Source organism: Amycolatopsis sp. cmx-8-4, from assembly GCF_046548675.1.
Lineage (GTDB): Bacteria > Actinomycetota > Actinomycetes > Mycobacteriales > Pseudonocardiaceae > Amycolatopsis.
Map to the genome: position 1 here is coordinate 1 of NZ_JAEBDZ010000028.1, position 57,671 is coordinate 57,671.

The 57,671-nt window shown below is 66.5% G+C and carries 47 protein-coding genes and 3 pseudogenes (1 of these 50 running past the window's edge); 26 read left to right on the forward strand and 24 right to left on the reverse strand.

Features of this window, described 5'->3' with window-relative positions; genetic code table 11:
• Positions 1-135: 135 nt before the first annotated feature.
• A pseudogene (locus ACLJQZ_RS38915) lies at positions 136-1,326 on the forward strand (bifunctional 3,4-dihydroxy-2-butanone-4-phosphate synthase/GTP cyclohydrolase II); the annotation flags it as partial.
• Between the two features lie 184 nt (positions 1,327-1,510).
• Here the strand turns inward: ACLJQZ_RS38915 and ACLJQZ_RS38920 are convergent.
• Together ACLJQZ_RS38920 and ACLJQZ_RS38925 are read right to left on the reverse strand one after the other, a co-directional pair.
• Positions 1,511-2,080 carry a TetR/AcrR family transcriptional regulator gene (locus tag ACLJQZ_RS38920; RefSeq protein ID WP_410625545.1) on the reverse strand — a complete coding sequence of 190 codons (570 nt, stop codon included), beginning with the start codon at positions 2,078-2,080 and terminating at the stop codon, positions 1,511-1,513.
• A complete protein-coding gene (locus ACLJQZ_RS38925; protein ID WP_410625547.1) occupies positions 2,077-3,036 on the reverse strand; it encodes an aldo/keto reductase in 960 nt (319 codons plus the stop codon). The genes ACLJQZ_RS38920 and ACLJQZ_RS38925 overlap by 4 nt, the downstream gene beginning before the upstream one ends.
• Positions 3,037-3,277: 241 nt before the next feature.
• Between ACLJQZ_RS38925 and ACLJQZ_RS38930 the strand changes: the two genes are divergently transcribed.
• The 6 genes from ACLJQZ_RS38930 (at position 3,278) to ACLJQZ_RS38955 (ending at position 10,064) form a co-directional block, all read left to right on the forward strand.
• The gene (locus ACLJQZ_RS38930; protein WP_410625548.1) at positions 3,278-4,318 is read left to right on the forward strand and encodes a TauD/TfdA family dioxygenase; all 1,041 of its coding nucleotides are present in this window, start codon (positions 3,278-3,280) and stop codon (positions 4,316-4,318) included.
• A 28-nt stretch (positions 4,319-4,346) separates the two neighbouring features.
• The gene (locus ACLJQZ_RS38935; protein WP_410625550.1) at positions 4,347-5,762 is read left to right on the forward strand and encodes an MmgE/PrpD family protein; all 1,416 of its coding nucleotides are present in this window, start codon (positions 4,347-4,349) and stop codon (positions 5,760-5,762) included.
• A gap of 100 nt (positions 5,763-5,862) precedes the next feature.
• Positions 5,863-6,636 (forward strand): GntR family transcriptional regulator, encoded by a 774-nt coding sequence (locus ACLJQZ_RS38940; protein ID WP_410625552.1) that lies wholly within the window; start codon positions 5,863-5,865, stop codon positions 6,634-6,636.
• A 153-nt stretch (positions 6,637-6,789) separates the two neighbouring features.
• On the forward strand, positions 6,790-8,181 hold the full coding sequence (locus tag ACLJQZ_RS38945) for an acyclic terpene utilization AtuA family protein (RefSeq protein WP_410625553.1): 1,392 nt from the start codon (positions 6,790-6,792) through the stop codon (positions 8,179-8,181).
• Positions 8,178-8,489: a DUF4387 domain-containing protein gene (locus ACLJQZ_RS38950; protein WP_410625555.1), complete on the forward strand. Its 312-nt coding sequence runs from the start codon at positions 8,178-8,180 to the stop codon at positions 8,487-8,489. The genes ACLJQZ_RS38945 and ACLJQZ_RS38950 overlap by 4 nt, the downstream gene beginning before the upstream one ends.
• A 159-nt stretch (positions 8,490-8,648) precedes the next feature.
• Positions 8,649-10,064, forward strand: coding sequence for an MFS transporter (locus tag ACLJQZ_RS38955; protein ID WP_410625556.1), 1,416 nt, complete (start codon positions 8,649-8,651; stop codon positions 10,062-10,064).
• A 227-nt stretch (positions 10,065-10,291) separates the two neighbouring features.
• Here the strand turns inward: ACLJQZ_RS38955 and ACLJQZ_RS38960 are convergent, their stop codons facing one another.
• On the reverse strand, positions 10,292-10,609 hold the full coding sequence (locus tag ACLJQZ_RS38960) for a hypothetical protein (RefSeq protein WP_410625558.1): 318 nt from the start codon (positions 10,607-10,609) through the stop codon (positions 10,292-10,294).
• A gap of 24 nt (positions 10,610-10,633) precedes the next feature.
• On the opposite strand from ACLJQZ_RS38960, the gene ACLJQZ_RS38965 reads away from it, so the two are divergent.
• Positions 10,634-11,023 (forward strand): hypothetical protein, encoded by a 390-nt coding sequence (locus ACLJQZ_RS38965; RefSeq protein ID WP_410625560.1) that lies wholly within the window; start codon positions 10,634-10,636, stop codon positions 11,021-11,023.
• Between the two features lie 284 nt (positions 11,024-11,307).
• Here ACLJQZ_RS38965 and ACLJQZ_RS38970 read toward each other — a convergent pair whose 3' ends face one another.
• Entirely contained in the window at positions 11,308-12,567 is a 1,260-nt protein-coding gene (locus ACLJQZ_RS38970; RefSeq protein WP_410625561.1) for an MFS transporter, read from the reverse strand.
• Positions 12,568-12,750: 183 nt separating this feature from the next.
• On the opposite strand from ACLJQZ_RS38970, the gene ACLJQZ_RS38975 reads away from it, so the two are divergent.
• On the forward strand, positions 12,751-13,446 hold the full coding sequence (locus tag ACLJQZ_RS38975) for a GntR family transcriptional regulator (RefSeq protein ID WP_410625563.1): 696 nt from the start codon (positions 12,751-12,753) through the stop codon (positions 13,444-13,446).
• Between the two features lie 107 nt (positions 13,447-13,553).
• The gene (locus ACLJQZ_RS38980) at positions 13,554-14,729 is read left to right on the forward strand and encodes an amidohydrolase family protein (protein ID WP_410625565.1); all 1,176 of its coding nucleotides are present in this window, start codon (positions 13,554-13,556) and stop codon (positions 14,727-14,729) included.
• Positions 14,730-14,839: 110 nt separating this feature from the next.
• Here ACLJQZ_RS38980 and ACLJQZ_RS38985 read toward each other — a convergent pair whose 3' ends face one another.
• Positions 14,840-15,934: a medium chain dehydrogenase/reductase family protein gene (locus tag ACLJQZ_RS38985; RefSeq protein ID WP_410625567.1), complete on the reverse strand. Its 1,095-nt coding sequence runs from the start codon at positions 15,932-15,934 to the stop codon at positions 14,840-14,842.
• Positions 15,935-15,958: 24 nt separating this feature from the next.
• A complete protein-coding gene (locus tag ACLJQZ_RS38990; protein WP_410625568.1) occupies positions 15,959-17,182 on the reverse strand; it encodes an FAD-dependent monooxygenase in 1,224 nt (407 codons plus the stop codon).
• A 116-nt stretch (positions 17,183-17,298) separates the two neighbouring features.
• On the opposite strand from ACLJQZ_RS38990, the gene ACLJQZ_RS38995 reads away from it, so the two are divergent.
• Positions 17,299-17,895 carry a TetR/AcrR family transcriptional regulator gene (locus ACLJQZ_RS38995; RefSeq protein WP_410625570.1) on the forward strand — a complete coding sequence of 199 codons (597 nt, stop codon included), beginning with the start codon at positions 17,299-17,301 and terminating at the stop codon, positions 17,893-17,895.
• Between the two features lie 543 nt (positions 17,896-18,438).
• Here the strand turns inward: ACLJQZ_RS38995 and ACLJQZ_RS39000 are convergent.
• From ACLJQZ_RS39000 to ACLJQZ_RS39030, 7 genes are read right to left on the reverse strand one after another with little or no spacing between them, the layout of a single operon-like run.
• A complete protein-coding gene (locus ACLJQZ_RS39000) occupies positions 18,439-19,161 on the reverse strand; it encodes a dienelactone hydrolase family protein (RefSeq protein ID WP_410625571.1) in 723 nt (240 codons plus the stop codon).
• Complete coding sequence (locus tag ACLJQZ_RS39005; protein ID WP_410625572.1) at positions 19,158-19,697, reverse strand: cupin domain-containing protein; 540 nt, start codon at positions 19,695-19,697, stop codon at positions 19,158-19,160. The genes ACLJQZ_RS39000 and ACLJQZ_RS39005 overlap by 4 nt, the downstream gene beginning before the upstream one ends.
• A 13-nt stretch (positions 19,698-19,710) precedes the next feature.
• On the reverse strand, positions 19,711-20,556 hold the full coding sequence (locus tag ACLJQZ_RS39010; RefSeq protein WP_410625574.1) for an HpcH/HpaI aldolase family protein: 846 nt from the start codon (positions 20,554-20,556) through the stop codon (positions 19,711-19,713).
• A 38-nt stretch (positions 20,557-20,594) separates the two neighbouring features.
• The gene (locus ACLJQZ_RS39015; RefSeq protein ID WP_410625576.1) at positions 20,595-21,032 is read right to left on the reverse strand and encodes a VOC family protein; all 438 of its coding nucleotides are present in this window, start codon (positions 21,030-21,032) and stop codon (positions 20,595-20,597) included.
• A gap of 2 nt (positions 21,033-21,034) precedes the next feature.
• The gene (locus ACLJQZ_RS39020; protein WP_410625578.1) at positions 21,035-21,463 is read right to left on the reverse strand and encodes a GlcG/HbpS family heme-binding protein; all 429 of its coding nucleotides are present in this window, start codon (positions 21,461-21,463) and stop codon (positions 21,035-21,037) included.
• A 1-nt stretch (position 21,464) separates the two neighbouring features.
• Entirely contained in the window at positions 21,465-21,884 is a 420-nt protein-coding gene (locus ACLJQZ_RS39025) for an ester cyclase (RefSeq protein WP_410625580.1), read from the reverse strand.
• The gene (locus ACLJQZ_RS39030; RefSeq protein WP_410625582.1) at positions 21,881-23,200 is read right to left on the reverse strand and encodes an MFS transporter; all 1,320 of its coding nucleotides are present in this window, start codon (positions 23,198-23,200) and stop codon (positions 21,881-21,883) included. Before ACLJQZ_RS39030 ends, ACLJQZ_RS39025 begins: the two co-directional genes overlap by 4 nt.
• Positions 23,201-23,305: 105 nt before the next feature.
• On the opposite strand from ACLJQZ_RS39030, the gene ACLJQZ_RS39035 reads away from it, so the two are divergent.
• Positions 23,306-23,911: a TetR/AcrR family transcriptional regulator gene (locus tag ACLJQZ_RS39035; protein WP_410625584.1), complete on the forward strand. Its 606-nt coding sequence runs from the start codon at positions 23,306-23,308 to the stop codon at positions 23,909-23,911.
• A 90-nt stretch (positions 23,912-24,001) separates the two neighbouring features.
• Here ACLJQZ_RS39035 and ACLJQZ_RS39040 read toward each other — a convergent pair whose 3' ends face one another.
• The gene (locus ACLJQZ_RS39040) at positions 24,002-24,865 is read right to left on the reverse strand and encodes an alpha/beta fold hydrolase (protein ID WP_410625586.1); all 864 of its coding nucleotides are present in this window, start codon (positions 24,863-24,865) and stop codon (positions 24,002-24,004) included.
• Between the two features lie 6 nt (positions 24,866-24,871).
• Complete coding sequence (locus tag ACLJQZ_RS39045) at positions 24,872-26,386, reverse strand: carboxylesterase/lipase family protein (protein WP_410625588.1); 1,515 nt, start codon at positions 26,384-26,386, stop codon at positions 24,872-24,874.
• A 784-nt stretch (positions 26,387-27,170) separates the two neighbouring features.
• Between ACLJQZ_RS39045 and ACLJQZ_RS39050 the strand changes: the two are divergent.
• The 3 genes and pseudogenes from ACLJQZ_RS39050 to ACLJQZ_RS39060 form a co-directional block, all read left to right on the forward strand.
• Positions 27,171-27,656, forward strand: a pseudogene (locus tag ACLJQZ_RS39050) (YncE family protein); the annotation flags it as partial.
• Positions 27,657-27,675: 19 nt separating this feature from the next.
• Positions 27,676-29,205 carry a hypothetical protein gene (locus tag ACLJQZ_RS39055; RefSeq protein WP_410625718.1) on the forward strand — a complete coding sequence of 510 codons (1,530 nt, stop codon included), beginning with the start codon at positions 27,676-27,678 and terminating at the stop codon, positions 29,203-29,205.
• Positions 29,206-29,714: 509 nt separating this feature from the next.
• Positions 29,715-29,933 carry an RNA-directed DNA polymerase gene (locus ACLJQZ_RS39060; protein WP_410625590.1) on the forward strand — a complete coding sequence of 73 codons (219 nt, stop codon included), beginning with the start codon at positions 29,715-29,717 and terminating at the stop codon, positions 29,931-29,933.
• A gap of 296 nt (positions 29,934-30,229) precedes the next feature.
• Here ACLJQZ_RS39060 and ACLJQZ_RS39065 read toward each other — a convergent pair whose 3' ends face one another.
• The 5 genes from ACLJQZ_RS39065 to ACLJQZ_RS39085 all read right to left on the reverse strand — a co-directional run bounded on the left by ACLJQZ_RS39065 (position 30,230) and on the right by ACLJQZ_RS39085 (position 36,897).
• Positions 30,230-30,805 (reverse strand): NADPH-dependent FMN reductase, encoded by a 576-nt coding sequence (locus ACLJQZ_RS39065; RefSeq protein ID WP_410625592.1) that lies wholly within the window; start codon positions 30,803-30,805, stop codon positions 30,230-30,232.
• Between the two features lie 296 nt (positions 30,806-31,101).
• Positions 31,102-32,388 carry an MFS transporter gene (locus tag ACLJQZ_RS39070; RefSeq protein WP_410625594.1) on the reverse strand — a complete coding sequence of 429 codons (1,287 nt, stop codon included), beginning with the start codon at positions 32,386-32,388 and terminating at the stop codon, positions 31,102-31,104.
• Between the two features lie 1,113 nt (positions 32,389-33,501).
• Positions 33,502-34,488: an amidohydrolase family protein gene (locus ACLJQZ_RS39075; protein WP_410625596.1), complete on the reverse strand. Its 987-nt coding sequence runs from the start codon at positions 34,486-34,488 to the stop codon at positions 33,502-33,504.
• Positions 34,489-34,536: 48 nt separating this feature from the next.
• The gene (locus ACLJQZ_RS39080; protein WP_410625598.1) at positions 34,537-35,421 is read right to left on the reverse strand and encodes a cyclase family protein; all 885 of its coding nucleotides are present in this window, start codon (positions 35,419-35,421) and stop codon (positions 34,537-34,539) included.
• Between the two features lie 348 nt (positions 35,422-35,769).
• Positions 35,770-36,897 carry an FAD-dependent monooxygenase gene (locus ACLJQZ_RS39085; protein WP_410625600.1) on the reverse strand — a complete coding sequence of 376 codons (1,128 nt, stop codon included), beginning with the start codon at positions 36,895-36,897 and terminating at the stop codon, positions 35,770-35,772.
• A gap of 498 nt (positions 36,898-37,395) precedes the next feature.
• On the opposite strand from ACLJQZ_RS39085, the gene ACLJQZ_RS39090 reads away from it, so the two are divergent.
• Together ACLJQZ_RS39090 and ACLJQZ_RS39095 are read left to right on the forward strand one after the other, a co-directional pair.
• Positions 37,396-38,223 (forward strand): IclR family transcriptional regulator, encoded by an 828-nt coding sequence (locus ACLJQZ_RS39090; RefSeq protein WP_410625602.1) that lies wholly within the window; start codon positions 37,396-37,398, stop codon positions 38,221-38,223.
• A gap of 41 nt (positions 38,224-38,264) precedes the next feature.
• Positions 38,265-38,480: a hypothetical protein gene (locus ACLJQZ_RS39095; protein WP_410625604.1), complete on the forward strand. Its 216-nt coding sequence runs from the start codon at positions 38,265-38,267 to the stop codon at positions 38,478-38,480.
• A 306-nt stretch (positions 38,481-38,786) separates the two neighbouring features.
• On the opposite strand, the gene ACLJQZ_RS39100 is transcribed toward ACLJQZ_RS39095, so the two are convergent.
• Positions 38,787-39,227 (reverse strand): MarR family winged helix-turn-helix transcriptional regulator, encoded by a 441-nt coding sequence (locus tag ACLJQZ_RS39100; RefSeq protein ID WP_410625606.1) that lies wholly within the window; start codon positions 39,225-39,227, stop codon positions 38,787-38,789.
• A gap of 70 nt (positions 39,228-39,297) precedes the next feature.
• Here ACLJQZ_RS39100 and ACLJQZ_RS39105 point away from each other — a divergent pair, with 70 nt between their 5' ends.
• From ACLJQZ_RS39105 to ACLJQZ_RS39135, 7 genes and pseudogenes are all read left to right on the forward strand, one after another.
• Positions 39,298-40,902, forward strand: a complete 1,605-nt coding sequence (locus tag ACLJQZ_RS39105) for an FAD-dependent monooxygenase (protein WP_410625608.1) — start codon at positions 39,298-39,300, stop codon at positions 40,900-40,902.
• A 102-nt stretch (positions 40,903-41,004) separates the two neighbouring features.
• Positions 41,005-41,880 (forward strand): cyclase family protein, encoded by an 876-nt coding sequence (locus ACLJQZ_RS39110; RefSeq protein ID WP_410625610.1) that lies wholly within the window; start codon positions 41,005-41,007, stop codon positions 41,878-41,880.
• Between the two features lie 49 nt (positions 41,881-41,929).
• A complete protein-coding gene (locus ACLJQZ_RS39115) occupies positions 41,930-42,268 on the forward strand; it encodes a hypothetical protein (protein ID WP_410625612.1) in 339 nt (112 codons plus the stop codon).
• A gap of 114 nt (positions 42,269-42,382) precedes the next feature.
• On the forward strand, positions 42,383-42,487 hold the full coding sequence (locus ACLJQZ_RS39120) for an ATP-binding protein (protein WP_410625614.1): 105 nt from the start codon (positions 42,383-42,385) through the stop codon (positions 42,485-42,487).
• Positions 42,488-42,592: 105 nt separating this feature from the next.
• On the forward strand, positions 42,593-42,913 hold the full coding sequence (locus ACLJQZ_RS39125) for a site-specific integrase (RefSeq protein WP_410625616.1): 321 nt from the start codon (positions 42,593-42,595) through the stop codon (positions 42,911-42,913).
• Between the two features lie 547 nt (positions 42,914-43,460).
• Positions 43,461-45,674 carry an FxSxx-COOH system tetratricopeptide repeat protein gene (gene fxsT / locus ACLJQZ_RS39130; RefSeq protein WP_410625618.1) on the forward strand — a complete coding sequence of 738 codons (2,214 nt, stop codon included), beginning with the start codon at positions 43,461-43,463 and terminating at the stop codon, positions 45,672-45,674.
• 65 nt (positions 45,675-45,739) lie between these two features.
• Positions 45,740-45,958, forward strand: a pseudogene (locus ACLJQZ_RS39135) (hypothetical protein); the annotation flags it as partial.
• Positions 45,959-46,266: 308 nt separating this feature from the next.
• Here the strand turns inward: ACLJQZ_RS39135 and ACLJQZ_RS39140 are convergent.
• Positions 46,267-47,112, reverse strand: a complete 846-nt coding sequence (locus tag ACLJQZ_RS39140; protein ID WP_410625620.1) for a tetratricopeptide repeat protein — start codon at positions 47,110-47,112, stop codon at positions 46,267-46,269.
• A gap of 26 nt (positions 47,113-47,138) precedes the next feature.
• Positions 47,139-53,069 (reverse strand): PA14 domain-containing protein, encoded by a 5,931-nt coding sequence (locus ACLJQZ_RS39145; RefSeq protein WP_410625720.1) that lies wholly within the window; start codon positions 53,067-53,069, stop codon positions 47,139-47,141.
• Positions 53,070-53,698: 629 nt separating this feature from the next.
• On the opposite strand from ACLJQZ_RS39145, the gene ACLJQZ_RS39150 reads away from it, so the two are divergent.
• On the forward strand, positions 53,699-55,390 hold the full coding sequence (locus tag ACLJQZ_RS39150) for a DUF2079 domain-containing protein (RefSeq protein ID WP_410625622.1): 1,692 nt from the start codon (positions 53,699-53,701) through the stop codon (positions 55,388-55,390).
• A 241-nt stretch (positions 55,391-55,631) separates the two neighbouring features.
• Here the strand turns inward: ACLJQZ_RS39150 and ACLJQZ_RS39155 are convergent, their stop codons facing one another.
• The gene (locus tag ACLJQZ_RS39155; protein ID WP_410625722.1) at positions 55,632-57,098 is read right to left on the reverse strand and encodes a B12-binding domain-containing radical SAM protein; all 1,467 of its coding nucleotides are present in this window, start codon (positions 57,096-57,098) and stop codon (positions 55,632-55,634) included.
• Between the two features lie 90 nt (positions 57,099-57,188).
• Here ACLJQZ_RS39155 and ACLJQZ_RS39160 point away from each other — a divergent pair, with 90 nt between their 5' ends.
• On the forward strand, positions 57,189-57,671 hold the start of the coding sequence (locus ACLJQZ_RS39160; protein WP_410625624.1) for an ATP-binding protein. 1,809 nt of this gene lie beyond the right edge of the window; the window shows 483 of its 2,292 coding nt (coding positions 1-483); it begins with the start codon at positions 57,189-57,191; its stop codon lies off the right edge, out of view.

Here is a 57,671-nt window from a genome sequence, read left to right on the forward strand (position 1 = left end):
ACGGTTCCGGGGAAGCCGGGGGCGGCAGTGTCATGCAAGCCCACGAAGGGCTACCGCACCAGGCCGTCACCCCGGCTTCCGCCTGATTCCTACCACAAGCCCCATCCAAGGACTCGCAGAGAAGAGGATGCACTAGTGACCACACAAGCCACCCGCTCGGTCGAGCGCGCCATCACCACCATCGCCAAAGGCGGCATGGTGGTCGTCGTGGACGACCACGATCGCGAGAACGAGGGTGACCTCGCCGCCGCCGCCGAGCTGATCACCGTCGAGCAGATGGCGTTCCTCGTCCGGCACAGCACCGGCATCGTCTGTGCCCCGATGACCGCCGAGCGCGCCGAGACCCTACGGCTGCCGCCGATGGTCGCCGACAACACCGACACCCACGGCACCGCGTTCACCGTCAGCGTCGACCACGAGAGCACCACCACGGGCGTGTCGGCTGCCGACCGCACGCGCACCGTCCGTGCCCTGGCCGACGCAGCCACCCGGTCGGAGCACCTGCGACGTCCCGGCCACATCTTCCCCCTGCGAGGCCGCCCAGGAGGCGTCCTGACCCGCGCCGGCCACACCGAAGCCGCCGTCGACCTGACGACCAAGGCGGGTCTGTCCGGAGTCGCCGTGATCAGTGAGCTCGTCGACGAGGACGGCTCGATGCGCCGCGGTACATCCCTGACCGCTTTCGCCGACGAACACGACCTGCCCCTTCTGACGATCGCCGACCTCGTGCGATACCGACGCACCACCGAGAGCCAGGTCGAAAGGGTTGCCTCGGCGCGAATGCCCACCGCGTTCGGTGACTTCGAAGCCATCGCCTATCGCGACATCCTCGAGGGAACCGAGCATCTGGCTCAGGTGACGGGGGACCTTGTCGCAGCCGGCCGGAGTGAGGTCGGGGCGTTGGTGCGAATCCATTCCGAGTGCTTGACCGGTGACGTGCTCGGCTCACTACGCTGCGACTGCGGAACCCAGCTTCAGCACTCGCTGCGGGCCATCGCCGCGGAGGGCAGCGGTGCGGTGATCTACCTGCGTGGACACGAAGGCCGCGGCATCGGGCTGGCCCGGAAGATCTGCGCCTATTCCCTGCAAGAACAAGGTTTCGACACCGTCGATGCCAACATCGCTCAGGGACTGCCCGTGGACGGGCGTAGTTACCACATCGGCGCCCAGATCCTCCGCGACCTCAGCGCCACCCGCGTCCGGCTGATCACCAACAACCCGGACAAATCCGCGGGACTCGCCAACTACGGCATCACGATCACCGAACACATCACCGTGCCGGCCCAAGAGACACCGCACAACGTCCGCTACCTCGCCACCAAACGCGAACGCCTGGGGTCACCATCTGGCCAGTATCGCCGCCGGACACTGATTCCCACGCGGTCCGCAGGTTCAGCGGTTCCGTTCGTCGCTGATCAGATTCAGCGTACCCAGCTCGTCGTTAGTGCAGTACGGGCCGAGGTTGTCATGACGAAAAGGGGTCCACGGAAGTCAACTGTGTTGTCCTCGATCAGGTCAGGGCGGCCAGCAACAGGTCGCACACCCGGGCGAACCGCTCATCGGCGTCCGGGTCGCTCCACTCGGCGGAGTGCGCGGGGTGGTGGAACGACGTCGTGGCTTCGAACACCGCTCGGGCCGTGGTTTCCGGTCGCTCGACATCCAGATCGGCCACGATCCGAGTCAGGTGAGAGACGAGCTCGGCGACGTGTTCAACGACCGCAGTTGAGTTATTGCCGAGCAGGCTACGGTAGGTCTCGAACAGCTCGGGATCACTGACCGCTGCAGCGCGTTTGCTCGCGAAGAGGTGCCACAGCCACGCCCGTAGCCGCTCCAGGGCCGGATCGGCGCTGTCGGCGATCGCGGTCAGGACGGGGGCGGCGCGGCCGAGGAAGCGCCGCGTGACGGCGTCCTGCAGGGCCGCTTTGGAAGGAAAGTAGCGGTACACCGCGGCGTGGCTGACACCGAGTGCCCGCGCGACATCGACCACGCCAGCTTTGCTCGCGCCGTGGCGGCGCAACACATCTTCGGTCGCCGTGAGAATGGTTTCCCGGTCCAGCAGCGGCTTCGCTCTGCCGGTCATTCGCGTTCGCTGTCCAGCATGGCCATCAGCGCGGGCGCGTAGCGCTCGCCTGCCACCGCACCGTGGGGCACGGCGGTCTCGATCGCAGCCAGGGTCGCCGGGGTAAGCGCCAGCTCGGCGGCGGCCACGGCGTCCCGGATCCGGCTCGGCTTGCTCGCGCCGACCAGCGCCACGATGTGCGTCCCCTGAGCGAGCACCCACGCCGTCGCCAGCTGGGCGACGGTCGCGCTGAGTGCGTCCGCGATGGGCCGCAACCGGTCGACTAGAGCCAGGTTGTGCTCTACGTTCCCGGGCTGCAGCTGTGGTAGGTGCCCGGGAGTTTCACCGCTCGCGCGGTAGGCGCCGGAGAGCAGACCGTGCGCGAGTACCCCGTACGCGGTCACACCGACGCCCAGTTCGCGGCAGACGTCGAGGATCGCCCGCTCCGGACCTCGGTTGAATAGCGAGTACTCGACCTGAACGTCCGAGATCGGGTGCACCGCGTGGGCGCGCCGGATCGTCTCGGCTCCCACCTCGGACAGACCTATATGCCGCACGTACCCGGCCTGCACCAGCTCCGCGATCGCCCCCACGGTTTCCTCGATCGGCACGGCGGGGTCGAGCCGCGCGGGCCGGTAGACGTCGACATGGTCGGTACGCAGCCGTTGAAGCGAGTACCCCAGGAAGTTTTTCACGTGAGCCGGCCGCCCCTCGACACCGACGAAGCGCCCTGCGGGATCGCGCAAGCCGCCGAACTTCACGCTCAGCTGTACTCGTTCCCGCTCGCGGGGGCGCAATGCTCGCGCGACCAGCTCCTCGTTCAGCCCCGCTTGGTAGAAGTCCGCGGTGTCGAGAAGAACCATTCCGGCGTCGACCGCTGCGCGGACCGTGTCGGTCGAAGCCGGCGTGTCGGTGAGCCCGCCTGCTCCGAATCCGATCGCAGAGGTGGTCATCGTGCCGAGCGTGCGCGTCTCCATAACGAGCATCGTAACAGATATCAGATTTTGTAAGTTGTCACCTCTGAGGCCATGTAATCCTTGACGACCAAGCCTCATCGCTCTACAGTTTTGCTATAGCAGGTAGCACACTGCAGATAGCGACTTCGCGTTTGGACCGAACACCCCCGTCCAGCCGGTGTGGACGGGCGCTTGACGCAACGCTTGTGGAATCTCCCGGACAGGCCGGGAGAGCGCGCTGACCCAACGGAGGAATCAACGCATGCAAAGCAAAGACATTCCGTGGTACCCCGCCGATCTGACCGATGAGTCACGGTGGATTCATGTCTTGTCGGGCGCGGAAATCGACGACATCGACGCGGCGCTGAACGCGGCAAAGGACGCCGGTCACACCTGCGAGACCCTGACCAAGGACGGCTTTCCGCTCGAAACACTTCCCGGCATCTTGACCCAGGCACGAGACCACCTCGAGAACGACCTCGGGATCTTCGTCCTGCGGGGTTTCCCGGTCGAAAATTATTCGAAGGCCGACCTGCGACTGATCTACTGGGGCGTCGGCCTGCACATGGGAACGGCCGTGTCCCAGAGCAGCAAGGGAGACGTCCTCGGAGACGTGAAGAACTTCGGAAACAAGGTTTCCACCGCCACGGGACGTGGCTATATGTCCCGCGAGCACCTGGGCTTCCACACGGACACGTCCGACGTCGTCGCCCTGTTCGTACTCCGTACCGCGAAGAGCGGTGGACGGAGCCTGTTCTGCAGCTCAGTGGCCATCCGCGACAAGATCGCGAACACGTGGCCCTGGCTTCACGACGTCCTGACGCAACCGTTCTACTGGAGCTGGAAGGGACAGGAGGCCGAGGGTGAACTCCCGTACTACCAGCAACCCATCTTCAGCTACGAGGCCGACCGCTTCTCGTCCCGCTACATCAAGACGCACATCCTCGCGGCACAGGATTTTCCGGATGTCCCGCGCCTGACCGAAGAGCAGCGGGCCGCGATGAACGCCATCGACCTGCTGGCCAATGATCCGGTGTACCACTTCTCGATGATGTTCGAGCCGGGTGACTTCCAGTTCCTGAACAACCACGTCACCTACCACGCGCGAACCGCGTTCGAGGACTACGAGAAAGAGGATCGCCGTCGGCACCTGCTGCGCATGTGGCTCTCGGTCCCCAACAGCCGCCAGCTGAGTCCGGCCATGTCCGCCATCTACCGGGACCCGCGCGCCGGCGCCGTCCGCGGCGGCTTTCCCTCGCGTATCGACGGACACGTCTTCGAAACCAAGGTCTCCGAGTTCTGATCACACGAAACGAAAGAGATCACTCGCTATGACCGAAAGCGACAACGCAGTCACGGACAGCATCCTCGATCGGCTCGGATCCCGTGTCGCCACCCTCTCGTATGACGACCTGACCGAAAGCGGTCGCCGTCTGTTCCGCGTGGCCTTGGTCGACACCCTGGGAGTCGCGTTGGCCGGTTCCGGTTTCCCTGGTGCAGTCATCACACGGGCCGCACTGCACGCATCGCTGGGGGAAAGCCTGATCCTGGGGTCGCCCGACCGGGTCGATGTTCTCGATGCCGCGATGCTGAACGCGATCGCAGCCCACGCGCTGGACTATGACGACGGCAATCCGATCATGGGCGGACATCCCTCGACCCTGCTGATCCCAGCGGTCCTCGCCGTCGGCGAGGAACTGGGTGCCTCGGCCACCGAGGTGATCGCCGCGTACGCGGCCGGCTACGAAGTGATCATCCGTCTGTCCCGTGGGATCAACTCCGCGCACTACGAGAAGGGCTGGCATCCCACTTCGACCATCGGGGTGTTCGGAGTCGCGGCCGCCGCGGCCCGGCTGCTCGGACTCGACGCCAAGCAATGCACGGTTGCGCTGGCGATCGCGGCATCGATGGCCAGCGGCGTCAAGGCGAATTTCGGGACCATGGTCAAGTCGTTGCATGTCGGGCACGCCGTGCGCGACGGTCTGCTGTGCGCCAGGCTGGCGGCCGGCGGGTTTACCGCCAACCGGCTGGCGCTCGAGGCCAGGCAGGGCTTCCTCGACGTCTACAACGGCGCAGGATCCTACGAGCTCCAGGCGATCGTGGCGGACCGTGGCGCATTAGAGATCAATACTGGTTTCAATCCGATCAAGGCCTATCCGTGCTGTGCCAGCACTCACTCGGCGATCGGTGCGGCGATGGACATCCGGCGCACACACGGAGTCCGCGGGCAAGAGGTGGAGACGGTGCGAATCGTCGTGGACAAAAACCGCATGCCGCACACCGATCGGCCGCACCTGCAGGAAGCATTGTCGGGCAAGTTCAGCCTGCAGTACGTCGTTGCCCGCGCACTTCTCGAGGGCCGCGTCGTGCTCGAACACTTCGAGAACGACGCCCACCTCGATCCGTCGGTGCAGGCACTGATGGGCCGAATTGAAGTCTCCGCCGCGCCGCCGGGCGAGGTGCCGAACTCGTTCGCAGCAAATGTCTCCGTCACCGTCGGCACCGGCGAGACATTTCATTCGCGAGTCGACCGACCGGCACTCGGCGGTGACGGAACAACGGCGGATCCGCCACACCTGTGGGAGAAATTCGCCGATTGCGCAGGACGAGTGCTCGCCGCTTCGGACGTCACCGCCCTCGCATCGGCTCTCGATTCCTTCCCGGAGTACGAGGATGTTCGCGACTTTGTTCAGCTGGCGCAGGCGACGCCGGCGCGGCAGACCACCCTGGCGGGTTCAGCTACCTGATCTGAAGGGGGTCGCCACACCTCGTCGGCTTCCCCTACTCGTCGGGCACACTGACAGCGGACAAGCAGAGTCGACCTGGAAGACGCCCAGAGGAGATGGAATGGCTGCCGACAGGACACGGGACATGCTGACGGTGAGTCCGAGCTTGAGTGACCAGGCCTACCGGGCGCTGCGGAAGATGATCACTGACGGTGAACTGGCCTGGGGAGAGCGGATCACCGAGCGGTCGCTGGGAGAGCGGCTCGGCGTGTCGGCCACGCCGGTACGAGAGGCGTTTCGACGCCTCGAACACGAGCGCCTCATCGAGCGCCGCGACGGTCGAAATGTCACGGTGGCCGATCCTGCCGCGACCGACCTCGCCAAACTGAACCTGATCCAAGCCGCGCTGCGCGGAGTCGCGGCCCGGCTGGCGGCCGAATCGGCTACCGACGATGAGCTGACTGCGATCAAGAACAGCTATCAGCTCAGCATAACCCAACGCTCGACAGTCCAGAACCTCACTCCAGCCCAACGTATCTCTGTCACTCGAGAATTTCACGGGCTCATCGACCGCGCGGCACACAGCGAGATACTGCTGGACATGATCGCGACGACAACCGCGTTCGACCTCGGCGAACGGGTGCGCGCTGTCGAAACTCTGCGCGAACGCTACCCGGCCGAGAAGGGTCTCGACGAACACCGCGAGATCCTCGAAGCCCTCCTTGCGCGCGACGGTGAGCGCGCCGAGCAGTTGATGCGCGCACACCTGACCCGGACCGGCGACTTCTTCCTCGAACTCCGCAGGTTGGCCGACAACGAAATCGGCGCCACCGCACGCAGTGACAACCACGGCGGTGCGAACAAGGAGTCCACCGGTAAGGAACTACGTGGATAAGCACAATCTTCACGAACTGGAGACATCGGACCGTGGCGTGCTCGCCGCCGCTCACCATTCTCCGGCCAAGTCCCATCAGAGGAATCGAGGAAACCTGACGTGAGTACCCCCTCGCCGCCACCCGGCCCGACCGACGCAACGGTGCGAGTACTGGTGCCGGTCGGCATGCTCGGCGGCGGCTTCCCCCCCGAGACCGTCGACCGCGGGATCGCACTCGGGGCGGACATCATCGCCGTGGACGGCGGCTCGACCGATTCGGGCCCATACTACCTTGGTGCCGGTGTCGCGAAGACTGCCCGCGCCGCGGTCGCCCGGGACCTCCGGGCCATCCTTCCTGCCGCACATGCCGCCGGCATCCCCGTGGTTGTCGGCTCCTGCGGGACCGCCGGCACCAATGCCGGCGTTGACTGGGTGCACGATATCGCTCGAGAGATCGCCGCAGACGAAGGCCTGAATGTACGGGTGGCGCGCATCTACAGTGAGCAGCGCGCCGAACATTTGACAAAACTCCTGGCTCGAAAACGGATCCATCCGCTCGAACCCGCCGGAGCGCTGACGCCGGAGACCCTCGGGCGGTGCAGCCACATCGTCGGGCTCATGGGGCACGAGCCGATCGCCGACGCTCTTGCCGCTGGGGCAGACATCGTGCTCGCCGGCCGATCGACGGACACCGCGCTCAGCGCAGTGCTGCCACTCACGTGGGATCTACCGCCCGGTCCGGTGTGGCACGCCGCGAAGATCGCCGAATGTGGAGGCCTGTGCACGACCGACCCCCGCGCCGGCGGCGTCCTGGTCACCCTGGACCCGGGCGGCTTCACCATCGATCCGCTCGCCCAGACCGCAGCGTGCACACCGGCCAGCGTGGCCGCCCACATGATGTATGAGAACGCCGACCCGTTCCTGCTGCGGGAACCCGCCGGCGTACTCGACACCAGCCGCGCCACTTACACCGCCCTCGACAACCGCAGAGTCCGTGTCGAGGGGTCGCGGTTCGAGCCGGCAGCTCAACACACCATCAAGCTCGAAGGCGCGGCTCCGGTCGGTTATCAGACCATCGTCATCTCCGGCATGCGTGATCCGGGCGTCCTGGCGCGGCTCGACGAGTGGTGCGATCGAGTGCTCAACGATCTCCATCACCGCATTCCCAAGGTCTTCGGCTTGACCGCCGACGACTACGATGTGCAGATACGCCGCTATGGTCATGATGCGGTGCTCGGTGCCGCCGAACCGGATTTCGGACATCCGCCGCGAGAGGTCGGGATCGTCTTCATCGCCACGGCCGCGGACCAGGCCACCGCCACCCAACTGGCGAAATTCGCCAATCCGAGCATCCTGCACGCTCCACTCGCCGACGAAAAGTCTCTACCCAGCTATGCATTCCTCGGATCTCCGGCGGAGATCGAACGCGGACAGGTATACGAGTTCCTCCTCCAACACGTTGTGGACGTCACGGCACCCGACGAGTTGTTCAGCACCGTCTATGGCGACCTTACGCAGACACCCGAAGAACTGCTCGCCACTATCGAGAACGAGAGCCTGCGATGACCGTCCCACTCGGTGAACTCGCCACCCTCGTGCGATCGAAGAACGCCGGCCCCTTCTGGGTCACCATCGACATCTTCTTCCCCACCACAGCGACCTACGAGCGCGCATCACACTCGGCCGCGACCGACCCCCGGACGATTGGCGACCTGTACCGCGTCGACCACAACCGGATCCGTATCTTCCACCTTCCCGAACTGTGTGCCATCAAGATCTCTTTTCCCCGGCCCATCACCCAAGGCGCCCTGCGTGATCGCGACATGCACGCCGGCCAGCAACACGTACCGCTCAGCGGCCTCGCCATCGCATAACCAAGATCAAACTGGACTACAGACCATCTCGACAAAAGGTTCATCGTCGACGCCCGGGCCATTGATCCCCCTGCGTCAGGATATTTCTTCCGCCACTTACCGTTGAAACCGATGAAGCGTTGATCGCGCGGACAACGAAGTCCAAGGAAACGAGGCGTTATGGAAATAGAGTCCGCGTCGCCTGAACAGGCTCGACTCGAGGCCGAGGTCGGCGATCGCCTGGACCGGCTGCCGGTGGGAAGTTGGCACCGGCGTCTGGTCGCGCTCGTCGGGATCGGCACCGTCTTCACCTTCTTCGAAGCAGCACTGGGGGCTGTGCTGGTGCCCTTGCTGCCAGCTGGATGGGTCGTCACGACGGCCGACAAGTCGATAGTGATCGGCTCGGTGTTCGTCGGCGAGATCCTGGGGGCGCTGTTCCTGGTGCCACTGGCGGACCGGTTCGGCCGTCGCACCATGTTCCAGGTGAATCTGGCCGGCTACGCGGTACTGGCGGTCATCAGTGCGTTCGCGAGCGACCTGCCGACCTTTGTCGTACTTCGCGTCCTCATGGGCATCGGCCTCGGTGCCGAGCTGATCCTGGTGGACAGCTTCCTCGCCGAGTTGCTGCCCGCCGCGCGACGGGGCAGGATGATCGGCCAGTGCTACGTGTTCGGATACCTCGCGCCCGCGGCCGTAGGACTGCTGGCGGCGTTTTTGCCGCGCAAGCTCGCGGGCATCGACAGTTGGCGTTGGCTGCTCGTGTTCAGTGCCCTCGGCGCCGTGGTGGTCTTGCTCTTGCGCCGACACCTTCCCGAATCACCACGCTGGCTAGCCGCGCGAGGGCAAAACCGGGCGGCTCTCACCGCGATGTCCCGAATCGAGACCGCGGCAGCCAGGCTTTCTGGCCCATCCCCTACAGTTCGACACCAGGCACCTTCTCGGGTTGGTGATGACACCAGTGCACACGGCGCCATCGCAGACGATGAATCCGGTCGTGCAGTGCCGCTGCGGATGTGGCATCCACCGCTCCTGAACCGCACGCTACTGGCCTCGATAATCTGGACCTGCCAGACTGTCGGCTACTACGGGTTCGCATCGATCGCACCTCTAGTACTGCTCGAGAAGGGATTCACCGTCACAAAATCCCTTGGCTATACCGGCTTCACCGCACTCGGTTACCCGCTCGGCGCGCTGCTGATGATGGTTTCGGCCGAGCGAATCCAGCGCAAGTACCTGCTCGTTGCTGCTTCCTTGGTGGTCGCCTGCCTCGGCATCGTCTTCGGCGTAGCCGATGCGACGTGGTTGATCGTCGTCGCCGGGTTCGGACTCACCGTAGCCAATGTCGTCATGGGCAATGTCAGCCACGCCTATACTTCCGAGCTGTTTCCCACCAGCCTGCGCGCCACTGCGAACGGACGTACCTATTCACTATCCCGCGGCATGTCCGCAGTCTTGCCGTTCATTGCACTACCGATTCTCTACAACCTGGGGTCCGGTATCCTCTACGTACTCTGCGCACTGATTCTCGTAGTCGTCGCCGCCGCCGTGTTGATCTGGGGTCCACACACCAACGCCCGCCAACTCGAATCCATCTAGCAGCGCGCGTACCGAACCAACTCAATCCGAAAGAAGATTCCGCAATGGCTCAGCCGACGATCGGAGATTTCACCGCGGGCTCGCTCCCCACGTCCGCGAGTCTGTACGTTGAGACACTGCTCCCGGATCGGCCATATCACCGGACCATCATAATGGTGCACGGCTCGATGCATACCGGAGGCTGTTATCTGTCCACAGCGGACGGCGGCGACGGGTGGGCACAGGTACTAGCGCAAGCCGGCTACCGAGTACTCGTTGTCCACTGGCTCGGCAGTCGGGCGGCTGGCCAACCGAAAGGACCACTGGGCAGCGGTGAGGAAGTGTGCCACGCACTGGGCAGGTTGATCGGCTCGATCGAGGGCCAGGTTGATCTCCTTGTCCATTCCATGTCGGGACCCTTCGGCTTCAGGCTCGTCGAGACACACGGAAATCGGATCGCCACACTTGTCGCTGTCGCACCCGGCCAGCCCGGAAACATTCAGCCGGTCCCGAAAGTCGTGCACGAAGACGACAACACCATCACGATACAGCTTGGCGATCGCCACCAAACGATACCTAAGGATTGCCAGGTGCCTCCTTACCCTGAAGCAATCCTTCGGTATACACACAGTGCACGCTTCCCGCAGCACGCCATCGAAGACTACGTCGCCACGCTCGTCAGCGTGCACAGCCGGTTCATCCTCGAACGTGTCAACGTCAACGGATCTCAACTGTGTGTTCGGGCCGCCGAACCGTTCGCGAACAAACCGGTACTCGTAATCACAGGCTCCGACGACACGCTGCATCCCCGCGAGGTGGACGAAAGGACCGTGGCCTGGCTCGCCGACATGGGTGCCTCGGTCGAATTTCTCTATCTCCCCGACTTAGATGTGTACGGCAACGGACACATGATGATGGTCGAGGACAACAGCGAAGACCTTGCGAAGATGATCGATCACTGGATTCGCTCACCGCATTGAGCCAGAAAGCCCGAGTCCGTGTAACCACCAGGTGCGTATGCGGCACTCCTCCGCCGCTGTGCGCATTTCTCACCCGTTGTGCCGATCACGTCCTTTTCGGCACCAACTACCCCTTTCAGGCCATGAGCGCCGCGACCGAGTTCTGCGCACCGCACCGATCAGCGAAGCCGACTGGACCAAGATCGCCCACGGAAACGCCAAGCACTTGCTCGGCTTCGGCCGGCATCACGCAGTGCCCCGCCGGGCACGTAGGGCATCCCGGCGGGGCACTGCTGTCCGGAAGGTTACGGGGTGGGGTCCAACCCAGGCAGCAGCGCCGGTGCCGGCGTGGTCGTCGCCGTTCGGCGTCGCGGAACCAGGACGCTGCTCACCGCCCCGGCCAGCGCGGCCACGGCGAACACGACGACGTTGCCGGCCAGCCCGACCCCGGACGCGACGAGCAGGCCGCCGATCGCCGGTCCCGCCGCCGCGCCGAGCCTGCCGATCCCCGAGGTGACGCCCAGGGCGGTGGCGCGGGCCCCGGTGTCGTAGTGCATGGCGACGTAACCCCACAAGACCGACTGGCTGCCGACAATCATCGCGCCGGCCACGAAGACCAGAACCGAGGTCAGTGCCGGCGAATGGGGCGCGGTCAGCAGCAGCATGGCCGCGGCAGCGAGCACGAACAGCGTGGTCGCCACCACTCGTCCGCCGAAGCGATCCGAGACAGCGGCACCGACCAAGCCGCCGACCACCGACCCGATGTTCAGCAGCAGCAGGAACGTCAAGGCCGAACCCAGGTCGTAGCCCGCGCCGCGCATCAGTTGCGGCAGCCACGTGTTGAGCCCGAACACCAGGAGAAACCCGCAGAAGTTCGCGACGGCGAACAGGACGGTGGCGACTGCCGCTTGGCCGCAGACGAGCGCGCGAACCTTGCCGCCCCCGGCCGCCTGTCCGGCCGACGCGAAACGCGCCGACTCCGGCAGCACCCACCACGCCAGGGGCACCAAGGTCACCAACGGCACCGCCCCGAGCGCGAACAGCCCGCGGAACCCGATCGGCCCCAGCAGCGTGATGGAGGCGACCGCCGCGACCACACCGCCGACCGGGAACCCGGACAGCATCACCGAGTTGTAGAAGAGCTTGCGGCCCGCCGGCGCGACCTCGACAACCAGGGCGATCGCGGTCGGCGGGATCCCGCCGAAACCCAGTCCGGCCAGGAAGCGGAACAAGCCGAGCAACCCGGGTGACGGCGCGAGCGCGACGAGCACCATCATCACCGAAAACCACACGAGCAGGCCGATGAACAGCCGGCGGCGCCCGAACCGGTCGGCCAGCCACCCCGATGCCGGCGCCCCGAGGAACATGCCAAGCAGCGCGTAGCTGCCGATCGCGCCGGCCTGTCCGGCGGACATGCTCCACCCGGGATGAGCCAGCATGGTGGGAACCACCGAGCCGTACACGATCAAGTCGTAGCCTTCGAACACGATCGCGCCGAAGCCGAGAGCGACGACGAGCCACGCGGACCGTGCGACAGGCGGGGTCGCGGCGGCAGGAGAGGACATCAGCGGCCTCCGGTTGTCTGGGGTCAGGAAACTTCGATGCGGCGGACCGCCGCCCCTGGTCGCCCGGATCGGGCCCATGCGCCGCACGCCGTGCGGCCGGTCAGTTCTACGTCTTCGAAGTTCGAGTTGTCAATGAACTTTCGAATCTTGGGGTTGTACTCGTAACCGGCTACGATGTTCGCTATGAGCGGGAGTGCGGGCGTGACGCGAACGGACGCGGTCTACCAGCGACTGCGCGCCGACATCCTCGGTGGCCGGCTGCCCCCCGGCGAGCGATTGAAGTTTCCGCTGTTGTCCGAGCGGTACCAGACCAGTGTGGGCGCGGCCCGCGAAGCGCTCACCCGCCTGGCCGCCGACGGCCTGGTGACGACCCGGCCGCATCAGGGCTACCTCGTCACACCCTTGTCGCACCGCGACCTGGCCGAGCTGACCCAAGCCCGCGTCGAGATCGAGTCACTGGTGCTGCGCCTGTCCATCCTGGAAGGGAGCGTGCACTGGGAGGCCCAGGCGATGGCCGCCCACCACCTGCTGGAGCGCGCTCCGTTCGAGCACCCCGACGACCCGGCCCACCCCTGCGACGAATGGTCCGTCGCCCACAGCGCGTTCCACGCGGCCCTGCTGGCCGGATGCAGCAACCAGCGCCTGGTCGACATCGCTCGGTCCCTGCGCCAGGAGGCGGAACTCTACCTGCAATGGTCGGTGTCCTTCGGCACCGAACCGGACCGCGATCTCACCACCGAGCACCGGCAAATCCTCGAAGCGGCGATCTCGCGTGATGCCGACCGCGCCCAGGGACTGCTGCGCGATCACATCGCCCACACCGCGTCACTGCTCATCCGCGGCGCCCCGGACGAGCCGAACGCCCCGGCCGGCACGTAGCCCGGCCATTCGGCCGGGTTACCGCCAGGCTTGACACCTCTGGTGTTATCAAATATTTCTGATACTGCCGACTCGTGTTCCGCCCAACGATGAGAGGACATGACACCATGAGCAACACTCCCTGGACCAGGAGGAAGTTCCTCGGCACCGCCGCGGCAGGTGCCGCGGTCGGGATTCCGGCGCTGGCCGCCGGGCCGGCGCAGGCTGTCGGCACCACGGCAAGCGAGAAGATCGCACTGACCAACGTGCGCGTCTTCGACGGCCGGGCCCTTTCGGCGCCGCGAACCGTGGTCATCGACCACGGCCTGATCGGCGCCAGTACCGTCGGTGCCCGCGTGATCGACGGAAAGGGCGCTACGCTGCTTCCCGGCTTGATCGACGCGCACATCCACCTGGAGAACGTGGCGACGCTCGAGCAGCTGACCAGCTACGGCGTCACCACCGGCCTGGACATGGCGTGCTGGCCACGATCCCTAATCGACTCGCTACGGCGCCGCCCCGGCCTGACCGACATCCGCAGCGCCGGCGTACCTGCGACCGCACCCGGCAGCCTGGAGAGCCAGATTCCCGGGTTCCCCCAGTCCGCGCTGGTCAGCAAACCGGAGCAGGCCGAGGCGTTCGTGGCCGCCCGGGTGGCCGAGGGATCCGACTACATCAAGCTCATCGTAGACATACCCGGCCTCGACCAGCCCACACTCAACGCACTGACCGCGGTCGCGCACCGCTACGGAAAGCTGGTCATGGCCCACGCCCCCGCCTCCGCCGCGGTCGACGAGGCCCTGCTGGCCAGCGTCGACATGATCCACCACGTACCGCTCGACACCGCGCTGACTGCGGCGGTCGCGGCGCAGTACGCCTCGCGCCGACGCATCTCGGTGCCGACCCTGACGGTGATGGAAGGCTTCGCCGGGCTCGGAATCCCGGGCACCAGCTACGGCGCCGCCCGCGACAGCGTCACCGCCCTGCACCATGCCGGCGCTCAGATCCTCGCCGGCACGGACTCCAACCACACCCCGGGAATCCCCGTGAACCCGCCCTTCGGCAGCAGCCTCCACCACGAACTGGAACTGCTCGTCGGCGCCGGGCTCAGCACCGTCGAGGCACTGCGGTCGGCGACCATCCTGACCGCGCAGGCGTTCCGCCTCCCCGACCGCGGCGTCATCGCCCCGGGCTACCGCGCGGACCTGGTGCTCATCGACGGTGACCCCATCGCCGACATCCGGGCGACCCGCCGCATCCAGCGGGTCTGGGCCGGCGGGATCGAGCACACGGCCGCCGCCTGACCATCCGCTTGCCGCGTCGCCATCGCGACGCGGCAAGCGCCCGTCAGCCTGCAGCCGGACTCGGTGGTTACAGTGATCAAGTTGACGACGCGGCCGGGGGGATGCGCAATCTACGGTGTCAGGATCACTTTGCCTCGGGTGGTACGGGATTCGACGAGCTGCAGAGCGGCAGCCGCGTCGGTGAGCCGGAAGCGTCCGGCGATCTGTGGGGTGATGACGCCGTCGGCCAGCAGGGCGAGGACCTCGTTCAAGTCGTGACGCAGGCGGGTTCGAAACGCTCGGGGTGAGGTGCTGCGGCCGGCCCAGAAGTTGTAGAAGCCGGCGCGGCGGCCGTTGGGCGCGAGGTTGTACGCCTGTAGCCGGGCCAGCAGACGGGTGATCGTGAAGATCACGCTATCGGTGTCGTTGAGGCCAGTGGCGTTGCCGTAGCAGACCAGCGTGCCGCCTGGCGCCAGCAACCTGAAGGACTGGCGTGCGCTGGCGATGCCGAGGTGATCGAAGATCGCGTCGACGCCGTTGGGAGCCACTGAACGCACCGCCGCCGCGAGGTCGGCGTTGTGGTAGTCGAGCGGCACAACGCCGGCGGTGGCGAGGGCCGGGTGGTGTCGAGGTGCCGCGGTGCCGATTACGCGGACGCCGGCATAATGCGCCAACTCGACCAGGACCGACCCCACGCCACCGTTCGCACCATGGATCAGAATTGTCTGTCCGTCCCGTATCTGCGCTCGGCGGTGCAGCATTTGCCACGCGGTGATCCCGTTGAGCAGCAACGTCTCCACCTCGACGGGGTCCAGTGAACCGTCGACGGGCAGCAGGTCGGAAGCGTCGATGAGCTGGTGGCTCGCCCATCCTCCGGTTTTGGTGACCGCCGCTACGCGCGTGCCGAGCACGGACGGGTCGACGCCGGCACCGACGGCCGCGACGGTGCCGACCATGTCGTAACCCGGAACGAAGGGGAACTTGGGCTGGCCGGGATAGCGGTTACGACGCATCAGTTGTTCGGCGAAGGACACTCCGGTGGCCTCCATGCGGACGAGCACTTGCCCTCGTCCCGGCATGGGAAGCGGGCGGGAGCGGATGAGGAGTCCGGTGGGCTCCACGAGTGCGGGAAGCACAACTTCGGTGAGCACCGACGTCTCGGTGTCGGGCGGGTCGAGCGGCATGGACAGCGGGGAACGAGCCGGGTTACTTGTCTTGCGAGTCATCGAGGGTCTCCTGAATTGGTCCGGTCATCGGGCGTGCGGTGCCGGCAGCGGCTGGTGTGTGCCGGCGAGGGGATAGCCGGTGAGTGTTCCGGTGCGGGCGCCCCCGCGGCGGCTCGACCACTCGAACGCGGCGATCAAGGGCCGGGTGGACGCCACCCGCATGAGCGCATTGCGAATACGGATTCCGCGTTCGGTTCCCGGCGTCAAAAACGTGCCCACGGTCCACGCGGCCGTCCGCTGCGACGTGGCCGCCTTCTCGCGCATCACCCGCTCGTAGCGCTGGTATGCCTCAACATGGTTGTCCGCGGCGAGTGCCAGTTCTCCGGCGAGTGTGTAGGCACCCAACATGGCGAGCCCGGTCGCGCTGCCGCCCGGACCCGGGCACCACGCCGAGTCGCCGACGAGCGCGATCCGGCCGGTCGACCACCGGGCGAGGCGGATTTGGCTGATGCTGTCGAAGTACAGGTCCGGGGTGTCCTGCAGAGCGGCGAGCAGGGCGGGGACCCGCCAGCCTGCCCCGGTGAAATGGCCTGCGATGAGACGCTTCTGATCCTCGACGCTGTGGCGGTGGTCGTCGCGGTCGGCCGAGGCGAAGATCATGGTCACCAAAGCGGTCGTCGTGTCCCTGCCGCTGTTGACCATGACGAACTTGCCGGGTTCGTTGTAGACCACCCCGCCGTGGACGATCCCGAAGTCGTTCGGGATGCGGAATCCCGCGACGTACAGACCAAGATCATGCCGGAAGAACGTTTCCTCTCCGAACGCCAGCCGGCGCACCCCTGAGTGCGGTCCATCCGTGCCCACGACGAGGTCGAAGCGCCGCGCCGGACTACGGGCAAAGGCGACCTCGACGCCGTCGGGCGTCTCGGCCAGTGCGGTGACCGCGTCATCGAAGCGGTATTCGGCGACGCCTTTGCTCCGGTCGTACAAGATCCGCGCGAGATCGCTGCGCTCGATCTCCACCTCGCCGCTCAGGAGTGCGGAGGGCAGTGTCGACACGCGACGCCCGGTCCGGTCGACCACGATCTGATCGCCCATGCCGGTCTGATGTGCCTTGATCTCGTCGTCGATGCCCATGCGCGCGAGCAGGTCCATCTGGTCGCCGCGGAAATCGACCGGCGAGCCACCACTGCTGCGCAATGCCGGGGCCTGCTCCACCACCGTCACCGCGTAGCCGGACCGGCCCAGCCAGTACGCGAGTGACGGTCCGGCGATACCGCCCCCGGAGATGAGGACCGACCTGGTCATAGCTGCTCCTCGTACGCTCGATCGTGACGCTGACGAGAACAGCCTCGCACAAGTTATCCATTTGGTCAATCCAATCGGAGGAACCGTGCGGATGATCCATCCGGTATGGTGCACGCATGGGCAACAAGGAAGATTTGCTGGCCGGCGCCTTGGAGTGTCTGCGAACCAGAGGCTGGACGCGCACGACCGTCCGGGATATCGCCGAGGCCGCCGGCGTCAACCACGCGGCCATCGGCTACCACTTCGGCTCACGAGACGCCCTGCTGACCGAGGCGTTCACTCAGGCGATGGATACCTGGGGTGCCGAAACCACACGGGCCGTCGAGGCGGCCACGATCTCGGACGCCGGACGCGGGGGCCAGTATGAAGTGTTCTGGCGATCGGTCCTCGCTTCGTACGCTGAGAACCGATGGCTCTGGCTGGTCATGATGGAAGTAGCCGTGCAAACCGCACATTCCCCGACCTTGCGTGACCTGATGGCCACAAGCCTGCGGGAAGGACGCATCGGGCTCGCCGCTGGGCTGCTCGGCATACCGCAGGACACTCTCGACTCGCGATCCGAACGCTCTCTCGGCTCGTTGCAGATGGCGCTCGTATCCGGCATCTTCATCCAGTGGGTGCTTGATACCGAAGCCACTCCCGACGAACACGAGATCTCCGATGGCATTCGGACGCTCGCCGACCAGATCCGTCTTCCACCAGAGCTGGCCTGATCAGTGATTTATCTCGACAAGTAATGGGCGGGGCGACCCCGCGAGCGGATGATCGACGACAGCGTCTTGCGGGTCGCCCGGGAACTGGTCAACGAACGCGGCTACGACGCGTTCAGGAATGTGTGAAGTCGGCGAACGCGTGGGTACCAGCCTCGGCGCGCAGTACCGACGCTGGCCAGCAAGCACAACTTGATCGTCGCCACCCTGCGCGCTGCCGCCCCGGCGTCGACGTCACGCCCGCCGATGATCCCGCCACAGGCCTTCTGCAAGGAATGGTCGTCCCGCCGAGAGCCTCCACGGCGGTGCGCGCTCTATGCCGGCCCCCTCTTGGCGAAGCCTGGCTCCGAACTCGTCCGCACGATACGCGAAGCGAAGATCGACCCGTTCGGTTCCGCGCATCGGCAGCGGCTGCGCCGGTTGATCGGAGCAACGCCGGACTTCGAGGAACGTGCCGGACAGCCCTCAATACAACCGTTGCCCCAGGAGACCGAACGGAAATCCTGTAGGCCGATGCAGGCCATCGTGTCGAAGAGGTTCAGGTGATCATCGCAAGTGGTCGCCGAAGAAGGCTTCGATGCGCTTCCACGCATCGGCCGCGGAGTCCGGTTCGGGGCCGATCCCGGCGACGCGCATGAGCGGGCGCAGCACGCGCGGGCCGGCTTCGGCGTCGTTGAGGAAGGCGTGGCTCGCGGCCGGGTATTCCTTGACGTCGTGGGCGACCCCGGCGTTCGTGAGCGCCGTCTCCAGCTTCGCCGCGGCACCCCGCAGGGACGGGTCTCGGCGGCCGTAACTGCCGACGATCGGGTACGCGCCCGTCAGCACCTCGTCGAGGTTCTTCGGCAGCTGCCCGTAGTTGACGGCCGCGGCGTCGTACCCGGCTCCGGCGTTCAGCAGCGCGAACCCGCCGCCCATGCAGAAGCCGATGACGCCGATCTTTCCGGTGCAGCGCTCGGATCCGGCCAGGTACCGGCGCGCGACCTCGATGTCGGCGAACGCGCGGCCGCTGCCCTTCAGCATCGCCCGCATCGTCGACACCAGGCACCGGCGGGCGCCGCCGTCGCTGTAGAGGTCGACGGCGAGGGTCAGGTAGCCGAGGCTCGCGAGCCGGTCGGCGTGCCGGCGCATCACGTCGTCGATGCCGAAGATCTCGTGGATCATCACCAGCCCGGGCCAGGGCCCGTCACCCGGTGGGGAGGCGAGGTAGCCGCGCAGCGACGGGGATCCGCCGTGCTCGGCGGCGAGTCCGGACAGATCGAGGTCGGTCATCGTGCCTCCCGTGGCAGCGCGTCGATCATGGTTCCCAGCATCAGGCACGGAGCGTCGGAACGGTTGCTCCAGCCGTGGTTCGTACCCTGAATGATGACGGTGTCCGACGCCTCGAGGGGCACCTCCTCCTCGTCCAGGATCAGGTGGATCTGACCACGGACGACGTGGATCACATCGAGGGTGTCGGTGCGGTGCATGGTCGGGCTGCGCTGCCGGTCGGTGTCGGTCGGCTCGTGCTCCTGCCCGACGAGCTTGTTGACGTCGGCGAACATCTTCTGGTGCGTCCCGGGTTCCGGGTCCGGCCACAGTTCCAGGGCCCGCACGAGCATCCCGCCCGGGAACGGCGAGCGCGCGGCGCCGCCGTCGAGCGAGCGGTCGCCGTCGATGTCGTTGTCCACCGGGGTTTCGCGGGTCTTCCACAGGGTGCCGCGCCAGAAGAACCCGGGCTGCTCCTGCTGGTTGGGCAGGCCGGTCCGGAGCACGGCCGACCGGCCGTTGTCGTCCAGGCCGACGACGTAGCGTTGTAACTGCGCCATGGTGGTGGTCCTTTCAGTACGAAGAGGGGAACCCGCTCGGCGGCGCCGGCGGCCGGGTGTAGCCGTTGCTGGCCGCGACACCCGCGTCCGCCGCGGCGACCGTCGTCTCGCACAGCCGCCGGAACGCGAGGACGTCGAGCCCGACGCACAGCACCGAGATCCCGTTTTCCAGGGCGGCGGCGCAGGTTTCGGCCGACGGGTCGAGGATCGGGCCGCCGATCAGGGCCACGCCGTGGCGCTTCGCCGCGGCGTGCACCGCGCGCTGGGCCTCCCGCACCGCAGGGCTGCTGTGCATGCCGGGTCCTTCGCCGAGGGCGAAGGCGAGTTCGCCGGCCGCGAAGACGAGCAGCTCGACCTGCTCGAGCGCGCAGATCTGGTCGATCTCGGCGACGGCCTCGACGGTTTCGATCATCGGGATCACCAGCAGCCCGGCGTCGCTTTCCCGCAGGTAGTCGTCGAAACCGGCGACGGTGTAGCCCGGCACGCGCAGCGCGGGACAGAGACCGCGGGTGCCTCGCGGTAGGAAGGTCAGCGCGTCGATCACCTCGCGCACGTCGGCGGCGGAACGCACCATCGGCACGACGATGCCCGCGGCACCCGCCTCCAGGGCTCGCCGGGCCGACGTCGTGTCGGCCGGGTCGGGGATCCGGACCAGCGGGACCAGCCCGGCGACCTCGCAGGTGCGCATGGTGTCCTCGAGCGCGCGCGGGTCGAGGGCGCTGTGCTCGCTGTCGAGCCAGACGTAGTCGAACCCGGTGGCGCCGAGCACCTCGATGAGCGTGTGGTCGCCCGTGAAGCACTGCATCCCGATGGGGACGACGTGCTCGTCGAGCATGGTCAGCAGGCGGTTCCGCGCCATTTCTCACTCCAAACCGATCGTTTCCGTTATCGCGAGAGCTAGTGATCGACGTCTCGCTCCTGGAATGGGACCGCGCCGAAGCCGCCGGCGGGCGCGGTGAAGAGGCGGACGACGATCCCGTCCGGACCCTCGACCTCGATCGACCGGCCGGTCCGGCGCCGCTTGATCGGCGTGCTGGCCGCGCCGGCGGTCCGCAGGTGCTCGGCCCAGGCCTCGAGGGCCGCGTCGTCCGGGACCTCGAAGGTGACCGGGTCGTAGCCGGGCCGCGCCGGGTAGCTGTCCTCGGCGATCCGCAGCTCGATCATGCCGGGGAAGCCGGGCAGTTCCAGGATCACGCCGAAGCGCGCGCCCGAGGCGTCGTGGTGGTCGAACCGTGGGACGTGCCGGGCGCCGAGGATCCGCGCGAACCAGGTGGTTCCGGCGTCGAGGTCGCCGACGACGAAGGTGACGTGGTGGACGCCGCTGATCGCGGGCACGTCTACTCGCCGGGGTCCGCGGCCAGCCCGGCCGCTTCGATCCCGGCGACCGCGCACGCCTCGTCGGCGTCGGGCAGGTGCCCGCTGACCCCCACCGCCCCCGTTACGTCGCCCGTGGCGTCGCGGACCAGCACTCCCCCGGCCACCGGCACGAGGTTTCCTTCGGCCAGCGCGGTCAGTGCCCCGACGAAGTGGGGATGGGCCTCGGCGCGCCGGGCGAGCGACCGGCTGCCGACGCCCAGGTTCAGCGCGCCGGCGGCCTTGCCGCGGGCGATCTTCTCGCGCAGCAGGGAGGAGCGGTCCTCGCGGGCGAAGGCGACGAGCGCGCCGCCGGCGTCGAGGACCGCGACGGTCATGGGCGGTAGGTCTGCGGCGCGCGCGTGCGCCAGTGCGGTGGCGATGATCGCCTGGGCGTCGGTGAAGGCGACCACGTCACTTCCCTTCGAGCTGGGCGCGCAGCCCGGCGATGTCCGCGACGGCCCAGTGCTCGACGTAGCGGCCGTCGTCGAGCCGGATGATGTCGATGACGCCGAACTCGACGGCCCGCCCGGTCGGCGCCAAGCCCTGGAAAGCGCCTCGGTGGGTGCCCCGGTAGGACTTGCGGGTGACGACCCGGTCATCTTCGGCCACCTGGTCGTGGATGGTGACCGCCAGGTCCGGGAAGGCCGGGCGGAGGACCTCGGTGAAGAAGTGCGCGGCCCCGTCGGCGCCGGCGGACTGGCCCGGGTGCGGGGTGCGGTTGACGAACCCCGGGCCCATGGTTTCGTGGAAGACGTCCGGGTCACCGCCCTCGATGAAGGCCTGGTTGAAGCGGGTGACGACGGCCTTGTTGGTCTCTTGCCGGGTACTCATGAGGTACCGCCTTTCCGGTGGTTGCGGCTGAGGAAGCGGGCAAGGGCGAAGACCGCGAGGGCCGCGCCCAGCGACGTCGCCCCGGTGATCAGGAACAGCTCCGGCGTGCCGACCCCGAGCGTGACGAGCAGGCCGCCGAGCAGCGGTCCGGCGATGCCGCCGATGCGCCCGACCCCGACGGCCCAGCCGATCCCGGTGGCCCGCACCGACGTCTCGTAGAACCCGGCGCACAGAGCGACCGTGCACATCTGCGCACCCACGCTGAGGCTCCCGGCCAGGAAGGACGCGACCAGCAACGTGCCGGCCGAGCCGCCCGCGTGGCCGATCGCGGCGATGGCCACCGCGCCGAGGGCGAAGGCCGACCCGATGACCACGGTGGGCCGGGAGCGGTCGGCGAGCCGGCCGATGACCAGGCAGCCGAGGACGGCGCCGAGGTTGAGCGCGACGACACCGAAGATCGCCGATGCGGCGTCGATGCCGCTTTGCCTGGCCAGCAACGGGATCCAGTTGGTCAGCAGGTACGTGAGCAGCAGGCTGAGGAACAGCGTCGCCCACAGCAGCAGCGTGCCGCCCGCCCGCCGCTCGGTGAGCAGCCGCGCCACCGACGACCGGGTCTGCGCGGGCTCGGGTTCGACGGCGCCGTGGATGCCCAGCCGCCGCAGGACGGCGCGCAGCGCGTCCTCGTGCCCCTTGAGCGCGAGGAACCGGGCGGACTCGGGCAGCCGCGCCCACAGCAGCGGCAGCAGCAGGATCGGCACGGCGCCGCCGACGAGGAACACGCTGCCCCAGCCGAAAGCCGGGATCAGCCGGGCTGAAGCGAGGCCACCGGCGACGGCGCCGAGCGGGAACCCGCAGAACATCAGCCCGACCACGGTGGCCCGCATCCGCGCCGGGGTGTACTCGGCCGTGAGCGCGATGACGCACGGCAGCGCGCCGCCCAGGCCGAAGCCGGTCACCAGCCGCAGCAGGCCGAGCGTGGTGAGCGAGGTCGCGAGCGGGGTGAGCAGCGAACACGCGGCGAACACCGCCATCGCCACGAGCAGGGTCGGCTTGCGGCCGAACCGGTCGCCGGTGAAGCCGAAGAAGATCGCCCCGACCAGGCCGCCGAACAGCCCGACGCCGAACACGACGCCGAAGGCCGCCGTCCCGGTGCCCCACTCGGCGGCGATGTCCGGGGCGACCAGCGCGATCGACTGGGTGTCGAACCCGTCGACCATGGCGACCAGCGCGCACAGCACGACGACGGCGACCTGGCCACGACCGAGGCCGCCGGCGTCGAGGAGGTGGCCGAGCCGGGGACGAACTTCGTTGTCCATCGCGGAGCCTCTCACCAAAGCGAAACATGCGTTTCCGTTTGATCTGGAAGCCTAGGCTGACGACCGGCGTAGCGCAAGCGATCGTTTCCGCTTAGACTGCGAGACGTGCCCAGACTCAGCGAGAAGACCCGCGCGGACCGCCGGCAGCACATTCTCACGAGCGCGTGGAAGTGCTTCTCCCGCAACGGCTTCCACGCCACGTCCATCGACGACGTGATCGCCGAGACCGGGATGTCCTCCAGCGCGGTCTATCGCTACTTCCGCAGCAAGGACGAGATCATCGACGCGACGACCGAGGAGGGCTTCGCGCGCGTGCGCGGGATCTTCGTCGCGATCCTCGACCGGGACCCGTGCCCCTCCCCCGCCGAGACGGTCGTCCTGCTGACCGGCGAACTGGACAGCCGGACGACCCACCCGGACTACGACATGACGCGCATCGCGCTGCAAGCCTGGGCCGAAGCGCTGCGCAACCCACGCCTGCTCGAGCGCGCCCGCACGATCTACACCGACACCCTCGACCACATCGACGAACTGGCCCGCCGCTGGCGCCAGGACGGCCACCTGCCCCCGGACGCGGACACCCGCGCCGCGGCGGCCACGCTGTTCTCCCTGATGCACGGGCTGATCGTGATGCACCACCTGGTCGACGACGTGCCCGCCACGACCCTCCACACCGGGCTGTCCCTGCTCGGCGCCGGCCTCACCCGCTGATGCGTTCACACGCGCCGCAGGTTGCCTGCCGCCTTCGTCCCGAAGGCGGCAGCGTGCACCGGTCGGCTTCGGACCAGGCCCGCCCAGCGGCTACCCGGCCGGACCGGCGAGGAACCCGGCGACCAGGCTTTCCCACTCGGCGGATTCACGGTGTACGAGGTGGCCCGCACCGGCCAGTTCGACGTAGTGCGCGCCACGGATCGCTCCGGCGATCTGCTGCAGGTGCGCGCCGGGAACACGCACATCGAACTCTCCGCCCACCACCAGCGCAGGGGCCGTGATCCGGTCGGCCCCGAGGAGCAGATCCAGGCCGTTCACCATCTCGGCGGCCATGACCGCGGGCGCGGTGAAGTTGGTCGGTGCCGCACAGAGCCGATCAAGGAATCGTCGACGCGGCTCGTCGAGCTGGGCGATGTAGGTGTCCATCATGGCGCGCAGAGCGGCGTGGCGTTGCCGGTCGGTGATCGCGGTGCGCAGAGCTGTCCGTCCCTGCTCGGCGATGCGTAGTCGTTCAGCACCATCCGGAATACGGGCTGCGAAGTGCTGGTGTGCCTCGAGAATGCCTGCGGCGAGATCGGCGTCCATGCGCGCGGGGCCGTTGGCCAGCACGAGCCGGCGCACACGTTCGGGAAACCGCACCGCGTAGGCGAGCGCGGTGGACGCGCCATGGCTGCTGCCGTACAGCATCAGCCGCTCGAGACCCAAGTGTGCCCGTAGTTCTTCGACGTCTTCGACGTATCCAGAGATGCGGTAACCCTCAGGGTCCACCGGCGGGTCGGACAGGCCGGTGCCACGCGGGTAGAACACGACGAGCTGGAACGAGACCAAACGCGTGTTCTGGTAGTAGCTGCGCGGGTCCAGGCCTGGCCCGGCGGGTAGCAGGACGACCGGGGTGCCTTCTCCGACCAGGTCGTAGGACAACCGGCGACCCGAACCGGTCACGAAAGTCGGCATCGCCGGTCACCTGTCTCGCGAGGCTGGGACCGAGTGCCGTGCCTTGACGACGAGCCCTGCGAGCGTGCCCGGCTCCGCTGGTCGAAACTCGGTGCGGTCCCCGATGTGGGCGAGCATCCGGGCGTTGCCCCGGTAGGCCGGCCAGACACGGCCATCCGCCGAGGCCGGGACTCCGGTACGGGCGAATTCGGTCCAGGCGTGCTGCACCTCGGTGGCCACCATCGCATCGGTGCCGTCGTAGGCATGTCCGGGTGTCATGCTGCCGAAGAGATAAGCGATCTCGGCGCTGTGCTTGGCCAGCAGCCCGGTTGCACGGGCACCGGGTGACACCCGCGCGAACTCGTAAGCGAAGACGGTCCGCCCCAACGCGGAGAACCGCTCGAGGCTGGCGAGTGCCGGCTCGTGCCAGACGGCGGCGGTAATGATTTCGGCGATGGCCTCGTACGAAGACCTCCCGCTCTTGGCGGCGTACTCGATCACCTGAGGCGCCTCCAGCCCGGCCAATGCCTGAGCCATCACAGCCAAAGTCGGCGGAGTGTAGACGTCCTCCGGCCGCAGCTCGGGGTGGCCGTAGAGCGCCTCCGGCTGCACGAACATCCGCGCCTCGTCCCGAGTGAACCCGAGCAAGACCGGCACGTCCTGCGGCCAGCCGGAAAACTCCGTGGTCATCGTCTCGCCGTCGACCACCGGGTACCAGACCAGGTTGGCCGGCGTGTGCACCTGTCCAGCTGGGGGGTTGATACCGGCTTCGGCCAGCGACGCGGCGCGGACCGCTACGGCAGATGTCTGCCGCAACGCCTCCACGCCGGCTGTGCCGAGTCGTTCGCACACCCGGTCGGACGCGGCGCGGGAGCGCTGGAACGACGGCGATCCGACGACCGCGTAGTCCTCGTAGCCGGCGCTCTGGATGACCGCCTTGTGGAACAAGCCACGGGCTGCCGGTGCCGACAGCAGCGCTCGCGTCGCCGCGCCGCCGGCCAACTGGCCGAAAACCGTGACGTTGGCGGGATCCCCACCGAAGGCGGCGATGTTGTCCCGCACCCACTCCAGGCCGGCAACCCAATCCTGCAGCCCGAAGTTCGTGCCCAACTCGGGGTGGTTGAAGAAGCCGAAAGCGCCCAGCCGGTAGTTCACGGACACGACGACGACGCCGTTGCGGCACAGTTGTTCGCCGGTCCAGATCGGCAGAGACGACGATCCGTTGAGGAACCCACCACCGTGGATCCAGACCATCACCGGCGACGAGGCCCCCTCGGCGTCCGTCGGCGCCCACACATTCAGGTACAGGCAATCCTCACTCTGCTCAGCCCGTAGATCCATGCCGGTGTCGGCCGTCTGGATCGCGGCGTTGCCGAACCGCGTGGCATCACGCACACCGTCCCAACGCTCCACAGGCGCCGGCGGCCGCCAGCGCAATGACCCGACCGGCGGGGCCGCGTACGGAATCCCGAGGAACGTCTTGACCTCGTCACCGGCGGTTCCCCGGACCTGCCCGCTCCGCGTCGCGGCAATCACATCCACAAAGGCTCCTCGCTCCCCAGCATCTTCGATCAAGATCAAACGGCGCAATGCTTGACCCAAGGCCCTTCGGCCGCATGGTCACAGGTCGTGGTGGCCTTGGCCGCCGGCGGCGGCCAAGCGAAACGATGGTTTCTCTTTGATGCACCATAGTCGGCGTCGCACTCAAACGCAAGGAACCGTTTCCGCTTGAACTGAATCCGTCCGTCAGCGCAGCAAGCAGACCAGCACTCAGCCGGCTCGGGTGCGGCACGCTGGCCAGGCGACAACAGCCGATTCCCGGGCCCGGCCGAGTCCGCACGCACCTCATCCTCGCGATGGGGCCGACGGGCAACGTGGGTACCGAGGCGACGCAGGACCTCAGCACCTCCGAGGTGGAACGTGGGGCGGCCGGCCGACGTCTGGGGCTCAACACACCAGTTGACACGGTTCGACCCCGGCGACCGCTCGACGTGGGCAGCCGCACCGGCCGGCGTCATCACGTTGCCTGCGGTTTCTGCTGCCGAGCAACAGGGGTGGCCGCTGCGAGATCGTTTTCGTTGATGCAGGAAACCCATGCGGCCACCGCGAGTCGTTCCTCACTGCGCCGGCCGAGAAGAATCAAGTGGTCGGACTGGGCCGGTCGCCCCATCCACCCCCGACCGCGCCCACGCCGAATTCCCCGCTGTGCCGGCTACTTCGACTGCACCAATCGCCACATCCGTCTTAGCACACATATCACCCGATCGTGGTGAGACGTTCACCATGATCCGCGCGACTTACTGGAAAGTCACCCACTTCATCCTGGATGCGGCCGTCCGCTGTTCACGGTGCAACCGAGGAGGCACAAGTGCACAAATCCCGGCGGACGTGGTCCGCCATCCTCGTGGCATTACCCCTGCTGACCGTCATTTCCGCGCCCGGCTCCGCCGCTGAGGCCGCGGAACCACGCGGATTTGCCTTCGTGGTCAACAACCTGTCGGACTCCGTCACCACCATCAGCGTGTCCACCGGGGGAACAGCGACCATCGACGTCGGCCGCGCACCCACCGCCGTCGCGATATCCCCCGACGGTGACCAGGCCTACGTCACCAACGGCCGGTCCAACGATGTCTCGGTCATCGACACCGGCGACAAGCGCCGCGTCGCGACCATCCCCGTCGGCGATCGTCCCGCCGGCGTCGCCTTCAGCGCCGACGGCACCCGGGCCTACGTCAGCAACAGCGGCGCCGGCACCGGCACCGTCTCGGTCATCGACACCACCCGACGCAGGGTCCTCGCCACCATCCCCGTTCGGATCCAACCCGACCGGCATCGCCGTCACCCCCGACAGCACCCGGGTGTTCGTGACCAACACCGACTCCAACACCGTCAGCGTCCTCGATCCCGCGACCAACACCCGCCTGCGCAACGACTCGGTCGGCAGGCGCCCCGTCGGACTGGCCGTCACCCCGGACGGCAGCAAAGTCCTCGTCGCCAACAACAACTCCGGCACCGTGTCCGTGCTGGACGTCGGCTCCGACAAGCTGATCCAGACCATCCGGGCCGGCACCGGACCGTCCGGCATCGCCATCACCCCCGACGGCACCCGCACCTACGTCTCCAATGTCGACTCCAACGACGTTTCGGTGCTCGACACCAGCACCGGCAAGGTCGACTCGATCAACCGCACGACGACGATCGGCGTCGGCGCACACCCCCTGGGCGTCGCCGTCAGCCCGGACGGCGACAAGGTCTACGTGCCCGGCAACGGCACCCGCAAGACCTCGGTGATCAAGACCAGCGACAACACCGTCACCACCGCCGACGTCGCCCGAGGACCGGCAGCGGTGGCCACCGGCCGCCCGCAGGAACTCTCGGCGATCGTCACCCTCGGCGACAGCTTCATCTCCGGCGTGGCCGGACGGTGGCAGGGCAACGGCCTGCGCTCCGACCTGCTCACCGACGTCCACGGCACCGACCGCTCCGTCTTCGCCTGCGAAGCCGACTACTACGACGCTCCCTGTAGCTACGACGCTCGCCTCGTCTACGGCAATTCCTACCAGAAAGCGGCCGGCTGCATGCACTCCAACGTCGCCGAAGCCCAGAGCAGCGGCATACCGGTGTACCGGCGGATCAACATGGCCTGCTCCGGAGCAGAGACCGCCAACATCATCGACCAGCCGCTCAAGGGCGAAGCACCGCAGTCCCAGCAGCTCGCCGCCTTGCTGCCGCACTACAAGATCAAGATGATCGTGCTCAACATCGGCGGCAACAACCTCGGCTTCCGCGAGCTCATCACCAACTGCGTCTACGCCTTCCTCGAAGGAGGCGACAAGTGCTACCACACCGAAGACCCGCTTCTGCGTGAGCACATCGGATCGGCCCAGCCGCGCGCCGCCGCTGCCGTCGACAAAGTCCGTGACGTCATGCGCGCCGGCGGCGCGCCCGACAGCTCCTACCGGCTGGTGCTGCAGTCCTACCCCTCGCCCATCCCCTACGGCAACGAATTTCGCTACCCCGAGACTTACCAGCGTTACCAGACCCGCGGCTGCGCCGTCTACAACACCGACTCCACCTGGGTCCGCGGCGCAGTCGTCCCCCTGATCGGCACCATGATCCAGAACGTCGCACACCAGAAGAACACCGAGTACCTCGACGTCGCCGACCTGTTCAACGGCCACGAAGTTTGCTCCATCAAGGACAAACAAGCTGAAAAGCAGAACTACCACGAGAACCCCTGCCAGGCAGCGACGCCGAGTGGGCCCGTTTCCTCGACGGCACCAAGGGTTTTCGCCAGGGCGATCAAGACGAATCCGTCCATCCCAACTACTACGGCCAGCAAGCACTCGGCTCCTGCCTGAACGCCCTGTACAACGTGAGCAGCAGCGTGCATGACCACGCCTGCTTGAACATCGCCGGCAAAGGCGCCGAACACGTCACACTCACCGAGAAATAGTCATACCTCGGCCTCGCGCACCGTCCGCGAGGCCGAGCAAGCCCGCGGCGGAATTTCACCTGCGACGTGTTTGCTTTCCAGTACTTCGCACAAAGCAGGGCTGGGACGAAGTGGTGTTCCAGCTCGCCGGGGACGTCTACCGACTCCACCGGCTGCGCTGGGTCATGGAGACTTTCATGCTCAAGACCCTGGCAGGCAAGCACCGCTCGTCGATGTCGAGGATGGCGGCCAAACACAAAGCCAAAATTCAGACACCGCACGGGCTACGCACGCACCTGCTTCGAGGCACGCATCGAACGCGACGGCAGGCAGCCACTGGTCGCACGGTTCGGCGAAACACCACTCCACCGGCAGAAAACGGCGACGGTCATTGATCGCCAGCCGGTCCGGGTCGACTATCCGCATAAGGAGCTCGTGTCACGGCTTCTCGCGGACACCTGCGAGATCTGCCGGCGAACGGTCGACGTTCAGGTTCACCACGTCCGCAAGCTCGCAGACCTCGGCGAACCCGGGCCACTACAATCCCTGCGGGCCAAAGCGATGGCGAACAGGCGACGCAAGACTCTCGTAGTCTGCGCCTCCTGCCACGACCAGATCCACACGGGACGATCGGCCGCACCACTCACGCAGTAGTCACTGGAGAGCCGGATGATCGGGAAACCATCAAGTCCGGTTCGGCGGGAGGCCGCGCGGAAAAGGACCAGCCCCACAGCTGGCACCTCGCTGCGCGGCCGACCCAACGGCCTGGTTCCCGGCTACCGGCGCGGCAGCGCTACCACCAACCCCCGCCGCAGACGAGGTGGCCGGGGTCGACGGTCAGTGGCTGAAAGTCAACGGCGGCAACACTCTGCCTGGGGGTCCCGATCTGTTCGGCCACGATGTGGAACCAGGCCCCAGACCGACTGGAAGTCGGTCATGACGCCGGGATCTCAGGAAGCTTTTGACCGCAGCGGCCGCAGAGCTTCGGCAACCCGGGTGAGCTCCTCGAACATGGCCTTGGCGGAGGAAGTGATGACGTCGTTGGGAACGAAGCCCTCCTCTTCGTTGATGAACTGGTGCACGAACGGGAGGGAGACGGCTTCGGCGAGCGGGGTCATCTTGAGGGTGGTAACCACCTGCTTGATCATCTGGGCGGCCCTGGTACCGGCCGACACCCCGCCGTAGCTGACTAACCCGACCGGCTTGTACTGCCACTCGGTGTGCAGGTAGTCGATGGCGTTCTTCAGCTCCGCGTTGTAGCCGTAGTTGTACTCCGGCATCACGAACACGAACGCGTCGGCCCCGGAGACTTTTGCACTCCAGTCACGGGTGTGCTGGTGGGTGTACCGGCCCAGCCGCGGGTGGTGCGGCTCGTTCATGAATGGCAGGTTCACCTCGGCCAGGTCCACCATGGCCACCTCGGCGAAGCCGCCGTACATCCTGGCCTCTTGCTCGACCCATGCACCGACCGTGGGACCGATCCGTCCAGGACGGGTACTCGCGACGATGATCTCCAGCTTGGCCATGGGTATCTCCTTCAACGGCTCTGATAGACGCAATAAAGCCAAGTAGTCTTTTGGTGACTATGAACATCTGATCGCCAGCAGTCGCCCATCTCGTCCCTATCGCCGAGGCTGCCGTATCCGGCGACCGCTGGGTCCCAAGGAGGAACTTCGGGCTCGCTGCGAAGTAGTGGTAGCTCTTTAAGGAAGCGGAGCCATGGCTCGGATGTGGCGGGCCGGTTCGTCGCCGGCGAGTACACAAGCTCGAAACGGCCCTTCGGACCCGGCGCTCGCCACGTGGACCATTCAGGTGTCGGAGATCAACTGATCTTTCTGATTCGTGATGCAGCCGCTGCTCCGGTGATCGCGAGGACCCCGGCGGCGGAGAACAGGGCGTCATACCCGCCGAGGTGGGTGATCAGCAGTGCGGCCACGAAGGGGGCGACGATCTGGGGGCCCGCGTTGGCGACGTTGAGCGTGGCGAGGTCACGGGCGGCGTCACTCTCGCTGGGCAGCACGGTGATGACCACGGCGGTGTCCACGGCCATGAAGCAGCCGAAGGCCAGGCCGTTGAGCAGAGCGAACGCCATCATGGCGGGCCACGTGGGACTGGCGATCGGCACGATCATCACCAGGCCGAGTACGACTCCGGCCACTGTCATGAAGACCTTGCGCCGTCCCAGCCGGTCGGACAGTGTTCCGCCGAGCATGGCGGCCGCGCCGGTGGCCGCCATGCCGATGGCGGTGAGGATGCCGACACCGGTGGTTGGGCTGAGGCCGCGCGGCATCGTCACATGGTCCTGCAGGATGTAGAGCTGGTATCCGAACACCGAGAAGTACCCCATGACGAGCAGGGCCCGGGCGATGAAGGCCCAGCGGAAGTCGTGGTCGCGCAGGCTGCTCGCGAAGGAGGCGGCCTGCTGTCTGACGCCCGGTCGCGACTCGTTTCCGAGGCGCCGAACCTCCTTGATCCGCCAGGCAAACAGCACCGCGGTCAGTGCGATGACGACGGCGAACACGAGGTAGCCGATGACGGGGGCCTTCGACATGGCACTGGCGGCGAGGACGCCGACCAGGCCGCCGAACGGCAGGCCGGCTCCGATGATGGCCGATGCGGCACCGAGCCTGTGCTTGGGGATGCGGTCTGGCACGATGGCGGTGAGTGCCGCCTGGTAGGCGCCGAGGAACAGCTGACTCAAGGACCACAGCAGCGTGATGAGAAAGAGGCTGCCGGCGCTGCCGAGGACGGCGAGGAATACTGCCGCGAGCAGCCCGCCGCCGAGGATGAACGGGTTTCGGCGACCCGCCCGGTCGGACCAGGCGCCCGCGACCAGATTGGCCAGCGTCGCGAACACGGCGCTGACGCCGGACACGACCCCGAGCGCCGAAACCTTGTGGGCGCTGCCCACGACATGTTCCACCAGCAGGGGATTCAGAACTGTGCCAGCGCCCAGGGAAACGATGAACATCGAGGCGTAGCCGGCAGCCAGCCAGCTGAACAGGTTGCGAAGAGTGCCGGACGGTGCCTGCGGCTGCGCCGGCGCCTCGGCCGGGATCGTTGTCCCGGCATTCGTCGTGGCGGCCGGCTCTGCATTCAACTCACTCATGGGACACCTTCGCGGGGGGCAGCGCCGGAGGTTCCGGCGCACGGGCAGGAGGTGAAGAAGGGCAGGCAATGATCCAGCTGCATTCCCTAACGGACGGTCGGCACGAAGGGGCACACCGGCGCGAGGGTGTCGTGATCCGTCTCGTCGCAAGCCGAAAAGAACCCTTGACGATGACGAGCGACTCGTGCTCATGTGTGCCAGCGATGGCCGAAATCGGGCCGGCGCGCCTGGCGTCCATGTTCAGGGGACGGTCGGCGCGCCGGTGGGTGTTGGGCTGTCCAAAGGTCTTGATAGCGGCTGAGACCAAGGCCACGTTCTCAGCTGGGGAAGCAGCTTGCAGTTCGAGACGGGGCGCGGTGACGCTCGTTTCCACGACCGTGGAGACCGGGAATACCGCCGTGTCACGAAGGTGTTGAAGGCCGCCGCCACGGCGGGTGTCGTCGGGATGTATAGGCTAGTACGCCGGCGTTGTCGATGGCCATTCCGCCACCGACGCCCATGTGCGCGGGGGTTGCGCGGCGGCGTCGCTCGATGAGAATGGTGCGTCCGCGGTGCCATGGGACGGGCATCAGGATTCGCTCGAAGGGCCTGCCGATAAGATCGGCGACCGGCGTCAGCCGGCTCCGCAGCTCGACCATGGCAGGAGCGGTGTACGAGTAGAGAAGACGGGCGAAGAGTCAGAGAACCTCCGATCTCCTGTGCGGTGTTCCCCAGTGTCTGGAGGAGCGCCGGTCGGTGGATACCGATCACGCTCTTGGCTCCGCCCCACTGCGGCCGCGGCGGCCCGACGCTGAGCACTCGGCCGGCAGCGTCGGTCTGCGAGGCGAGCTTCGTGCCGGCGTCGAACGGTGTGCTGATGGCGTGGAGCGCGTCGTAGGCGCCCAACTCGTCGAGTGTCTCAGGCACCCGGCTGGAGCCGATCGATGCTCCGGCGGCTGAGTGGGCGAGCTCCACGACCTCGCGCCGCGCCCCGGCCCGGGCCAGGGCCACGGTCACGGAGGGGCCGGCGATGCCGCCTCCGGTGATCAGTGCTGTTGAAACACTCGACATGGATGTACCGCCTGTCTGTGGACCGCCGCAGGGCGTCCGGATGGGGTTGTGCCGTCAGTGGCGTCAGACGTGGCGCAGGGCGAGGCGCTTCAGCAGACGGTTCGCGTTACGGGTCGTGAGGGTCCGCCAGGTGTCCGTCGCCGACGGGTGCGGCGCGGCGTCGATGGCGGAGATCTGGGCCTGCGCCAGAGCCGGCGGCGTCCAGCAGTAGTCGCTTCCGTACAGCAATCTCTCGGTGCCGACGGCTCGGACGAGAGCGGGGATCTGGTTGGGGAAGGGCGTGCCCGCCATGTCGAACCAAACGGTGCGCAACTGCTCTTGTACCGTTACGAAGGGTGCGTCGCCTTCGGCAGCACCGATCCGCAGCCCCTGGCGGAACAGTTCCATGCGGTCGGCGAGCAGCGGAAGCGCTCCGCCGCCGTGGGTGAAGACCCACTGGATCCGCGGGTACCGCGTCAATACGCCGTTGAAGACGAGGTCGCCAGCGGCACGCGCGGAGTCGAACATGAACTCCAGCATCGGGCGGGGCCGACCGAGTGAGACTGCATCTGCGTGAGGGGGCGACGTGGGGTGGACGAACACCACCGCGCTCGCGGCGTCAAGGGCCTGCCACAAGGGTTTGTAGAGCGCGTCGCCGAGGTAGCTGCCGCCGTGGTTCGTCTCGACGGCGATGCCGTCGGCGCCCAGGGTGTCCATGCTGTAGGCGGCCTCCCGCAGGGAGCCTTCGATATCGGGCATCGGCAGGGAGGCGAAGAACCCGAATCGCGTGGGGTGCTCGTCGCGGATCCGGGCGGCGTATTCGTTGACGTCGCGGCTGAGCAGGCGCGCGGCCCGGTCGTCGCCGAAGTGCGTTCCGGGCGAGGAGACGGACAGGAAGGACATCTGGATTTCGCCGCGGTCCATGAGGTCCAGGTGGTCAGGGGTACTCCACGTGGGCCAAGCCGGCATTCCGTCAGGGTGGGCGATGCCCGCGGCTCGCGCGGCGGCTATGTAGTTCTCGGTAACGAAGTGTGCGTGTACGTCGATTAAGGCGTCCGACGGAAAGGGCATGCGGGGTACCTACTCTGTTGGTCTGTCGTCGTCCTGGTGGCTCCCCGGTCAGAAGATGGCCAGGGGGTTGACCGGCAGTCCGGTAGCGCCAGTGATCGCTGCTGCGCCGACTACGAACAGGAAGCTGTAGCGGTTGAGTTCGCGGCACGTGGTCGCCAGCCCGGTGACATCGGGGTTGTCGATCAGTGGCATGCCCAGCCTTGCGAGTGCGACCTGATGCATGGCCAGGGGAACGCTCGAGCTGATCGGTGGCGGGTCGCCGATGTCACCGGCGTAGAGGCTGACGTCCCGTTCGGCCATCCAGCGCACGGCGTCGACGGTCATGGCCGGTACCGGCTCCTTCAGATGGTCGGCGATCCTCCAGCCTCCTCGGACGATGAGTGCATCGCCGGATTCGAGACGGACGCCGGCGTGTTGCTCGGCTTCGTCGAGGTCTTGGCCGGTCACCCGGTGGCCTGGTTGCAGACGTCCTTGCGGTGCGAGGTCGAGCAGGATGCCTCGGGTGGTGATCCCGGCTGCGAAGGGGGTTGTGGAGCCGCGCTGGACTGTCCCGCTGACGGCTGCCTGGGCGAGGGGGACGCCGGGGTACACCTGGTCGCCGGCGGGGATGTGGGCCAGGGCGTCGATGTGGGTGACAGCGCCGTGGTGGGTGTTGATGATCAGTACGTCGGTCAAGGCCCGCGTGGGTGATCCGGTGAAGTTCAACATCTGCAGGACGCCGGCGGGCAAAAGGCCGTTCGCGAAGGGGACAGGGCCGGCGAGCGGTGCGGGCTGCACGGAGAAAGCCAGTGAGACCACCCGCCCCACGCTCGCTGCCGCCACCCCCCGGGCGCGAGCGTCGTCCGAAATGTGGTTCAGGGTGCCGAGCTCGTCTTCGGGACCCCACCGACCCCAGTTGGTTGGGAGGTTTTCGGTGTCGTCGGGTGTTGTCATGGCTCGGTCACCTACGCTCTTTCGTCCAGGCCAAGGGTGCTGAGAGGAACAGAGGGCCACGCCGTGCCCGGTGGCTCGGTGTGACTCGAAACATGCGCTTCACTCCTGGTGCGACTGGGCTTGATGGTGCAGTGGGTTTCGATCGGTGCCCGAGCAGTCCGAGGCGCTCCCGCGTGAGTGCGGGCCGACCGGACGTGCTCGACTCCGACAGGGCCACCAGCTCACCGGGGACTCCTACGCGTCGCAGCCACCGATTCGGCGGTCGCCGTGGCCAATGCGCCAGCCGCCCGGCGTCTGCGCGGCACGCCGCGCGGCCATATTTCCGGGGGAGTTGCCAAGATTCTCTACTCAGTAGGGCTGTGCGAGGGCCTTGAACGCGTCAGAAGCCAGAGCCATGTTTCGGGAGGTGGGAGCGCCTTCCTGTTCCAGGCGGGACATCGCCACGCTCGTCTCCACGACCGTGGCGACACGGGTGTAGCGGCGTTCCATGAAAGCGTCGAAGGCCTGAGCCGGCGTGGTCGTCGTCGCCACGCACTGGGCCAGGACGACGGCGTCCTCGATCGCCATCCCGCCACCCATACCCATGTGCGCGGTCGTCGCGTGGGCAGCGTCGCCGATGAGGAGGGTGCGACCCCGGTGCCACGGGGCGGCCAGGAGGATCCACTCGAAGGGTCTGGCGATCAGATCCGCGTCCGGGGTCAGGCGGCGCCTGAGTTCGACGACGGCGGGTGCCGTGTACGAGTCAAGGAGACGGGCGAAATGCGCGAGAGTGTCCTTGTCGGTCAGCCAGGCGCCTTCGGGCAGGTCGATGACCGCGGGAACGTAGATGAGGTCTTGCGGGAGATGGTAGAACCCGAGCCTTCCCTCCGGCCCGATGTACCACCCCTCGCCGTCGATAGGCGGTCCGGACAGCATCCAGCGGAAGCTGAACTGGCCCGCGTAGGAGGGCTTGGGCGCCTCGGGGAAAACCCGGGAACGGGTGCGGGAACCGATCCCGTCGGCTGCGACGACGAAGTCGTAGCGACCGTGGTGGCCGTCGGTCATGGCCACGGACACACCATCGTCGTCCTCCACGGTCGTCTGCGTTGTCACGCCCCGGTAAACCTTCGCACCCAGGCGTTGCGCCGCCTCTTCGAGGATCTCAAGAAGTACGGGCCGGTGGATGCCGAGAGGGGTCTTGGCTCCGGGCCACTGCGGCCGCTGGGGGCCTTCGCTGATCAGCCGTCCCTGCGCATCCCTCTGGTGGGACGCGGTCGTCCCGGCGGCGAACGGTGTGCTGCGGGCATGGCATGCGTCGTAGACGCCGAGTTCGTCCAGCGCTTCCGTGGCCCGGCCGGACAGGGCGAGCGACGCTCCGCCGGAAGCGTCGGCCAGTTCCACAACGTCGCACTGCACTCCTACCCGGGCAAGGGCCACCGCCGCTGACAGACCGGCGATACCGCCACCGACGATCAATGCTGTTGAGGCACATGCCATTGTTATTCTGCCTTTCGGACCGGAGCGCTCCGCTGGGGGTCTGGGTGCTCACGTGCTGCTGGTGGTGGAGTATCGCGAGTCCGCGATACTCCCTGAGGTCCAGAAATGGGGCTCTGGCCTTGGAAGGACCGTGATGGGTTGGCGCGGCTTCTGCCTGCCGCCTCGCCATGCGGATGCTTTCAGCCTAGTAAAGCTGCCACTGATCGGCTATCCTTGTGCCACTGAGTGAAACGCGGGAAAATTTGACAGTGGGACTACTGGCCGCGGATCCTGTGCAGCGGGCGTAACGCTGCCTCGATCGTCGCTGGTTCGTCGAGCAGAGACTTCGCACACGCGTCCTCGTCGCTCGGGGGTGGACTCTGTGTCGATGGTGATCTGTTGCACAAGGTGGCTGGAAAGTGCGTCTGCGAATGGAGACCACCCTGCTGGGAACTCGGATGCCTGCCGAGGTGCCGCCGCAAGTGGCCAAGTCGACCGTGGCAACCCATGCGCCGCTGAGTGGAACGGGTGATGATGACAGTCTCCAATCGGTCTTCGAAGAGCGAACAACCTTCCTCCGGGGTCGAAGGGCCGACCGCGGGTGAAGGACTCATCGAGAAGGCCTTCGCCGTTCTCGGCTCGTTCGACGCCGAAAATCGGGCCCAGCCACTGGCAGAACTCGCCCGCCGGACCGGTATGCCGCGCAGTACGGCACTCCGCCTCGCCCGCCAGCTTGCCGCCGTCGGTGCCCTCGAACGTCAGGAGGACGGCCGCTTCGTGGTCGGTCTGCGTCTGCTGGAGATCGCTTCCCTGGCGCCCCGCGGACACGGACTGCGTGCCGTGGCGATGCCGTTCATGGAAGATCTTTTCCACGTCACCGGTCAGCACGTCCTCTTGGCGGTGCGCGACGACGACGAAGCCATGCTGGTGGAGCGGCTCTCCGCGCACGATGCCGCTCCCGTGCGGTACCGCGTGGGCGGGCGCATGCCCTTGACCGCCACTGGGGTCGGCCTCGTCCTCCTCGCGAACGCACCGGTCGACGTGCAGGAACGGATCCTGCGGGACTTCTCCCCCGGCGAGACTGACGATGCCATCCACACCGCCGAGGATCTGCGTCGCAGCCTCGCGGAGATCAGGAGAGGCGGCTACGCAGTGGCACGAAGCGTGGACCCGACATTCCCGCGCACGACAGCTGCTGCACCCGTACGAGACCGGGAGGACGTTGTCGCAGCCCTGTCCGTGGTCGCACCGAGCCCGGCTTTCGACCCAGCGGCATACGTCCCGGCCGTGCGTGCCACCGCCCGCGCGATCTCGCGGCAGTTGCAGCAGACCGAAGCCGCTCGATAGGCGGTGGCAGAACCAGCATGCGGAGGCGGTGATGGCGCTTCATGATCGGCGTCACCAGCGAGATCGGGCGCGGCGCCCGGGTCGTCTACCTGATTCCGGCGGTGGACCGCCGGGAACTCACCGCAGAAGAATCCGCCTCCCTGCTCAACCCGGTCGTCGACGTTCTCCGACCGGCCGGGATCGTGCTCGCCGGCACCGGCGAGGTGACCGCCGAGACCTTCTGGGACGGCGAGGAGATACCCCTCGGCCGGCTCTAGCGCCGGTGAAAGACCTCGCGCCGTGGACAAGAAGCCACCACCAGGGACCGATTGCCGGGCGCATTACACCCCCTGCACCCGCGTGGCCGCCCGAGCCAACCGATCCGGCGATCTCACCCCGACCGCGATGCCGGGCCGCCATCGCGGCGCCGGACACGGGCGCGCCACCTCGCCCACTTCCGGCCCGGCACAGCAGGTCGGAAAGGCTCACGGGTCTTTTCGGTGAGGCAGCTCCGCGGAGGACGTCTGTTGCGCCGGCCTGCCGAAGGCGTCGTCGCAGGTGACGTCGCAGGCATCGGCGAACCTTCAGCGCGGCCACGCCCGCCTCAGGGTGTCGCGAAGCTCCGCCACTGCCGCGGGTCCCAGCTGGCTACTGAGAACCTGTTCCAGGTCACGAAGAATTCCCAGGGCCACGTCACGACGCCGGCAGCCCGTGTCGGTCAGCCGGATGAGGGTGCTGCGCGGAAACCCGGGCCCTGGCGTGCTGGTCAGGAGACCTTCATCGATGAGCTGCGTGACGGCGCGGTGCATCGTCTGGCGGGTGACGCCGGCACGGCGGGCCAGCTCGGCGATGCTCAGGGACGTGTCGTGATTCAGGTGCGCGAGCACGGTCATGTGCGCCGGCGTCACGGGGGTCACTCCTGCGGCGTCCAGGCGCGCCACGAGCTCGTCGGAGAACCATCGGGCGCCTCGTTGCAGGAGCAGGGGCAGGGGCAGGTATGACTCCGAGCGATCCTCAGTGGTCATGATTCGCGCTCTCCTCACCTGAGGGATATCGTCCCTGTGTCAGCTAAGCTAACACAGGGAGTGTGGTTGCATGACAGGCTATGACGTCGACGTCCTCGTGGCCGGGGCCGGTCCAGTCGGGTTGATGGCGGCATCACGTCTGGCACGGTCGGGCGTTTCGGTTCGCCTGGTGGATGCCGCGGCTGGTCCGGCGACGACCAGCCGTGCGCTGGGTTCCCACGCCCGGAGCCTGGAGATCTACGATCAGCTCGGGATCCTCGGCGAGATCGCGCCGCACGGAACGAGGGTCAACGGGTTCATCCGTCATCAGTCCGACCGCGCATTCCGGGTGGACTTCGACTTCGGCGGCCTGCCGACGCGCTTCCCGTACATGTTCAACGTCGACCAGGTGATCATCGAGCGTGTCCTGCGCGGGCATGCCGCGTCGGCAGGGGTCGCGGTGGAGTGGAACACCCGGCTGGAGTCGTTCCGGCACGACGACGACGCCGTCACGGCCGTGCTGCGCAGCGGCGACGGTGCCGGAGCGGCCGAGGAGAGCGTGCGCGCACGGTACTTGTGGGGCTGTGACGGCGGGCACTCGACCGTCCGCAAGACCCTCCGGCTCCCGTTGGCGGGCGAATCCGCCCACACGTGGCTGATCTCCGATGCGATCGTGCACACCGATGTGGACATCGACGGCGTGCACTGGCTGTTCCCGCCCGGCGGTGTGCTGATGCTGTTCCCGTTCCCGGAACCGGGCAAGTGGCGGCTACTGGACACGTCCGGCGAAGGAGATGCCGAGCAACCCGAGCAGATCGCCCGCCAGTTCAGCGCCAAGTTGTCGCAGGCTCTGGGGCGCGACACCGTCGTGGACAGTCCCAGCTGGACGTCGAAGTTCACCATCCAGCAGCGCGCGGTACCCGCGATGCACGTCGGACGGTGCTTCGTCTCGGGAGACGCCGCTCACGTCCACTCCCCGGCGTCCGGACAGGGCCTCAACACCGGCATCCAGGACGCGTACAACCTGGCGTGGAAGCTGGCCATGGTTGTTCACGGCCACGCCGACGCCACGCTGCTCGAGACCTACGACGCCGAGCGTGTTCCCATTGGCCAGGCCCTGCTCGCCTCCACCGGCGAGGTCATGAACACGGCCATGGTCGACACTCCCACCGGGGACACCCAGGACACCGAAGACTCCGATCGTGGCTACATGCGGCAGCTCATCCGGAGCATGTCGGGCCTGGCCATCGCGTACCCCGACAGCCCGCTGACGGTGCCCGGCGACGAACCGGGTGAAGGCCCACGACCCGGCGAGCGACTCACGCAGATCTCGGCCGCCGACGCCCAGTCACCCGGCTGGACGATCCTGCGAGCGGTCCTCAGGTCGCCTGCCTGGCACCTGCTCGTCTTCGCCGGCAGCACAGACGCCCCCGGACAGGATCACCTCACCGCCGAGACCGGGCCGCTCCCAGCCTGGGTGGACACCGTGACCATCAGCCGGCACCGCCCGGACGAGGACCATGGCGTGTGGGACTCCGACGGCCGGGTCCACGACACACTGGCCGCGACCGGCGGCGACTGGATCCTCGTCCGCCCCGACGGCTATCTCAGCGCCCGTGGCATCGGAGACGCCAGCCTCCGCGCCGCCCTGACCCGGCTGACGAGCGTCCACACGCCGGAGTCAGCACGCGGGTGATTCAACGACTACCGCCCTCCATGCTGCAGGAAACACGCAGCTCGGCTGGATCCGGGTTGGTCGCCGCAGTGACCAACCCGGGACAAGAGGAAAGAGAATCGGATGAACGAGAACGATCTGCCCCTCAACTGGGGGCGCTGGGGTTACACCGACGAGATCGGCGCGCTCAACCTCATCGACGAAGCGGCGCGGGCGCGCGCCGCAGCCGAGGTACACGACGCGACCTTTGTGAGCCTCGCGCGTCCCACCACCCCCGCACCGCTCACCACGGGCCTCGCACCCGTCGGAAGTCCCGCAACGATGCCTGCACCCGTCATGCAGGTCGTGAACTTCAACGGAGCCCGACCCATGGTCATCACGGACTCCTTGCTCGTCAACACGCACAACGCCGGACTGACGCACTTCGACGCACTCTCGCACGTTCCTGTCGGCGACAAGCTCTATCCGGGCGTCCCCATTCAGGAAGCAGTCACACCGACCGGGGTACGTCATGCTTCCGCCGACCACGCCGCTGGGGGCATCGTCACGCGGGGTATCTTCCTCGACCTGGCCCCCGATCACGGGAGTCTCGACGCGGACCACCGCGTCAGCGGAACAGACCTCGACGCGGCCCTCGACCGAGCCGGTACAGCGGTGCACCCAGGCGACGCGATCATCGTCCGCGGTGGCTGGAACGTGAACCAGCCCATGACGCAGCCCGTCCCAGGGCTGGACCTCAGCGCCGTCGACTGGCTGGACGAGCACGGTGCGGCCCTCTATATCGGTGACATCAGCGACGCCCGCCCACCGACCTTCCCGATGCCGATGCATCAGGTCGCACTGGCACGGCTCGGTCTGCCGCTGGTGGACGCCGCCCACCTCGACGACCTCGCCGACCGGTGTGCCTCCCTACAGCGATGGAGCTTCATGCTCGTTCTCGCACCGCCGCGCATCACGGGCACCACGGGACTCGCAGTCAATCCGATCGCGATCTTCTGATCGCGAACCGAGCTCAGGCACCATCAGGGACGCCGGGCGGGGATGGGCGATGTACCGATACAAGTTGATCGGCTTCTTCGCCGCCATGGCCGAAACCATCCGCGAATCCACGCTGGAAGGCCTGAATACCGCTGTTCACAAGGGAAACGATGGCGGTCGACCAACGGTGATCACCGCCGACCTGCTGTACACCGTGCTGCGGCGACGTGCGACCAGCGAGTCCGTCGAGGACATTCGCCCGGACCAGCACACTCAGCGCGAATGGCGGCTCATGACACGGCCCTTGACGGCAAACCGACTCCAACAAGCACCGCCTCCGGTCCCCCGCCCCCGCGGGACAGGAGGTGGTGCGGTCAACAGGGTCTTTCATGTCACCGGTTCCTATTGAGGTTCGCGATCAACTCACGATCGGCCGTGCGGGCCGCGTCGAGTTCCTGGTCACGTTCCTCAAGTCGGCCCCGTAAGTTCGACCAGGACGCGGCGAACCTGTTCTTCCAGCTCCGTGGCCTCCCGCTATGAACAGGGCTCGATCATGGTCACCTCGAACCTGCCCTTCGGGCGCTGGGGCGAGACCTTCTCCGACGATGTCGTCGCCGCGGTGATCTAACCCCTCGGACTGACTGTCCACGATGTACACGATCGTGGTGGCAGGTCTCCCGAGTATCTGTTGTGGACGGACTATCTTGCTGCGTCTATGACGGAGTCTGTGAGGGTGCGGCGGGTCGTGATGCCCTCGGGCACGGAGTCGGCGACGGTTCTGGCCGGCGGCCTGGTCGTGGTTCCGGTGGACCGGTTCCTGGCGCATCTGACGGCGATCGATCGTTCGCCGAACACGGTCCGCGCCTATGCGCACGACCTGCGGGACTACTTCGACTTCCTGACGTGCCGTGGTCTGCAGTGGGATGAGGTTGTGCTGGAGGATCTGGGCCGGTTCGTGACGTGGCTGCGGCTGCCGGTCGAGGCCCGCGACGGGCGGGTGGCGATGCTGCCGTGGGTGGAGGCGAACCTCGCGGTGATGGCGCTCTGTGATTAGGGCCAGTCGTCGTTCTCCATAGCGATGACTCAAGACAACACGTGCTCAGGCAAGCCGGCAGGCATGTTCGCGCAGGGCGCACTCTTCTGCCGCTGATCGCGCGAACGCCCGGCCCACGATAACCAGACGAAAGCCGACCATGATGGCCAGATCTGAGCAATCGGGATCAACGCCGACCCCTGAAGAAGTTCAGTAGCCTGTCCAGCGTGGAGGCAGCGGCGCGACGACGCGTGCGAGACCGCGACCAGACAGCTGTCAACGCCAGGCAGGTGATCAATCCACACATCGTCAGGATGACAGGCACCAAAATAACGACTTGGTAGCCGTCTCCCGTTGCGTTACCCAGCAAGATGTCCTCCTCGATCCTCCAATGGCGAGCGGGTCTGGGGAAGAACGTCGCAATGCTGGCGGCGTCCGGGAAGGGAGTACGGACCAACCCGGACATCACCGACGGCAAGCTTGCCAATCACTACAGGTGTGATACATCTGTAAAGTGTCCGGACCTGCCGGACACCTGGACAACGGACCGGATGCACGGAGCGTGCACATGACGGTGCCCGACCCGCAACTCGAGGCCTTCACGGCCGCATTCAGCGCGCTCACGCGCACGGCCGGGCAGAGCGTGCGGGCCCTTGCCAGCTCCAGCGGCGTCGGCCGCTCGACAATCCACAGTTGGATCACCGGCCAGGCCCTACCTCGCTCCCACGAGGATCTGCTCGCCGTCGTTCATGCCTGCACTGCCGTAACCAACGCTGAAGGCACGCTGCGAGGCAGGCCACGCAGCGACCGTGAGTGGCGGGGACTGTTAGCCGGGGCAAAGCAGGCGCGCGATGCACGGTCGCCAACACCCCGTCACGCCATCACCGCGCCATTACGACCTGTTCCGGGCTCGAGCCCGGTGGCGGTACTCAACGTGCCGCCACGCAACCCGTTCTTCGTCGGCCGGGACGACCTGTTAGAAGCGATCCACCACCGCCTACATCCCACCGATGTGACCAACCAGCTAGTCAGCGTGCTACCTCTGCATGGGATCGCCGGAGTGGGTAAGACCCAGCTCGCCATTGAGTACGTGCACCGCTATGCCGACCACTATCACCTTGTATGGTGGGTGAGTATCGACAACCCCACAGTCGCGTTTGCGTCGCTGGCCGCCTTAGCCGGCCAGCTCGGGCTTCCCGTCCAAGGCCCACCGGAGACAGCTTTAATTCCGTTGTGGGCTGAACTAACCCGGCGAACTGATTGGTTATTGATCTACGACAACGCTGATTCTTTTGACCTCCTCGCAGACTTGCTACCGCCAAGCACAGGCAGGCTGCTGATCACAGGGCGCACCCCTGCGATCGGACGCATCGCTGCCATCCTGAAGATTGGCGAGTTCGACCGATCGGAGTCGACTCAACTACTCGGCGCACGATGTCCGGTCCTGACCACCGACGAGGCCGATCTGGTCGCCCGTGAGTTGGGTGACCTGCCTCTAGCGGTCGAGCAAGCAGGTTGCTTCCTCGACGGATTCCTCACCGACACCAGCCTCAGCGTCGAGGACTATCTGGAACAGTTGCAGGTTCGGCCCACGCATGCCGGGCTAGCAGAGCCGACGCTATACCGCCATTCCGGTTTGGTCGCAGTAGTGGTGGCCAGCCGGGACAGATTGGCCCAGCTATGCCCACCTGCGGCATGCCTACTGGACCAGCTGGCCTTTCTGGCTCCCGAGCCGCTACCGGTGATTCCGGTGCGCTCTACGCCACGAGCAGGCCAAGATGGTGTCCACCTTGGTGATGTCACGACCACAGCGTTGGTCTTGCGACATCTGAGCGACCTTGGCCTGATTAAACGCATAGATGGAGCTATCCAGGTCCACCGTCTCGTCCAATCCGTCGTTCGGGCACTGCTGACCGTGCAGGAGCAGCTCCGAACGCGGCTGATGGCCGGTGAGCTATTAGCTTCCTCGTCACCTGGCAACCCCGACAACCCGGCAGACTGGCCCGCATACGCCGTCTTGACCCCCCACGTGCAGGCACTGGCCAACACCGCCGATGTCCACAGTACCCTGCCGCCGTCATGCCGCGAGCTCCTGCTAAAAGTTCTTCACTACCTGCATGCCTCAGCCCAGTACTCGACGGCGCGCGATCTAGCGGAACACACGTTCCATGCCTGGCGTCAATTACTAGGGGCCAATGATCTCGATACTTTGTGGGCTGCACAATATCTCGGTGCCACTCTGCGAGCTTCGGGAGAGCATGAGAAAGCCCGAGTCCTCAACGACGACACTTTCGCACGGCGTCGGCGAATACTAGGTCCCGACCATCCCGACACCCTGCGCTCCGCCAACAATCTAGCGTTTAATCTCTCTTTTCTGGGTGAGTATAAGGAAGCTCGAGTCCTCAATGACGACACTTTTGCACGACGTCGGCGAATACTAGGTCCCGACCATCCCGACACCCTGCGCTCCGCCAATAGTCTCGCGTTCAACCTCTCGTCTCTCGGCCAGCACGAGGAAGCCCGGAAATTTAACGAAAACACCTTAACGAGGCAACGGCGGACCCTTGGCGCCGACCACCCGGACACACTACTATCCGCCACCGACCTAGCTCTCAACTTACGACATCTAGACGACTGCGCGAGTGCTATTGAATTGGACCAGGACACACTAGCAAGACGACAGAAAGTGTTAGGCGTCGACCACCCCGATACCCTGATATCCGCACGAAATCTCAGGGTCGATCTAGCGACATTGAATTTTCATGAGCAGCCTTCAGATTGAACGTTGACTCGGCAGTGCGCTGACACGACGCAACAACGAGTTTCGCCGTCTACTATGCCGGAGGCTGGGCGTCAGGAGTGGACGCGCATCATACTGCCGACAGGGCGTTCTGTTGGGCAGCTCGGTGCGGACCAGCGCGCACGTCGGCTCGGACAGCGTGCGGATCTTGCCCCCGAGCGGCCGCTGAAGATTCATCAACACGTGACCCGCTCGTCGATCAGAGTCGGAAATTTACCGAGACGAGTCAACAGGCCGGCCGCACATGCCAAAGCGCGTGGCCGTAGGCCACTGATCGATTGCGGCGACGTCCTCTTCTGCCGATGGGCGGATGTTCGGCGGCACCGTCGGTCGGGAGTCCGTAACGACCGCAAGGTGGCTGCGGGATCGCCCGCCGACTCGTAGCAGGCCATGTCGCGCGCTCATGCAGTCACTTGCATCGCTTCGACCGTGGGCTCACCCAGGCGTTCGGCGAGCCGGGGGCGCTCAGCTGCACCGGCTGGTGCTCAGCACGCCGGACAATCACAACCGCTGCGACCGCTTCAGACCTGGATGACGCGGTGTTGCGACTGGCGACTGGGGAGTACCACAGATGCTACTTAGCATCGCCCTCTGATGCTATTTCTTCCAGGAGCTCTGCGGCGTCGACGTCACCCCACGAAGCGGCTGTGGAAAGTACACTTCGAGCTTCATCTTCGCGACCCAGCTCAACCAGGAACGAGCCCAGCTCGTATCCCCACCCTGGCTCGTCGTGCTCCTGCGCAAGCCGAAACTCGCGCTCGGCACCGACTAGGTCTTCTCGCTTCTCCCAGAGGAATAAGGCGTAGTTCTGGTGTACTTTACGGGCTTCCAGTCGGATAGCTTCCCGGAACTTATCCTCAGCCTCGTCAAGCCGAACCTGCTCGGCGTAAACGTTGGCCAACGACACAAAAGTACTGGGCTGGTCCTTACTCAGGTGACGCAGCGCCAACTGCTCGGCGGTGTCGAGGTCACCCAAGTCGTCTAAGTACAACGAAACGAGGTTCGCCGCGGCCAGGCTGTCACCTTCCGCGATCGCTCGCTGAAGAATATCGATGGCTTCGGCATATCGTTCCCGGCTCCGGAGAAAGACGCCGTAGTCGTTCAAGGCATCGTTGTCTCCCGCGTCGATCGCCTGCCGGTACGACGACTCGGCTAACTCGTCGTCTTCAAGGTCATCCGCAACATCTCCGAGCAGGCCAGCCAAACTCGTCTGCCCGTCGGCTATGGCATCGACAAGTACCTGTTTAGCGCTTTCGAGGTCGCCGGTCTCCATGAGCGTCAAGGCCAGAAGACGGTCAGCATCCGGCTCGTGTGCTGCGGCAGCCTCGCGCAAGACCACTATGGCTTCCTCGTGACGGTCCTCTTCACGCAACGCTGTCCCCTTCGCGGTGAGGTTCCGGGCGTCTTCGTTGCTACTCATGTTGTTCCTGTCGATGTAGGTGAACGCTAGAAGGCGATCGCGCAGAGTGGTAGGGCGGGCCCACAAGCGGGCGAGGCAAGCTTACCCACCCACCAGAGTATCCCTCCGATCCCGGCTCCTGCTGCGCCGGCGCCGAGCCAGCCCCACCCATTGTCAGGACTCGACTGATAGCGAGGTGCGCGAGCGCTGCTGCGGTAGCTACCGCGGTTGAGCGAAGGAGAATCGCGCATCAATTCGCGGTTCCGCAAAGACAACCCACCGCCGTGGAGTCGGGAGAACGAGCTCTGTCCCTTTTTTTTAGGATTACCGTTTTTGTTGGGGTTCAAGGGGATATTTCGACGGCCGCCGTGACGGTTTCCCTTGCTGTGCTTGTCCGACTTGGCCTTGCTCTTGCCCTTCCGGTGTCCCTTGCGGCCTTGTTGGTTGAGGCCGTTGTCGTCGCCGTTCTTGGGTCGCATACCGTCGGTGTCAGTAGCGTTGATCGGATCGGCGTTGACGTAGTCGTAGTCGTTGGCCGAGCCACCGTCCACCGGGTCGACTGAGAGGAACCTCCCGAGCGCCGGCACATAAGGACGTGCGCCCATCTGGACCATGGCCAGGCCACCGGCATGTTCGTAGGGACGCTGGTGGGTACCGAGCCAGCCATAGTCCATGGCTCCCGGCTGGTTGTCCGGCACGTTGTTCTTGTCGGTGTTTCCTGCCGTGGTCAGCGGCTCCCCGTAGGGCGTGTAGGTCCGCAGCGTGCCGACTTGATGGCCGCTTCCGTCAGTGGTCAGGACGAGGTCACCACGGATGCTGGAGGCGTCCCAGGTGGTTGCGGCACCGTCGTAGCGAGCGGTGTAGACGACGCCGCCGGGAAGGCTGAAGGTACGGCTTAGCAGCCGCTTGTCGCCGGTTGCAAGGGTCAGCGATGCGGAGTCCCCGTCACCGAGGTAGGAGTAGAGCAGGTCCGTGGCGGTGTCGCCCTGGGCGACATTGCGCCGGGTGATCCGATTAGTCGCGTCGCGGACATAGGCGACATCGGCGCTTGCCGCGCCGGTGACACGGACGGTGAGGTTACGGTTGTCGCTGTCCCACCCCAGCGACGTTGTCCCGCTGGGTGTCGTGAGCTGCGTGGTGTTGCCATGGGTGTCGTAACCGACGGCGCTGATGGCCGTGGCTCCGGTGACGGCCAGCAAACGGTCGGCGTTGTCGTAACAGTATCCAGTCTCCGCGGTGCCGGCGCCGGTTTGGTCGAGGAGGCGGACCCGGTTGGTGTTGAGGCCCGCGTTGCTCGCGCTGCCCACGGGGCAGGTGGCGGCGGTCGGCGAGGTGAAGTCGTAGGTGTAATGGTGCCCGGTGACGTAGGCCTCGGTGATTCTGCCCGCCGTGTCGTACACGTAGTTCGGGCCCTCAGGTCGTGCGTCGACGCCACCGAGGGATTCGTCGATGACGGTGCCCGCGCGACTCCGTCCGACCTGAGCCACCGTCGTGGTGCCATCGCTGGTCTTCCACGTGAGGCTCGTTTCCTGACCTGCGGCATTCCGGCCGATGCTGCTGAGGCTCATGCCGTTGGCGTAGGTGACAGTTGCCGGCTCGCCGGCGGCGTCGTACGTCGACGTGGCCAGGATCGTCGTGCCGTGGGTGACCGTCGTCGGACGGCCGGCGTCGTCGTAGCCGAACGTCGTGACCTGAGGTGCGTCGGCGGTGTTGGGTGGCGTCACCTTCTGTTGGCTGACCCGCCCGGCGACATCGTAGGTGGTCTCGGTTCGGGTGCCGTGGACGTCGGTGTACGCGACGACGCGTCCGAGGAAGTCCGCCACGGCTGTCACGGTGCCGAAGTTGTCGCTGATCGAGGTGGTCAGCGGGTCACCGCCGACGGCATAATTGTGGGTGACGGTGCGTTCACCGCTGGTCGGGTTCGCGGGGCTCTTGACCGAGGTGACGCGGTCTCGAACGTCGTAGGTGGTGCAGATCCAGTCTCCGCTGGTGGCCTGGGCGATGATCCTGCCTGAGGCGTCATAGACGTTCTCGTCGGTGCGGGCTGTACCCGATGCCGGGGTGGGTGAGGTCAGCAGTTTGGGCTGGCCACCCTGGTTCACCGCGGGACTCCCGGCGATGCACGGGTTCGTGCGGGTTTCGATGTCGCCGTAGAACGCCGTGGCCGTGGCTGCGCCGGTCGGGGCACTCCGTGTGGTGGCGCGGAGGTAGCCCGTGCCTGGCGCTTCGTATGCCGAGGCTGTGGTGAGGCGGCTGACTCCAGTGCCTGTAGAGAAGCTGGTGGCTGCTCCGAAGACGGGGTCGAGCCCGTTTTGACCGTACTGCGTGGCGGAGGTCTTGTCCGGCACGCCGTCGGACTCGGAGTCGACGCTCGAGGTGGTCAGGCCATAGCGCGGACGCAGCTGGGTGCCGGGGACGAGTTCCTGAGTGCCGGTGGGGGTGGTCCAGTTGAGGTCGAGTTTGGCGTAGCCGCCGTTGTCGTAATAGTCGATGCGGATCTTCTTGACCTGGCCAGGAGTGTCGCTGTGAACGACGGCTTGGCGCCAAGCGGGATTGCTGATCTGCCAGTAGTCCATGACGAGCTGGTCGTCGATCCACATGCGTATGCCGTCATCAACGTAGGCGCGCAACGTGTAGTCGCCGGAGGCGGGGAATGCGATCTCCCCGCTCAGCCGGAGGGAAAACCCGTCGCTGGACACGCCTGGAGTGACGTCGTTGCTGTACTCCCACACGCTCTTGAGCGTGCCGTCGGTGGTGCCGATGCCGGTGGCGTACGCCTTCGGGGCGCCGGTCAAGGCGAGGTTGTCGTAGTAAGCGGCGGACAGGCCGTTGGTGCCCTCGTCGTAGCCGGTGTGGGTGTGTCCGACCGTGCCTGCGCACGCCGCGGTCGGGAGCTGGCCGGCGAAACAGGAGGCAGGCGCGGGACCGTAACTGTCGGTGGGCCGGTCGGCGTAGTCGTAGACCGTGGTCGACACCCGGTTGGCGGTATCGGTGGAGGTCAGCTCCTGGTCTTTCGCATTCCAGGTTTCGCTGGTCGTCCGGCCGGTCGCGTCGGTGGTGGACAAAGCGCGGTCGGCGGCGTCGTAGGTGACTTTCGAGTAGAACCCGGTGGTCGGGCTGAGACCGGCAATGTCCACGAAGGTCTGCCGGTTTGCCGGGTCGTAACGGTAGGTCCGGCCGGAACGAGGCTGACCGATAGCGGGAACCGCGAAGCTGACGCCGGCGGCCTTCGGCTTCGCGGACGTGTCATAGCCGATCGTGGTGGTCAGGTCGCCCTCTTTGGCCTTGCGGTTGGCCGGGTCGGCGGCGATCCAATCGTTCGCGAGGCTGTCGCGGGTGCCTGTGAGCAGACCTTGGGCGTTGTAGCCGTAGTCGGTGATCTCCGAGCCCGGGTCCTCGATTCGGCCGAGGCTCAGTGTCCCGGTGCCGGTGTACCAGAGGCGGGTTTCCGTCCCGTCCCAGTACGTGATGCGGCACAGCATCTGCGACGGTGGCAGCGCCGCGGCGCCCGGAGGTGGGGTAACGCCGCCATAGCAGTCGTCTCCCGGGCGGTTGTAGTGCAGGACGTGTGATCGCTGCGAGACGGGGTCTTTGATCTCCCGTAGCCGCGAAGGTGTCCCGTCGTAGAAATACTGCAGTGTCGCGGGCTTGCGTCCGTCGAGCACGCTGGTCTGGGTCTCGAGCTTGCCGTCAGATCGGAAGACGTAGATTGCGCCGCCCTCGTTGAGAGTGACTTTGCCGGCGGTGTCGAGGGCGATCGTGCCCTCCTCGTTGTCGGGCGCGGTATAGCCGCCGGTGCTCTTCTTGGTCCACGTGTGCTTGGCGCCGGTGGCGTCGGTGAGCACGATGTTCTGGTCGGTGACCTTGGCCTCGGTGTAGCTCGAGCCGTCACCGTCCAGGTCCGCCGACAGCGTCCAGCCCTGCGGTAGCACCGGCAGGTCGGAGGTGAAGAGCCAGTCGGCGGGGACGATCTGCGGGGCGACGGTGGTGTTGTCGGCGGTCCGGACGAACAGTCGCATCTTCGCCGCGCCGGTGGCCTCGGCGTTCTCGACCTTGATCGGGACCCGCTGGCCCGCGGTGAGGGAGACGTTGGTGGCCTGTGTCCAGTTCAGGTCGCTGGCGGTGTTGACCTCGTAGACCTTGGCGCCGTTGATCCACACCGTGCCGCCGTCGTCATGGACGCCGGCGAACTGGTAGGTCCCCGTTACCGGCGCTTGGAAGAAGCCTTCCCAGCGAGCGACGAACCAGTCCGCGGGCAAGGCCGGCGCGAATGGCGAGTCCGTACCCCAGTCGACGTTGACCTGCGGCTCGGTCCGCACCAGCACTGGCTGCTGCGCGTCGCTGATGATGCCGTTATGCGACAGGTCGACGAAGTAGGACGCCTTGAGACCCTTGTTCTCGACCTGTTGCGAGTTGTAGGTGAACGACAGTCCGGCGTTGCCGCCGACGGTGGTGAAGGTCGGCGTTTGCTCGTCGGTGGACACGTTGCCGTTGGCCAGGTTGACCGTGACTGGGCCGGCTGTGTCGACCGGCGAGGGGCCGTGGTCGCCGATCCGCTGGTCGATCTTGAAGTGGCCGACCCAGGTGGGTGTGATGGTGGTGGTGCCGCTGTAGGTCATCGCCTGCCAGGTGTAGGCGACGCCGTCCTGCAGGATCCCGGCCGGGACCGTCCAGGTCGGGGTGGTCAGGCAGCCGGACTCGACGACGACGCCGGACTTGGCGTCCGCGCCGGTGGCGATGCGGAAGCAGTACTTGACGGCCTCGCCGTCGGGGTCGGTGACCGGGTTGACCGCTAGGGTCGGAGTCAGTGACGTCGACACCGTGCCATCCGCCGGACCGACCAGTGTTGCGGCTGGCGCCGGCGAACCGGTGTCGACGGTGAGGGTGGCGTTGAGGTTCTTGTATGTCCAGGTGCCGGCGTTTTCCGCGCCGAGCATCATGAAGAACACCGAGCCGTCACGGGCGTTGACGCGGTCGCGGATGAAGCCGGTCATGCCTTCGCCGACGAAACTGCCGGCGTCCCCGACCAGCGCGCTGGTCATGTAGCCGCCGACGCCGTTGTAGTTGAACGCCGAGGCGTGGTAGAGGTTCGCGTTCCAGGTCTTGAGCGACCCGGTCACGCTGGTGTTGCGGGTCAGGTCCATGCGCGCGCCGACCACGGTCTTGCCGAACAGCGGCGAGTAGTCCATGTGGAAGACGCTGCGGTTGTAGGTGTCGCCGTTGGCTTGGCTGTTGCCGATCCGCAGGCCACAGGCGTCGCAGTTGGTGCCGTCGGAGCGGTAGGAGTGTGACTCGGTGACGCCGTAGGTGAAGGTCGGGTCGACCGACACCGGGTAGACGCGCTTGGGATCGCGCAGCCAGGTCGGGTCGACCGCGACGGTCAGCCACCAGTCCGAACCGGCCTTCTCCAGCGTGTAGGTGCCGCCGGTCATCGACGGGGCCGTCTCCCCGTTGCCCGCGGAGTCCCAGGTCTCGACCGGCGGCAGCACGATCTTCGCCGCGCCGGCCTTGTCGGCCAACGTGACAGAGCCGTTCTTCTCCAGTTTCGGCGTCAGATCACCGGTGGTGAGCTTGAACTTCCACGACGATCGCCCGTCGGCCGGGGGACGCTTGAGCTTGATGGTCTCCTTGACCGCGCCCGGGGTGACTTCGTAGTCCAGGTCCGTGCCGGCGGCGACCTCGGGGTAGGTGACCGATTCGCCCTTGACCGCGGCGGTGGTCGGGGCGGCCTGGTCCAGGGCCAGGCCGGCGGTGTGGCCGCCGGACTCGACCTGCAGCACTGCGGCGTCGTTGGCCTTCGTGGCCAAAGACGGGCTCAAGGGGTGATTGTCGGCGTCGGCGCGCTTCGTTGCCGGGTCCGTTTCGAGGGTGGTCTGGACCGGCTGCCACTGGCCGTGCTCGTCCTGCACGTTCATCGGCTGGTTCGACTGCCGCACCGAGTGCGTGCCGTCGGCGTTGACGTACTCGGTGGTGAACATCGTCCGCGACACCGGCGTCGAGCGCTGCAGGTCGAAGTGCGTGCCCGCTCCCCCGTCCAGCCGGCTCTGCGCCGCGAAATCCGCCTTCGACGGTGCCTGCGGAGCCACCGGCGTGGGCGCGGCCGACGGCAGCAGGCCGACGTCGCGCGGGTCAATCGGCTTCGACGCTTCTACGAGTCGAGGCGGTGCCGCGATGGCTTCGGTGCTGCCGAGCAGCAGGGTCATCGTCAGGACGAGCACGAGTGCTCTGACCCAGCGGACCAGATGGACAGGACGCGACAAACGCAGCACGCCAGTTCCTCCCCCGGTGACCGCGGCACTGCGCCGTGGTCACCCCCAATGGCCCCGCGGGACACAGCTGCCGTCGCGGGGTCTTGCCCGGCTCACCGCGCACGCCGTGCTCGATTCGCCCAGGATCGGGAAGTCTTCGCCCCTCACCCGCAGCAAACATCGGAGTGGGTTCACAGCTGTTACACAGCTTTACCGAGACGAGGGTCACAGTTGTCAACTGATCACCGATACAGTAAAAGACCAGGTCACCGCCTTCCCGAAGCGTGAAGACCACCGGTTACGATGCCTGCCGGTCCTGCTGTCGCGGGTCCGCAGCCATCCGTTCCGGCAGGAGATCCATGACCCAGCCAGCGCTCACCGACGTCCCCAGCCCGGAGGTCACCGCGCCGATCCCGCGGATCGCCGCACCGGCTCGCGCCCGCGTCTCGTGGCGGCCGACCGTGGTGGCGTGGTGGTTGTTCGCGGCCGTTCCGGTCGGTCTGGCGTTGCTGGCTGCGGTGCGTGCGCCTCGGATGCACGTGCTGCTCGATTACTGGCACGTGTTCGCCAAGATCACCGACGATAACGGCGGCTTGCTGCTCGGTCAGGTGTTCACCTACCACCTCGACCAGCCGTTCGTGGTGCCGTCGCTGTTGTTCTACGTGGACGCGGCATGGTTCGGCGGCGACAACCGCGTCCTGACCGTCCTCACGATCGCCTTGCTCGCCGTGGCCGTGCTCGCCTTGAGCACGATGTTGCCGCAGCAGCTTTCCTCGACAACTCGCGGCGCGTTGACCGCGACGATGACGTGGCTGCTGTTCTCCTCTCACGCGACCGAACTGTGGCTGCAGAGCACGAACGGCATCAGCTGGGTCCCCGCGGTGACGTTCTGCACGGTCGCGATCGCCTGCGCTCACCGCGGCCGCCTCGCGCTCGCTTCGGGCGCGGCGGTTCTCGGGTGTCTCAGCTTCGGCGCGGCGTTGCCGATCTGGTTCGCGATCGCCGTCATCATGTGGCTGCGCAGGGAATCTCGGCTCCGCGTCGCGATCCCGGCCGCTGCGGGCATCGTCGTCGTCGGCGCGTGGTGGCTCACCAAACCCACGGGAACCCAGTCAGGCGCGACAGCCGCCTTCGACCCGGACGGGCGCCTGTCGGTCATCGCCGCCGCCGTCGGTGGATTGTGGTCGGTGGACGTCGCTGTCCTCGCGGTCATCTCCGGCGGACTCACGATCACCCTGCTCACCTTGCTGGTCGGCCGGACGCTCGCGGACCACCGTCACCGCACGGTGAACGGCGACGCCGGCTGGCTCGGGTTGACGCTCTACGCGTTGGCACTGGCGTTGATGCTCGCGCTCGGCCGGACCACCACCAACGTCCCCGGCGGCAACGTCGGGCTCATCAGCCGCTACGTCCTCGTCGCCGCCCTGGCGACGACCGCCCTCGTCGTGCTCATCGCCGTTCACCGTCCACAATGGTCGCAACGTTACCTTGCCGCCGTTCTCGTCGCGCTGTCCCTGATCACGCATGCGATCGGCGGCGGCAAGGCCGACCTTGTCCACCGCAGCTACACGCCGCTCAATCTCGCCGCGATCGCCCTGCGCGTCGACGCCCCGGCGGCGCTGGAGGCCCTGCACATCCAGCGCGCGGCCGCTCCCGCCGCTCGCGCGCTGCAGGCTTACCCATTCAACAACGCCTTCACCCTCGGCTGCCACGGCCCTGAACTCGGCAGCCACCTGGACCTCGCGACCGCACAACCGCTGACTGACAAGGGCGCCGGTATCGCACACGGAGCGCTCGACGCACCCGCCACCGACCCCGGCGCCATCACCACCGGCTGGGCCTCCATCAACGGAACCCCACCGGATTGCGTCCTCATCACCGACCAGACCGGCACAGTCACCGGGGGCGGTATCAGCGGCCTACCACTCACGGCCGCGCAAACCGCGACAGCCGCACCGGGCGCGACAGCCTGGCAAGCAACAGCAGGCCCTACGAGCGGCCCTCTCGCCGTGCTCGCAGTCCGGGGCGGACACCTCTATCGCATCAGCTGACACCCCGAGCCCGCGAGCAGACCACGCGGTAATTCCGCGCGACACCGCTCCACGCTCGACCGACCCCGGTTGTGGATCTCATCCGACGACACTCGAACGTCCGCTATGGCCGACGAGCGGATGTTCGGCGCCACCGCAGGCCGGACCCGTGACCGCACGGTGGCGCTCCAGATCGACGGCGCTACGTCGAGGTTCGAGCGGATAGTCTTGGTCGTGGGGTGCCTCGATGACTTGACCCATCTCAGGAGTGCGAGCCGTCCCAGAAGTTTCCAAGTTGTGCCTCATTGACGTCGGCTGGCACGTTGCCAAAGTATGGACGCTTGGCCATCGCCTGCGCGATGCTCTCGACGCCATCCAGAAACACCTGGTAGGTCTGGTCCGGATCGCCGTACTGCCCGCGGTACACGGCGGGCAGGTCTTCGTGGTACCGGTCGAAGTCGCGATGCAGTAACTGCATGCCGAAGCGCTCTGGATGGTCGAACAATGCGCTGCCGGGGTAGGGCACGAGGTTCGACAGGTACGAGGCCTGCAAGAGATCTTTGTCGATCAGGTCGCAAACCCAGTCGATACTGCGCCGCATGTCGTCGGCAGTCTGTTCTGGGAGCCCGTTCAGCGCGAACGCGCACGCGGCGATCCCCGCATCCCGCAGGCGCATGAGCGTCTCTTCCACATCGTCCAGTCGCATATGATGCTTGTGGCGATGGTGACTTTCCTGCGAAAGAGTCTCCAGGCCGATCTCGATCCATCGGCATCCGCTGGCCGCGAGCTGATTCACCAGAGCCTGGTCGCGCAGGCAGTTGAGCCGAGTCTGACAGTCGTAAGCGATGCCACCGTGTTCGGCGAGGGCCTCGAGCAAGGTAGCGGTGCGCTCGCGGTGAAGGGTGAAAGTCTCATCGCCCCAGTAGACGTGGTGGTGGGTGCCGTAGTGCTGTCGATACGCCGCTATCTCGGCGAGCACCCGGTCCGTGGCTGCGTAGTCCTGTTTCCGTCCGATCGTTTGGATGGCACAGAAGGAACAAGTGTATGGGCAGCCGAGTGCGTACACTTGGCGAAGGTAGCGAATATTCTGCCCGACCGACGGGGAGAAGAGATCAATCTTTGGAAAAGGAATCTCGCGGATCGGCAAATCTTGGTATCGATGAGGACTGAACCGAATCGTTCCATCTTTCATGGAATAAGTTAGGTCTCCCACCTGTTCGAGCGAGTGAACGTCTTGAAGAGCGTCCAACAACGCGGGTAGCGCCTTTTCGCCACGCCCGGTCACGACGTAGTCCACAGATCCATGGGCGGCGACTTCCCAATGCAGAGGAGTCGCCACGACCCCGCCGAAGATCGTCACCGAGCCCGGAGAGAGTTCTTTCACCACATCGGCGATCGACAGCGCGGCAGGGAGGTTCACCGTCATCGGTGAAAACAGGTACACGTCTCCGGGATGCTGCCTGAGGACATCGCGGACGGTCAGTCGACTCGTGTAGAGGTCGGCGACATCCAGGGATGTGTAGCCATGCGCCACCAGCACTCCTCCGAGCCAGTGCATCCAGTGCGGCAGTTCCCACATGATCTCACGCATGGGCCGCAGCCACGGATGCGTGCTGAAGTAATGCTTGTCGAAGTTCGCCCAGTAAGCACGGCGCTGAGGGACGGTCGTGGCGGACATCGGCGTGTGCACGAAAACGATTTGCAACGTCCCTCGATTCCATACGGGCATGCCGATCAAGCATCAGGCCAACCTTATCAGTGGCGAACCAAAACCCTCGGGTGTATACTACCAGATCAGTCAATCCGTCATTGGGATGCAATGAGTGAATCGAATCAGCCAGAACGCATCCGCAATTCCGTGTTCGGAGGTGCAGGAATTGTTTTGCAGGCTGACACTGTCGGCGGTGATGTGCACCTTCATGGCCGTCGGGGCCTGATAGACGGTCCGCCGAGGCAGCTTCCTGCGGACGTCCGCGGATTTGTCGGCAGGGAGTCCGACCTGAAGAAGCTCGACTCGCTGGCCGCCGTCGGTCCGGACCAGTCGGGCACCGTGATCATCTCGGCGCTCGCCGGCTCCCCCGGCGTCGGCAAGACCGCGTTGGCCCTGCACTGGGCCCACCGGGTCCACGAGCAGTATGCCGACGGCCAACTCTATGTGAACCTGCGTGGTTACGACCCTCTTCGCCCCCTGTCGCCCGAAGAAGCCATTGAAGGGTTTCTCATCGGACTCGGGGTGTCGCCGGAGGACATTCCCCGCGGCCTCGACGCGTTAACAGGCTTATACCGGTCGGTCCTGGCGAAC

What these genes read in the sequence shown, in the direction of transcription:
- ACLJQZ_RS38950 (WP_410625555.1), top strand. Translation starts at nt 8,178, where the DNA reads ATGACCGTCCCACTCGGTGAACTCGCCACCCTCGTGCGATCGAAGAAC.
- ACLJQZ_RS39075 (WP_410625596.1), bottom strand. Translation starts at nt 34,488, where the DNA reads ATGCCCTTTCCGTCGGACGCCTTAATCGACGTACACGCACACTTCGTT.
- ACLJQZ_RS39010 (WP_410625574.1), bottom strand. Translation starts at nt 20,556, where the DNA reads ATGGCGCGGAACCGCCTGCTGACCATGCTCGACGAGCACGTCGTCCCC.
- ACLJQZ_RS38940 (WP_410625552.1), top strand. Translation starts at nt 5,863, where the DNA reads ATGGCTGCCGACAGGACACGGGACATGCTGACGGTGAGTCCGAGCTTG.
- ACLJQZ_RS39100 (WP_410625606.1), bottom strand. Translation starts at nt 39,227, where the DNA reads ATGACCACTGAGGATCGCTCGGAGTCATACCTGCCCCTGCCCCTGCTC.
- ACLJQZ_RS39000 (WP_410625571.1), bottom strand. Translation starts at nt 19,161, where the DNA reads ATGACCGACCTCGATCTGTCCGGACTCGCCGCCGAGCACGGCGGATCC.
- ACLJQZ_RS38995 (WP_410625570.1), top strand. Translation starts at nt 17,299, where the DNA reads ATGGGCAACAAGGAAGATTTGCTGGCCGGCGCCTTGGAGTGTCTGCGA.
- ACLJQZ_RS38930 (WP_410625548.1), top strand. Translation starts at nt 3,278, where the DNA reads ATGCAAAGCAAAGACATTCCGTGGTACCCCGCCGATCTGACCGATGAG.
- ACLJQZ_RS39080 (WP_410625598.1), bottom strand. Translation starts at nt 35,421, where the DNA reads ATGACAACACCCGACGACACCGAAAACCTCCCAACCAACTGGGGTCGG.
- ACLJQZ_RS39105 (WP_410625608.1), top strand. Translation starts at nt 39,298, where the DNA reads ATGACAGGCTATGACGTCGACGTCCTCGTGGCCGGGGCCGGTCCAGTC.
- ACLJQZ_RS38975 (WP_410625563.1), top strand. Translation starts at nt 12,751, where the DNA reads ATGAGCGGGAGTGCGGGCGTGACGCGAACGGACGCGGTCTACCAGCGA.
- ACLJQZ_RS38985 (WP_410625567.1), bottom strand. Translation starts at nt 15,934, where the DNA reads ATGACTCGCAAGACAAGTAACCCGGCTCGTTCCCCGCTGTCCATGCCG.
- ACLJQZ_RS39025 (WP_410625580.1), bottom strand. Translation starts at nt 21,884, where the DNA reads ATGAGTACCCGGCAAGAGACCAACAAGGCCGTCGTCACCCGCTTCAAC.
- ACLJQZ_RS39155 (WP_410625722.1), bottom strand. Translation starts at nt 57,098, where the DNA reads ATGCCCGTATGGAATCGAGGGACGTTGCAAATCGTTTTCGTGCACACG.
- ACLJQZ_RS38955 (WP_410625556.1), top strand. Translation starts at nt 8,649, where the DNA reads ATGGAAATAGAGTCCGCGTCGCCTGAACAGGCTCGACTCGAGGCCGAG.
- ACLJQZ_RS39140 (WP_410625620.1), bottom strand. Translation starts at nt 47,112, where the DNA reads ATGAGTAGCAACGAAGACGCCCGGAACCTCACCGCGAAGGGGACAGCG.
- ACLJQZ_RS38990 (WP_410625568.1), bottom strand. Translation starts at nt 17,182, where the DNA reads ATGACCAGGTCGGTCCTCATCTCCGGGGGCGGTATCGCCGGACCGTCA.
- ACLJQZ_RS39145 (WP_410625720.1), bottom strand. Translation starts at nt 53,069, where the DNA reads ATGTTCACCACCGAGTACGTCAACGCCGACGGCACGCACTCGGTGCGG.
- ACLJQZ_RS39150 (WP_410625622.1), top strand. Translation starts at nt 53,699, where the DNA reads ATGACCCAGCCAGCGCTCACCGACGTCCCCAGCCCGGAGGTCACCGCG.
- ACLJQZ_RS39110 (WP_410625610.1), top strand. Translation starts at nt 41,005, where the DNA reads ATGAACGAGAACGATCTGCCCCTCAACTGGGGGCGCTGGGGTTACACC.
- ACLJQZ_RS39095 (WP_410625604.1), top strand. Translation starts at nt 38,265, where the DNA reads ATGATCGGCGTCACCAGCGAGATCGGGCGCGGCGCCCGGGTCGTCTAC.
- ACLJQZ_RS39085 (WP_410625600.1), bottom strand. Translation starts at nt 36,897, where the DNA reads ATGGCATGTGCCTCAACAGCATTGATCGTCGGTGGCGGTATCGCCGGT.
- ACLJQZ_RS38925 (WP_410625547.1), bottom strand. Translation starts at nt 3,036, where the DNA reads ATGGAGACGCGCACGCTCGGCACGATGACCACCTCTGCGATCGGATTC.
- ACLJQZ_RS38935 (WP_410625550.1), top strand. Translation starts at nt 4,347, where the DNA reads ATGACCGAAAGCGACAACGCAGTCACGGACAGCATCCTCGATCGGCTC.
- ACLJQZ_RS39030 (WP_410625582.1), bottom strand. Translation starts at nt 23,200, where the DNA reads ATGGACAACGAAGTTCGTCCCCGGCTCGGCCACCTCCTCGACGCCGGC.
- ACLJQZ_RS39040 (WP_410625586.1), bottom strand. Translation starts at nt 24,865, where the DNA reads ATGCCGACTTTCGTGACCGGTTCGGGTCGCCGGTTGTCCTACGACCTG.
- ACLJQZ_RS38980 (WP_410625565.1), top strand. Translation starts at nt 13,554, where the DNA reads ATGAGCAACACTCCCTGGACCAGGAGGAAGTTCCTCGGCACCGCCGCG.
- ACLJQZ_RS39065 (WP_410625592.1), bottom strand. Translation starts at nt 30,805, where the DNA reads ATGGCCAAGCTGGAGATCATCGTCGCGAGTACCCGTCCTGGACGGATC.
- ACLJQZ_RS39115 (WP_410625612.1), top strand. Translation starts at nt 41,930, where the DNA reads ATGTACCGATACAAGTTGATCGGCTTCTTCGCCGCCATGGCCGAAACC.
- ACLJQZ_RS39070 (WP_410625594.1), bottom strand. Translation starts at nt 32,388, where the DNA reads ATGAGTGAGTTGAATGCAGAGCCGGCCGCCACGACGAATGCCGGGACA.
- ACLJQZ_RS38920 (WP_410625545.1), bottom strand. Translation starts at nt 2,080, where the DNA reads ATGACCGGCAGAGCGAAGCCGCTGCTGGACCGGGAAACCATTCTCACG.
- ACLJQZ_RS38970 (WP_410625561.1), bottom strand. Translation starts at nt 12,567, where the DNA reads ATGTCCTCTCCTGCCGCCGCGACCCCGCCTGTCGCACGGTCCGCGTGG.
- fxsT (WP_410625618.1), top strand. Translation starts at nt 43,461, where the DNA reads ATGACGGTGCCCGACCCGCAACTCGAGGCCTTCACGGCCGCATTCAGC.
- ACLJQZ_RS39005 (WP_410625572.1), bottom strand. Translation starts at nt 19,697, where the DNA reads ATGGCGCAGTTACAACGCTACGTCGTCGGCCTGGACGACAACGGCCGG.